Genomic DNA, 57,671 nt, shown 5'->3' with positions numbered 1-57,671 from the left:
TGTGATGCTCCACGAACTGCTGAGCTGGGATATCAGTGCGGCGCAGTTGATGGAAAAAGTCGGCCTGGCGGCGGCTGAAATCCCTCCTCCGGTGGTGGGGGCCGATGGTATCAACAGCCTGGATCGGTTGTGGGAGCTGCTGCTGCGTGCGGCGGTGTTGTGGTATGCCGGGTTTGCGATCTGGACTGTATTGCCCTGAGCAACTGTTGGGGGGGGGCTTGCTTTCTGGTGCGGCGCTGTACTTGTGGGAGGGGGCTTGCCCCCGATGGCGGCCTCAGGGCCGACCAGGATGTTGGGCTTTGATCGAGTACATATCCGTTATTTGGGTCACGGCTGCTATTGGTTCCGCTTTTACAGCGGGTCACTTTCGAAAAGCGCGAAAGTAACCAAAGCGCTCTTGCCCCACCACTCGGCACCTCGCTTGGGCTCGGTGTGCCCGTAATCCGCCAGTGATTTGGGGGGCCGCCGCCACGCGCCATCCATGGCGCGGGGCGGCTAAACCGGCATCCCTGCCGGTTTACCCCCCAAATCCCTGTCGAATTCCGGCCAGCGTGGTTTGACGGGGCGCTTAAGATCAAGATCAAAAGCAGATCAAGAGCGGCTCGCTTCGCATCGTGGTTACGGGGGCAAGCCCTCCTACATGTGCTCTCCGGATCTGCCGTTAACCTTACGTTACAAAACTTCCCTTCGAATTGAGCTATACAGACAGAGCGCCAAATAGTGGCTATCTGCCGCCGCCCTGCGCCTCAATAACAATAAAAGAAGGGGAGATCACCTGTGATGAGCTTGCTCTATCCTGCCGTTGCGCTGATGAACCGCCTGAGCTTCGGCATGAAGTTCAGCCTGATCAGCGTGCTGTTCCTGCTGCCGATGCTGGCGACCAACTATTACCTGGTGCGTGACTCGTGGCGCGAATTTCAGGGCACCCGTATCGAACTGCAAAGTCTCGACCTGCTTGGCAGCAGCCTGGCATTGCGTCGTGAGTTGGAAACGCTGAATAACCAGGTACAGATCAACGTCATCCTCGGGCAGTCCGGCAAGGCGGCGGATCTAGAGGCGCAGATCAATGAACTGGAGCAACGTGTGCTGGAGCGGTTGCAGGGGTTGCACGCCATGGCGACGCAGCCTGAGCAAGTCGAAGTCTTTGAAAACAAGCGCGACGAGCTGATCGACGCGTTCAAGGTCCAACAGCAGGAAACCTCGTTGCTCAACAAAGCGGCGTTGATCGGCAAGTTACTCAACCAGGCCCAGATGCTCAGCCAAATCATCGCCAGCCAAGCCGGCCTGAGCCGTGATGCACAGAGTGATCTGCGCCAGCTCAGCGACCTGGTCACTGCGGTCACTCCGCAGGTTACGCAACTGCTGGGTGAGGGCCGCGCGATGGGTGCGTATTCCCTGGGCCAGGGGTTTATCAATTCTTCCTCCAGCACGCGCTTTGACGAGCTGTTGCAGCAGGTCGAAAAGCTCCAGGGCGAATACGGCTTGAAGCTGCACGACGCGCTGGGCGCCAGCAACGCCGCGCACGCAGCACTCGATAGCTTGGCGCAAGCCAGCCAGGCCAGTCTCAAGCAAGGCAGTGAGCTGTTCGAAGAGCAGGTGGTGATGGCCGAGACGCTGGACACACCCTGGCAAGGTTTTTATGACGGCGTCAGCCAACTGATGGCCAAGACCTATCAACTCGATGACGCCACCCTGGCGTTCATTGGGCAGCAACTGGAGCAACGTCTGGCGCAGAACCGCTTGCACATGGTGTTGCTGGTCGCGGCCCTGGTGGCGGTGTTTGCGCTGATTTTCTATTTATATGCAGGTTTCTTTGTCTCCACCCGCACGACCTTGCGCAGCCTGGGAGCGATGATGGACAAAGTCGCGGCCGGTGACATGACGGTCACGTTCGTTGCTCACAGCCGCGATGAGTTGGGCGATTTGGGCCAGGTATTCAATGGCACCGTGGCCAAAATTCACGACCTGATCGAGCGCGTCGGGCATACGGTCAGCCAGGTCGAGTTGCAGGCCGGCCAGGTGCAAGCGGTATCGGCGCAGAGTAACCAGGCGGTATCCGGCCAGCGCAGCCAGATCGAGCAAGTGGCAACGGCGATGAACCAGATGTCTGCCACCGCCCAGGAAGTGGCGCGCAGCGCGGCGGCGGCCGTCAACAGTGCACAAAGCGTCAATGATGAAACCGTCAGCGGGCGGGCGCTGGTGCAATCTCAACAAAGCGGCATCGCACGCCTGGCTTTGGAGATCGATGAGTCGGTGCGGGTGATCAACCAGTTGGCGGCCGATAGCCAGTCCATCAGCAGCGTACTGGAGGTGATCAAAAGCATTGCCGAACAGACCAATTTGTTGGCGCTCAACGCCGCCATCGAAGCTGCGCGCGCTGGTGAACAAGGACGCGGTTTTGCCGTAGTGGCCGATGAGGTCCGCACCCTGGCTCGGCGTACTCAGCACTCCACTGAAGAAATCGAGCAAATGATCATGCGCTTGCACAGTGGCGTCGGCGCAGCGGTGAAGGCGATGGGCAGCAGCCATGAAATGGCGAGTGGCACGGTAGGGCAGTCTGAAAAGGTCCAGCACGCCCTGGAAAATATCCTCGGTGCTGTAGGAATGATTGTGGACCAGAACCAGCAGATCGCGGCTGCCGTCGAGCAGCAAACGGCGGTCGCTCACGACATTGACCAGAATATTGTGCAAATCAATCGCGCCGGTGAACATGCGGCACAAGGCGCTCAACAGACCGAAGCGGCCAGCCGGCAGTTGTCGGCGCAGGTCATTGAGTTGAAGCAATTGATTGGCGCGTTTCGGGTGTAAGAATTTTCTGTGGGACCACGCCGTGAGTCACGTGGCATTTGTCCTGATTTGCCGGGCTGTGTTTTATCGCGACGTGAATGGGTGAGAATTTATTTCATCAGTCACGGTCACGAGAGGATACGACGATGGCCGCTGCAATCGGCATCAAAGGGCACTGTGCCCAGTGCGACATGACGTTTGAGCTCAAGCCCTGGCAACTGAACGCCATCGCCATTGAAGTACCGTTTGACTGCGCGTACTGCCATTCGGGCTTGAAGCTGTGCTGCCACAAGCAGTTGCGTCAGTTTCGCGCCCTGGACCAATGGGCGCTGGTGCGGCCCAGCATGATCATGCTCACCTGCGCCACCTTGCTGATGGCGTTGTTCGCAGAGTGGTTGGGGCTGCTCAGCGTGATCGGGCAGTTCTACATTTCGCTGGTGACGGTGTCGATTCATTTTCTGGTCGTGCGCTACGCCCGTTATCGGCAAAGGATGACCTTGAGCTTGCAAGTCGTCAGCCCGCTACCAGTTGAACAGCTCGCACGCATTGCGTGTGCTCGTCTCACTCAGCAATAGAGGGCTGATGCCCATGCGCTCAGCCAGGGCGGTGCAGATAGCCGGGAGGTGCTGCGGGCTATTGCGTTGGTTGGGGTACATGGCCGGGGCCATGTCCGGCGAGTCGGTTTCCAGTACCACGGCTTCAAGGGGCAGTTGGGCCAGTACCTTGTGCATGCGCAGGGCCTGGGGCCAGGTGGCAGCGCCGCCCAGGCCGAGTTTGAAACCCAGCTTGATGTACTCGCGGGCCTCTTCAACGCTGCCGGCGAACGCATGGATGATCCCGCCCCGTGACAGGCGGATGCGCTTGAGGGTGGCAATCACGGCGGCGTGGCTGCGGCGTACATGCAGCAAGGCGGGCAGTTGGAAGTCCGCCGCGAGTTTCAGCTGGGCCTCGAACAGGCTTTGCTGGCGCTCGCGATCCAGGTGTTCAAGGAAGTAATCCAGGCCGATTTCGCCCACGGCGCAGAGTTGCCGATGGCTGTGCAAGCGCGTCAACCAGTCGCCCAACGCCAGCAGGTCGGCAGGACGATGCTCATCGAGATACACCGGATGCAAGCCGAAGGCCGCGAACAAGCCTTCGTCCTGCTGCACCAGATCCCACAGCCGCTGCCAATTCTGCTGATACACCCCCAGGACCACCAGACGCCGCACCCCGAGTTCACGGCTGTGGGTGAGGACTTGCGGGCGGTCGTGATCGAAATCCGCAAAGTCCAGGTGGGTGTGGGTGTCGATCAGCTCCACGCTCAGGCCTCGTGAATGCGCTGCTTGAACGTGCGGCCAATCGCGTGCACGCCCGGTTGGTACTGCTCTTCTTCAATGGCCGCCAGTGCCAGGCGCAGTGCGGTTTCGGCGATCAGTTGATGTTGCTGGGCCATGGCGTTGACGGGCAGTGGCAGGAAGTCCAGCAATTGGGTGTCGCCGAACGTGCCCAGGCGCAGCGGCCGCGACCGGAGCGGGAAATCATGCAGCGCATCGAACACACCTTGCAGCAGCACGTAGGAAGTGGTCACCAGCGCGTCAGGCAAATGCCCCAGACGTTGCAGCAGTTGCTCCATCAGCTGTCGGCCGCAGTCACGGCTGAAAGCTTCGCCCTGTTCGATGATCACTTCGCCGGTGAAGTCTTGCAGCGCTTCACGAAAACCGGCGGTACGTTCCTGGCTGATGCTCAGCTCGGGACGTGCGCCAATCAGCGCGATTTGCTTGGGCAGCGGTTGCAGCAGGCTGCTGGTGAGTTGCTGGCAGGCCTGGTGGTCATCGCTGACCACTGAACAGAACTGCTCAGGCTCCATCACCCGGTCGATGGCGATCACCGGCAACCCCTTGGCTTGCAAGTCGCGATAGCTGTCATCACTGGCCGGCAGGCAACTGGCGACGAACAACGCATCGCAGCGCCGCGCACGGAACAGTTGCAGCAGTTGGCGTTCGCTGTCGGCCTCGTCATCGGAACTGGCAATCAGCAACTGATAACCCCGTGCCCGTGCGCCTTGCTCCAGCAGCTTGGCAATGCGAGCGTAACTGGGGTTTTCCAGGTCTGGCAGGATGAACCCCAGGGTGCGCGTATGCCGGCTGCGCAGCCCGGCGGCTTGAGGGTTGGGGGTAAAACCATGGGCCTGGACCACGGCACGCACACGCTCAACGGTTGCGTTGCTGATGCGCTGCTGTTCGGCCTTGCCGTTGATGACATAGCTGGCGGTGGTGACGGACACACCGGCCAGACGTGCAATATCGCTGAGTTTCAAACCGGGATTTCCTTGTTTTTTAGAGCGTGCCCCGACATTTTGTCCAATCGTAACCGATTCCAGCTCACGACCAATGTCCCACGACAGGCGCCGAGTGGTGCTTCAAGCTTGCGCAATTAACGCGTAATCTGCCATAAATTCTAGATTAAACGTTTCAGCAAGCGTATTTTTACGATGTTCGCCCCTGAGTGGCTACTGCCAATTGACCACTCAGTCAGTTATTTTTGAACGTCTCGCGCTGATTTATTCAAAACAATACCTAGTGCGCACATCGCACTAACTAGGAGAACGGCATGCTTGAGCTCACTGTAGAGCAGATATCCATGGGCCAGGTGGCTGTGGATAAATCTGCTGCCTTGCACCTGCTCGCTGACAAACTGGTGGCCGATGGCCTGGTTGCCGAGGGGTATCTCAGTGGCTTGCAAGCCCGTGAAGCCCAGGGTTCGACCTTTCTCGGCCAGGGCATCGCCATTCCCCACGGCACCCCCGAAACCCGCGACCAGGTGTTCACCACCGGTGTGCGCCTGCTGCAGTTCCCCGAAGGGGTGGACTGGGGCGATGGCCACATCGTTTACCTGGCCATCGGCATCGCCGCCAAATCCGACGAACACCTGCGCCTGTTGCAACTGCTGACCCGCGCCCTCGGTGAAACCGACCTCGGCCAGGCCTTGCGCCGTGCCGGCAGCGCCGAAGCATTGTTGAAGCTGCTGCAAGGTGCGCCGCAGGAACTGGCACTGGATGCGCAGATGATCAGCCTGGGTGTGTCTGCCGATGATTTTGAAGAGCTGGTGTGGCGCGGTGCACGCCTGCTGCGCCAGGCCGACTGCGTGAGCAATGGTTTTGCCGCGGTGTTGCAACAGGTTGACGCGTTGCCCCTGGGCGATGGCCTGTGGTGGCTGCACAGTGAACAGACGGTCAAGCGCCCGGGCCTGGCGTTTGTCACACCGGACAAACCCATGCGCTACCTCGGCCAGCCCCTGCACGGCCTGTTCTGCCTGGCGAGCCTGGGCGAAGCCCATCAAACCTTGCTTGAACGCTTGTGTGCCCTGTTGATTGAAGGGCGCGGCCAGGAACTGGGCCGCGCCACCAGCAGCCGTGCGGTGCTGGAAGTGCTGGGCGGTGAATTGCCGCCGGACTGGCCCAGCGCGCGCATCACCTTGGCCAACGCCCATGGCTTGCACGCCCGCCCGGCCAAGATCCTTGCGCAACTGGCCAAAAGTTTTGACGGCGATATCCGCGTGCGCATCGTTGATGGCCCCGTGGGCGCGGTGTCGGTTAAAAGCCTGAGCAAGTTGCTCAGCCTCGGTGCGCGTCGCGGCCAGGTGCTGGAGTTTGTTGCCGAGCCGACGATTGCCGGCGATGCCCTGCCTGCACTGTTGGCCGCCGTCGAAGAAGGCCTTGGCGAAGAGGTCGAGCCATTGCCGACCCTGAGCGCCCAGCCTGCCCCTGTGGATATCGAGCCGGTGCTCAGCGCGCCATCAAGCGGTAGCCAGATCCAGGCCATCGCCGCCGCGCCCGGCATCGCCATCGGCCCGGCGCATATCCAGATTCCACAGCTGTTCGATTACCCCCTGCGCGGTGAGTCTGTCGCCATCGAACGCCAGCGCCTGCACACCGCCCTGGGCGATGTGCGCAAGGATATTCAGGGCCTGATCGAACGCAGCCAGGCCAAGGCCATCCGCGAGATTTTCATCACCCATCAGGAAATGCTCGACGACCCGGAACTGACCGACGAAGTCGACACCCGCCTCAAGCAAGGCGAAAGCGCCGAAGCCGCGTGGATGAGCGTGATCGAAGCCGCCGCCAGGCAGCAGGAAGCCTTGCAGGACGCCTTGCTGGCCGAGCGCGCCGCCGACCTGCGTGACATCGGCCGTCGCGTGCTGGCGCAGTTGTGCGGCGTAGAAACTGCCCAGGAACCCAACGAGCCCTACATTCTGGTGATGGATGAAGTCGGCCCTTCGGACGTTGCGCGTCTGGACCCGGCCCGCGTGGCCGGCATTCTGACCGCCCGTGGTGGTGCCACCGCTCACAGCGCCATCGTCGCCCGCGCCCTGGGAATTCCCGCTCTGGTCGGCGCCGGTGCTGCGGTGCTGTTGCTGCGCGCCGGTACGCCGCTGTTGCTCGACGGTCAGCGTGGTCGCCTGCATGTCGGCCCCGACACCGCTACCCTGCAACGCGCCACCGTAGAACGCGACACCCGCGAGCAACGCCTGCAAGCCGCGTCGGCTCAACGCCACGAAGCGGCGCTGACCCGTGACGGTCACGCCGTGGAAGTTTTCGCCAATATCGGTGAAAGCGCTGGTGTGGCGAGTGCGGTGGAGCAGGGCGCCGAAGGCATTGGCCTGCTGCGCACCGAACTGATTTTCATGGCCCACCCACAGGCGCCGGACGAGGCTACCCAGGAAGCCGAGTACCGCCGCGTCCTCGATGGGCTCGGCGGTCGCCCGCTGGTGGTGCGCACCCTTGATGTGGGCGGTGATAAACCCTTGCCCTATTGGCCCATCGCCCAGGAAGAAAACCCCTTCCTTGGCGTGCGCGGCATTCGCCTGACCTTGCAGCGCCCGCAGATCATGGAAGCGCAACTGCGTGCACTGCTGCGTTCGGCGGATAACCGACCGCTGCGCATCATGTTCCCCATGGTCGGCAGCGTGGATGAATGGCGCGCCGCCCGGGATATGACCGAGCGCCTGCGCCTGGAAATCCCGGTCGCCGATTTGCAACTGGGCATCATGATCGAAGTGCCGTCAGCCGCCTTGCTGGCGCCGGTGCTGGCCAAGGAAGTGGATTTTTTCAGCGTCGGCACCAACGACCTCACCCAGTACACCCTGGCCATCGACCGCGGCCACCCGACCCTGTCGGCCCAGGCCGATGGCTTGCACCCGGCGGTCTTGCAACTGATCGACATCACCGTGCGCGCGGCCCATGCCCATGGCAAATGGGTCGGCGTGTGCGGCGAGTTGGCGGCAGACCCGCTGGCGGTGCCGGTGCTGGTGGGCCTGGGGGTGGATGAGTTGAGCGTGTCGGCCCGCAGCATTCCGGAAGTGAAGGCGCGGGTGCGCGAATTCAGTCTGAGCGAGGCCCAGAGCCTGGCGCAACAGGCACTGGCGGTGGGTTCGCCCGCGCAAGTGCGTGCCCTAGTGGAGGCCGTGTAGATGGCGAAGATTTTGACCCTGACGCTGAACCCGGCGTTGGACCTCACGGTGCGCCTTGCGCGCCTGGACCCCGGCGAAGTTAATCGCAGTGAAGCGATGTTGACCCACGCGGCCGGCAAGGGCGTGAACGTGGCTCAGGTGCTGGCCGACCTGGGCCACTACGTCAGTGTGGGCGGGTTTCTCGGTAGCGCCAACCCGCAGGCTTTCGATGCACTGATCAAACGCCGTGGGTTTGGCGATGCCTTCATACGTGTCCCCGGCGAAACCCGTAGCAACATCAAGATTGCCGAACAGGATGGGCGTGTCACCGACATCAATGCTCCGGGGCCGCTGGTGGATGAGCAGGCGCAAAAAGCGCTGCTCAAGATGATCGCGATGATTGGCCCGGAGTTCGATGCGGTGGTGGTGGCCGGCAGCTTGCCGCGCGGCGTCAGCCCGCAGTGGTTTAAAGGGTTGCTGGAGGCGTTGAAAAACCTCGGGTTGAAAGTGGCCCTGGACACCAGTGGTGAAGCGCTGCGCCTGGGGTTGGAGGTTGGCCCGTGGCTGGTCAAACCCAATACCGAAGAGCTGGCCGAGGCCCTGGATAATGCCACCGATTCCATCAGCCGACTGCATCAGCAAGGCGTCGAACATGTAGTTGTTTCCGATGGCGCCGCGGGTGTGACCTGGTATCGCCCAGGCGCGGCGCTGCACGCCACGCCGCCCAAGGTGACGGTGGCCAGTACCGTGGGTGCTGGCGACTCGCTGCTGGCCGGGATGCTCCACGGTTTGCTCAGTGGCGATACGCCTGAGCACACCTTGCGCCGCGCTACAGCGATTGCCGCGATGGCCGTCACGCAGATCGGTTTCGGCATCAGCGATGACGCGCAGTTGGCGCGCCTTGAAAGCGGCGTCGACGTACGCACGCTGACAGAACAATAAGAGGGTTTGTGATGAAGTTAGCCATTGTTACCGCCTGCCCGAACGGCATGGTCACCAGTGTGCTGTGCGCCCGCTTGTTGGACGCCGCAGCCCAGCGTATGGGCCTGCACACCAGTGTTGAAGTCGTCGATGTGCAGCGCCCGGAACGTCAGTTGTCCCAAGCCACGATCGATGATGCCGAGTGGGTGCTGCTGGTCAGCAGCACCCCGGTGGATATGCAGCGTTTTATCGGCAAGCGCGTATTCCAGACCACGCCCGCCCAGGCGCTGGCAGATGTCGAAGGCGTATTGCGCCGGGGCGCTGAAGAGGCCCAGGTGTATGTCGCCAGTGACGCCCCGGTGGCGGCGAAGAATGCGCCGCGTATTGTCGCGATTACGGCGTGTCCGACCGGAGTGGCCCACACCTTCATGGCCGCCGAAGCCTTGCAGCAGACCGCCAAGCGCCTGGGCTACGACTTGCAGGTCGAAACCCAGGGCTCGGTCGGCGCCCGCACACCGCTGAGCCCGCAAGCCATCGCCGAGGCCGACGTGGTGTTACTGGCGGCGGATATTGAAGTCGCCACCGAGCGTTTTGCCGGCAAGAAGATTTATCGCTGTGGCACCGGCATCGCCCTCAAGCAATCCGAAGCCATCCTCAACAAGGCCCTGGCCGAAGGCGCGGTGGAAAACGCCACCAGCGGCGCACCGGCCAAGTCGGAGAAAACCGGGGTCTACAAGCACCTGCTCACTGGCGTGTCGTACATGTTGCCGATGGTGGTGGCGGGGGGCTTATTGATTGCCTTGTCATTTGTGTTCGGCATCCATGCTTTCGAGCAGCCAGGCACTTTGGCTGCGGCGCTCAAAAGCGTCGGTGACCAGGCCTTCCTGCTGATGGTGCCGCTGCTGGCGGGCTACATCGCCTACTCGATCGCCGACCGTCCTGGCCTGGCGCCGGGCATGATCGGCGGCTTGCTGGCGGGGACGCTGGGGGCTGGGTTTATCGGCGGCATCCTGGCCGGTTTCGTCGCGGGTTACTGCGTCAAACTGATCAGCCGTGCGGTGCAATTGCCCCAGAGCCTGGAGGCGCTCAAGCCGATCCTGATCATCCCGTTGCTGGCGAGCCTGTTCACCGGCCTGGTGATGATTTACCTGGTGGGCCCGCCGGTCGCGCGCTTGCTGACGGGCCTCACCGATTTTCTCAGCACCATGGGCACCACCAATGCGGTGCTGCTGGGCATTTTGCTCGGCGGCATGATGTGCGTGGATTTGGGCGGGCCGATCAACAAGGCGGCGTATGCGTTTTCGGTCGGCCTGCTGGCGGCGTCGAGCGGCGCACCGATGGCCGCGACCATGGCCGCCGGCATGGTGCCGCCGATTGGCATGGGCATCGCCACCTTGCTGGCGCGGCGCAAATTCGCCCAGACCGAGCGCGAAGCCGGCAAGGCCGCGATGATCCTGGGGCTGTGCTTTATCTCCGAAGGCGCGATCCCGTTTGCAGCCAAAGACCCGTTGCGCGTGATCCCGGCCAGCATCGCCGGTGGCGCGTTGACCGGCGCACTGTCGATGTACTTCGGCTGCAAACTCGCCGCGCCCCATGGTGGCTTGTTTGTGTTGGTGATTCCCAATGCGATGAACCATGCGTTGTTGTACTTGCTGGCGATTGTGGCGGGGAGTGTGTTGACGGGGTTGGTGTATGCCGTGCTCAAGCGACCGGAAGCGGCCGAGCTGGCCGTGACTGCCTGACCAATACCCTGTAGGAGCGAGCTTGCTCGCGAAGAACTCAAAGGCGCCGCGTTCATTCAGGAAGCCCGCGTGATCGTTGATGTTTTTCGCGAGCAAGCTCGCTCCTACCGTTGGATCCTGTCATATCCGCTTCATCCCATCATGCTTAAGTGGCCCTTTTGATACTCAAGAGGGCACCTGCATGAGCCACTTCGATCTCGGCCGTCGCCGCGTGATGCAAGCCGTAGGCGCCGGCCTGTTGTTGCCGGGCCTGGCCCCGGCGGTGATCGCCTCGGTCAAGGACCGTCCGCAACTCACCGATGGCGTGCAATCGGGCGACCTGCTGGGCGATCGGGCGATGATCTGGAGCCGCAGCGACCGCCCCGCGAAGATGGTGGTGGAGTGGGACACCCGCAGTGTGTTCAGCAACCCCCGCCGATTGGTTTCCCCCCTGGCCGACAGCCGCACCGACTTTACCGCCCGTGTCGAGCTCACCGGTTTGCCGGTCGATCAGTCGATCTTCTACCGTGTTCACTTCGAAGACGCCCAGACCGGCGTCGCCAGCGAGCCGTGGTTTGGTCACTTGCGCAGCGAGCCGCAACAGCGTCGCGACATCCGTTTTGTGTGGAGCGGCGATACCGTGGGCCAGGGCTTCGGCATCAACCCGGAGATTGGCGGTATGCGCATTTACGAAGCCATGCGCCTGCGCTTGCCGGATTTTTTTATCCACAGTGGCGACACCATCTACGCCGACGGCCCGGTGCCCGCGCAGTTGACCACCGAAGGCGGACGTATCTGGCGCAACATCACCACCGAGGCCAAGAGCAAAGTCGCGGAAACCCTCGATGAGTATCGCGGCAATTACCGCTACAACCTGCTGGATGAAAACGTGCGCCGCTTCAATGCCCAAGTGCCGCAGATCTGGCAGTGGGACGATCATGAGGTGATCAATAATTGGTCCTCCAGCAAACAACTGGATGAGCGTTACCAGACCCGCGACATCAATACCCTGGTCGGCCGTGCGCGCCAGGCCTGGCTGGAGTATTCACCGATGCGCCGTCAGAGTGCCGACGGCGGCGGGCGTATTTACCGCAAGCTCAGTTACGGGCCGCTGCTGGACGTGTTCGTGCTGGATATGCGCAGCTATCGCGGGCCGAATGACGACAACCTGGGCGGCGAAAAACCGTTCCTCGGTCGCCAGCAACTGGACTGGCTCAAGCACGAACTCAAGGCGTCGCAGGCACAGTGGAAGGTGATCGCCGCCGACATGCCGATCGGCCTGGGCGTGCCCGACGGCGAAGTCAGCCCTGGCGTGGCGCGTTGGGAAGCCATCGCCAATGGTGACCCCGGCCCGGCGCAAGGGCGTGAGTTGGAGATTGCCGAACTGCTTGGCTTTCTGCGTGCGCAGAAGGTGCGCAACCATGTGTGGCTGACGGCCGATGTGCACTACTGCGCGGCGCACCACTACCATCCGGACCGGGCGGCGTTCCAGGATTTCGAGCCGTTTTGGGAGTTTGTGGCAGGGCCGCTGAATGCCGGCAGCTTCGGGCCCAATCCGCTGGATAAAACCTTTGGCCCGCAAGTCGTGTTCGAGAAAGCCCCGCCTGCGCAAAACACCTCGCCGTTTGCGGGTTTTCAGTTTTTTGGTGAAGTGCAGATTGATGGGCAGACGGGGGAGTTGACGGTTATTTTGCGCGATCTCGACGGCGTCTCGGTGTTTGAGCAAAAACTGCAACCGGCCTGACCTGGAATGCAGTCAAAAAATGTGGGAGTTAAGTGACACATCGCCCTCTGTAGGAGCGAGCTTGCTCGCGAAAAACGTCAACGATAACGCGTGCTTCCTGAATACACGCGGCGCCTGTGAGTTTTTCGCGAGCAAGCTCGCTCCTACAGGTATTGGGGCAAGCCTCCTCCCACATTGATTCTTCAGTGTCTGAAAATCTCAGTACACATCCCTACGATAGCGGCCCTGTTCAATCAGGCGCTCCACCGTCTCACTGCCCAGGATATCCACCAACGCCTGATCCACCCCCGTCGCCATGCCCTGCAAACTGCCGCAGACATAAATCGCCGCACCGTCCGCCAGCCATTTGCGCAGTACATCCGGCGATTCGCGCAGGCGATCCTGTACGTAGACCTTCTCTTCCTGATCGCGGGAAAACGCCAGGTCCAGCAGCGCCAGGTCACCACTGGCGAGCCAGCCTTGCAGTTCGTCCTGGCACAGATAGTCGTGGGCGATATTGCGCTCGCCAAACAGCAACCAGTTGCGCTGCTGGCCATCGGCAATGCGCGCCTTGAGCAAGCTGCGCAGGCCGGCAAGGCCGGTGCCGTTGCCCAGCAGGATCAACGGCACGGGAGCGTCCGGCAGGTGGAAGGCACTGTTGCGACGCAGGCGCAGGCTGATGCCGGAACCGATGGCGGCGTGTTCCGTCAGCCAGCCAGAGCCCAGACCCAGGCTGCCGTCGGGGTGGCGCTCCTGGCGCACGATCAGTTCCAGCACGCCGTCACTGGCAATCGAGGCGATGGAGTATTCGCGCATACCCAGGGGCACCAGCGCGTCCACCAGGGCCTGGGCATGCAGGCCGACCAGATGCGCACGGTTGTCCGGCAGTTGCCGGCTGGCCAGGGCTTGATCGAGCGTTTGTGCCAAACCGTCGATCAATACGCCGTCGCTGCCGGCCAGGCCGAGGCCGTCGAGGAAATGCTCCACGGCCCACGGGCAATTGCGCGGCAAGACTTCCACCAGGTCGCCGGCGAGCCAGCTATGAGGCGAGGGCGCTGTGAGACCGAGCAGGTACACATCGGCCCCCACGCTGCCGGGGTTGAGCAGGCGGCGTTGGCTCAACGTCCAGCTTTCGTACTGGGCCGTCTGCCAGGTTGCCGCGGGGGCGTGACCGGTGAGCTGGCCCAGTTGCTGTTGCCAGGTGTGCAGGGCCACTGCGTCGCCGCTGTCGACTTCCACCGGGGCAAACAGCGGGTTGCCGCCCTGGTTGGTCAGCCAGAAGTGCAGGCGTCGGGCAAAACCGCAGAAGTGTTGGTACTGCCGATCACCCAGGGCCAGCACCGAGTAGTTCAAACCTTTGAGGGGCAGGTCCTGGCCGAGCACGCTGCGCTCAAAACCACGGGCACTGTCGGGGGCTTCGCCATCGCCGAAGGTGCTGACCACAAACAGCGCATGTTGCGACTGGCTGAGGTCGTCGCGGCTGACGCTGCCCAGGGGCTGCACCTTGACCGCCACGCCGGCGGCCTGCAATTGCCCGGCAGTCTGCCAGGCCAACTGTTCGGCAAAGCCGCTCTGGCTGGCAAACCCGATCAGCCAGGCCGGTGCATCGCCGGGGTTGGCGCTCAAACCTTGGCGGGCTTGGCGTACCTGGCGTTTCTTGCGACGACGGTCGAGGTACAACAGCCAGCCGGTGATGAAAAACAGGGGCATGAGCAGCGAGCTGACGGTGAGCACGATGCGCCCGATCAGGCCGAAATAACTGCCGGTGTGTAACGCATAGACGCTGGTCAGCAATTGCGATTTGAGGCTCTTGCTGGCGTAGCGATCATGGGATTTGACCTCACCGGTGGCCGGGTCCAGGTTGATCTGGTTCAGCGCACGGTCATGGGGCGAATCCTTGAGCAGGTAATACACGGTGGCCGGTTGCCCGGCGACGCCCGGCATACGGATGTTATAGGCACTCAGATCAGGGCCGGCGTTGCTGTAGATGCTGCTCCAGATCGCTTCGTAGTTGGCCACCGGCGCCGGGCCTGAGGGCGGCGGACCGCGCTTGCGCATCCGCTCGTTCTGCGGCGCATCAGAGAGCAGTTTGGTCACGCCCTGGTTGTACCAGTCATAGGACCAGTACAGCCCGGTCAACGCCGCCAGCAGATAAAACAGCAGGCACCAGGTGCCGAACACCGAGTGCAGGTCCCAGTTGAAGCTGCGGCCCTTTTTGCGCCAGTCCAGGGTCAGCCACACGCGCCAGCTTTTTACCTGGCGCGGCCAGCGCAGGTACAAACCGGAGAGGCAGAAGAACACCAGGATCAGGGTGCAGGCGCCCGTGATATTGCGCCCGGTGTCGCCGATGGCGAGGAAGCGGTGCAGTTGCAGGATAAAGCCGAATACATCCTGGCCGACGGCGTCGCCCAGGTAGTCGCCGGTATACGGGTCGAAGTAGCGCATCTGGCCACGACGCTCCCCCGGCGGCGGGGTAAAGGCGACCCGGCCGGCATTGCCGCTGTCGCTTTCCACCCACAACATCGCCACGCTCTTGCCTTCGGTGGCCTCCAGTTTGCGCACCAGTTCGGCGGGCGGCAGCACACCGGCTTCGCGTTTCTGTACGTTCAGAACCGTGGGGTTGAGGGCCCGCAGGATTTCATCCTGGAACGAGTACGCAGCCCCGGTGATCCCCATCAAGGCCAGCACCAGCCCGGCAGTGATGCCGAAGAACCAGTGCAACTGAAACAGGGTTTTCTTCAACACGTCGGGCCGCCTCGCTTATCTGGATATCGATGTCACGGCGCGCATTATGCCGTGGGTTATCGAGAAAAATTCTGTTTTACACACAAAAGCCCCACGCATCCGATACGTGGGGCTTTGGGTCGAGCATTGACTGCGTTTAGAAGTGGAAGCTAGTGGTCAACAGGGCGGTACGACCGGCCGCCTGGTTGGCGAAGTGCGCCGAGTAGGCCTTATCGTAATACGTCTTGTCGGTAAGGTTTTGTACGTTCAATTGCAAGTCGACGTTTTTGGTCAGCTTGTAGCTGGCCATGGCGTCGTAGCGGGTGTAGGACGGCACGTACACGGTGTTGCCTGCATCGCCGTAAACCTCATCGACGTAGAACGCGCCGCCGCCGACGGTCAGCTTGGGGGTGATGTCGTAAGTGGTCCACAGGCTGAAGGAGTTCTTCGGCGTGTTGGGCATCTGGTTGCCTTTGTTGGAGCCGGCACTCACTACACCGTTACGTCCGTTCAGGCCGGATTTGACCAGTTCGCTGTCCAGGTAGGTATACCCGGCGAACACTTGCCATTGATCGGTGAGCTTGCCGCTGGCGGACAACTCGATGCCGTCGACCTGAGATTCACCAGCGTTCTGGTAGGTGAGGGCATCCACCAGGATGCGGGTGTTTTTCTTCTCGGTACGGAATACGGCAGCGGTCAAGGACAGGCGATCGTGGAACAGGTCCCACTTGGTGCCCAGTTCGTAGTTGACGGTTTCTTCCGGTTTCAATTCGCTTGTGGCGGCGCCGGCCGAAAGTTGATTGGGGTCTGCGCCTTCACCTACCAAGCCACCGGGCGGTGTTGCGGAGGTCGCATAGGACGCATAGATGCTGCCGTTCTCTAGAGGCTTCCACACCAAGCCTGCCTGCCAGTTGAAGAACTGGCTGTCATCCTTGATCTTGGAGCGTCCGGCAACGGCGTTGGTGTTGGCTTCGGTATCGAAGGTGTCATAGCGCAGACCGACGTTCAGCAGCCACTTCGGATCAAGCTCGATGGTGTCGAATACATAGGCGGCGCGGCTGGTGGCCTTGGTGTTGGTGCCGTTGTAATTGCGCGCGACGCTGCCGTTCCAGGCGTCGTCCGGGTTCGGGTTGCTCAGCGAGGTGCAATTGCCGCCCACGCTGCCTTTGCCCACGGTGCATATCGGATTGCTGTTGGGGCTGACGGTGTAGCCACTTACGCGGGTTTCTTCGCCTGTGAACTCCAAACCAGTGGAGTAGGAGTGCTTCATCCCCGCCAATTGGAAATTACCAAACAGATCGGTCTGGTTAGTGGTCGTCGTAGTGGTGGACACGCGACTGTTAGCCCGACGCCACACGGTGCCGAACTGGTTGACGTTGTGCTGGCTGTCATCAGGCTGCGTCAATACGTAATCCTGGCCGGTGCTGCCATGACGCAGGGTGTTTTTCAGCGTCATATTGTCGTTCAGGTCGTGCTCGATGGAGACCGTGCTGATGTCGGCGCGGGTTTTGCGGAAGTCGCGGCTTTTTAAACCGTAAAAGTTGCTGCTATCGCCGCCATCGGTAGGTTTGTCATGTACATGCACGGCGTTCGAGGCAGTGCTGCCATAGCCATACGGAATCCCCGAATCCGGCAGGTCATCGCTTTCCATATGGTAATAGCTGAGGTTGACGCGGGTCGGCGTGCCCAGGCCAAACGTCAGCGACGGGGCGACACCCCAACGGTCGTAGTTCACCGCATCGCGGCCGGCGACGTTTTGTTCGTGGCTCATCAGGTTCAGGCGGAAGGCGGCGCTGTCGTCGAGGAACTGGCGGTTCACGTCGAGCACGTAGCGACGAGTCTGGTCGGAGCCGTAGGTGAAGCCGCCGTTGGTGAAGTCCCGCGCTTGTGGGGTCTTGCTCACCAGGTTGAGGCTGCCACCGGCCGAACCACGGCCGCCGAACGAGGAGTTCGGACCCTTGCTGACTTCGATCGACTCGATGTCGAAGATCTCGCGGCTCTGGCCGCCGGTGTCGCGCACGCCGTCCAGGTAAGTGTCGCCCTGGGCATCAAAACCACGAATGAACGGGCGGTCGCCCTGGGGGTTGCCGCCTTCACCGGCGCCGAAGGTAATGCCCGGTACGGTGCGCAAGGCATCCTGCAACGACGTGGCGGCCGTGTCCTTGAGTACTTGTTGCGGCACCACGGTGACCGAACGCGGTGTGTCCACCAGCGGCGCGGTGTACTTCTGCGACGAGGCTTTTTCCACCTGGTAGGAGGTGTTGTCCTGCTCTTGGCCGGTGATGTTGGTGGCGCCGAGGGAGATAGGGTTGCGCTCGCCTTTTTGCTCGGTGTTTTCCGCTGCCTGCGCCAGGTGGGCGGCAGAGCTGGCGCTGAGGGCAACGCCGATGGCCGAGGCCAGCATACGCGGTGAACTGGCGGTTGTTATTAGTGTAGTGCGCGACATGACGTGTCCCTTCCCCAAGGATGTGAGGCCGCGGAATATAGGGCCAACAAGACTTTGTATCAATTGCGAGATATTGCTATTCGCATCGAATTTACATTCTTTACACTTTTTCATTACGGATTTTGCGTTCTCGTTCGTCCCCGGGTTTTACAGGGCGGATAAGAATCAATACCATTGGCGCCTCTCTGATCGCAGGTATTGCCTCATGTTGCTGCACATTCCCGGCCTGTTCTCTCGCGAGGAGGTGCTGCGCATTCGCCAGGCCCTGGAAGAGACCGAATGGGCTGACGGCAAAATCACCGCCGGTCACCAGTCGGCCAAGGCCAAGCACAACCTGCAATTGCCTGAAGGTCACCCCTTGGCCAAGGAAATTGGCGCAGCCATGCTGGAGCGGTTGTGGAGCAACCCGCTGTTCATGTCGGCCGCGCTGCCGCACAAAGTCTTCCCGCCGCTGCTCAACTGCTATACCGCAGGCGGCAGTTTTGACTTTCATATCGACAATGCGGTGCGCCAGCCCAAAGGCAGCCACGAGCGCGTGCGCACCGACCTGTCGTCCACGCTGTTCTTCAGCGATCCCGACGAGTACGACGGCGGCGAACTGGAGATTCAGGACACCTTCGGGCTGCAACGGGTCAAGCTCCCTGCTGGTGATATGGTGCTATACCCCGGCTCCAGCCTGCACAAAGTCAACGCGGTGACCCGTGGCGCGCGCTATGCCTCGTTCTTCTGGACCCAAAGCCTGGTGCGCGAAGACAGCCAGCGCACCTTGCTGTTCGAGATGGACGGCGCCATTCAGCAACTGACCCGCGACGTGCCCGATCACCCGGCGCTGATCCAGCTCACCGGCACCTACCACAACCTGTTGCGCCGCTGGGTCGAGGTCTGAGATGGGCTTTTTATTGCGTCGTCAGGAAGTGCTCAATGTCGAGCAATTGCAGTCCATGCTCGACGACTCCCCGGTGCGCGCCGCCCAGGCGATCCTGATCGCCGCCAAGGCAGGTGTGGTCGATGCCCAGGCCCTGCTCGGGCAAATCCTGCTGGAAGGGCGCGGCATTGCCCGCGATGAGGCCCTGGCACTGCGCTGGTTCCAGATTGCGGCGCAGGGCGGGCATTTGATGGCGCGCAATATGGCCGGACGTTGCCTGGAGCATGGTTGGGGTTGCTCCGTCGATGAAGCGGCAGCTGCGCGGCAATACCGGCTGGCAGCAGAGGCCGGCTTGGATTGGGGCCAGTACAACTACGCCAACCTGTTGGCTACCGGTCGCGGCATTGAGCAAGACCAGGCCCAAGCGCTGACGCTTTATCGCCAGGCCGCAGGGCAGGGCCACGCCAAGTCGATGAACCTGCTGGGGCGTTATCTGGAAGACGGCCAGTATTGCCCCAGGGATCTAGAGACAGCCGTAGAATGGTACCGACGCTCCGCCGAAGCCGGGGATTTTCGGGGGCAGTTCAGCTATGCAGCGGTGCTGGCGGACAGAGGGCAGATCGACGCTGCGCTGGAATGGCTGCGCAAGGCTTTGGCGGCTGGGAATTTCAAATTCCTGCGAACGGCGCATAAGGCGCTGGCACAGGCCAATGACCCACAGATTCGCGCCATGGCCGAGGCTTATCAAGGGCACGCGGACCAATTGGAGAAAACGCTGTAGGACCCCGTTTCTACACATTCACGTGTTCCGGTTTGTCGATGAACGGCAAGGATCGAAGGTTGAAGCTCTGGCTTAAGTCACTATGATTAAGCTTGAATCATTTTTAATCGCCTGCTTGTCATTTATCCGCAGAGAGAGTTTTCATGGGTGCCGAAACCAAAGTAATGACAGCTCATATTCCCACTGCCCTTGCTCAGAAAGTTGACCAGATTGCCGCGCGAATGGATCGCTCACGCGGATGGGTGGTGAAACAGGCCCTCGCTGATTGGGTCGATCAAGAAGAAGAGCGCAGCCGGCTGACGCTTGAGGCTATGGCAGATGTAGATGCGGGGCGCGTGATCGATCACCAGGCAGTGCAGGCCTGGGCAGATAGCCTGAGCACCGATTCGCCGCTACCGGTACCGCGCTGATGGAGCTGAGGTGGACAAGTAAAGCCTTATCCGACCTGGCTCGATTATATGACTTCCTCTCTGTTGTAAACCGCGAAGCTGCCGCCCGCATCGTGCAGTCACTGTCTCAAGCGCCTGACACGCTGCTCGATAATCCGCGCATCGGTGAGAGAATTGAAGAGTTTTCACCGCGCGACGTAAGAAGACTTTTAGTCGGCCATTACGAAATGCGCTACGAAATTCAACAGTCGACACTCTATATTCTACGGTTATGGCACGTTCGCGAAGATCGCTGAGGGCGCGTACCACAGACAGAAAAAAGCCCATGAAACGTCATGGGCTTTTTAGTTATAACCGTCTTATTACACGTAAAACGACTTCAACGGCGGGAACCCATTGAATTCCACCGCGCTGTAGCTGGTGGTGTAGGCACCGGTCGACAACCAGTACAGACGATCACCAATGGCCAGGTTCAACGGCAGGCCGTACTTGTAGTTTTCGTACATGATGTCGGCGCTGTCGCAGGTCGGGCCGGCGATGACCACTTCTTCCATCTCGCCTTTCTTCTCGGTCCAGATCGGGAACTTGATGGCTTCGTCCATGGTTTCGATCAGGCCGGAGAACTTGCCCACATCCGTGTACACCCAGCGCTCGACGGCGGTACGGGACTTGCGCGCTACCAGCACCACTTCGCTGACCAGGATGCCGGCGTTGGCGATCAGCGAACGGCCAGGTTCCAGAATGATTTCCGGCAGGTCGTCACCGAAGTCTTCCTTGAGGAAACGGATGATTTCTTCGGCGTAGGTTTCCAGGCTGTTGGTGCGGGTGATGTAGTTGGCCGGGAAGCCGCCGCCCATGTTGATCAGCTTCAGCTCGATGCCGTCTTCTTCTTTCAGGCGTTCGAAGATCACCTTGACCTTGGCGATGGCCGCGTCCCACACGCTGATGTCGCGCTGTTGCGAGCCGACGTGGAACGAGATGCCGTAAGGCACCAGGCCCAGGTCGCGGGCGAGGATCAGCAGGTCCATGGCCATGTCGGTCTGGCAGCCGAATTTGCGCGACAACGGCCAGTCGGCAGTGGTCGAGCCTTCGGTGAGGATGCGCACATACACTTTCGAGCCCGGCGCGGCCTTGGCGATGTTGCGCAGGTCGGCTTCGGAGTCGGTGGAGAACAGGCGCACGCCCTTCTCATAGAAGTAGCGGATGTCCCTGGATTTTTTGATGGTGTTGCCGTAGCTGATACGGTCAGGGCTGACGCCGCGGTCCATGACCTTGTCCAGCTCGTAGATCGAGGCGATGTCGAAGCTCGAACCCTTGTCTTTCAACAGGTCGATGATCTCGACGGCCGGGTTGGCCTTGACGGCGTAATACACCTTGGCGAATTCGAAACCGGCGCGCAGGTCATCGTAGGCCTGGCTGATCATCGCGGTATCGATCACCACGAACGGGGTTTCTTGCTTGTCGGCGAACGCCTTCATTTTGTCAAAGGTGGCGCGCGCGAAATAATCTTCGACGTTGATCGACATGCTGGGAACTCCTAAGGGCAAACTGAAATTAGCAATGGGTGCGAGGGTGTGTCATCAATGAATTCACTCGTGAATTCATTGATGACACACCCTCCTGAACGTCCTCCGTATCCCCACTTTGGTTCGCCTACTTCCCAAGGCATGTCGCCGAAAGCAAAAAGGCCACGGGGTAAGCTGCCCTTGGCCTTGCTGTCTCGTCGTCAGTACTTGAGCCGGATGGATCGTTTCCAGCATGGACGTTCGGCGCGAACTTTAGGGCTTGGCGGGCGTGGGATCAACTAAAAATGTCGCGTTTTTGCACGCGTTCGTCGCGCGGCCGCGTGCAGCTACTTATGTAACCGACCGGTGTGACGGATTGATGTTCCCCGGATGGGGCCCATCAGATGGATTTGCGGTGTATTCATCGCAGGCAAGCCAGCTCCCACAGGGGAATGCATTCCAGCATAAGAATGCAGTTCAAGTGTGGGAGCCGGCTTGCCTGCGATAGCGATCCATCAGGCCAAAGCAGTTTCGGCAGGGGAGACAATACTGGTCTTGCCCCCACGGGACTTACCAGAGCTCAGGTACTCGGCAATCGACTCCTGGGTCACTTCACCCAGGAACACCCGCTCGGCATCCATCACCGGCAACCACGAGCGGTTGAACTCGTACATGCGCGACAGCAGGATGCGCAAGTGTTCGTCATACGCCGCTGTGGCGTTGAACTCGCGCAGGTACTGGCCGCAGGTGCCGGTCTGACGGTGCAGGTCGCGACGGCGTACATAACCCAGGGCCTTGTTCTCCGAACAGGTGACCACTACATAGCGGCGGTCGTGCTCGTCCATTAGTTCCAGCGCATCGGCCACGGGTGTTTCCGGGCTCACCGACGGGGCGTTGTCCGCCGCGTCTTCGGCTTTTACCAGCAGCAGGCGCTTGAGCGTGCTGTCCTGACCCACGAAGTTGCTCACGAACTCGTCCGCCGGGTGCGCCAGCAGCGTGTCCGGGTGGTCGATCTGCAGCAGCTTGCCGGCGCGGAAGATGGCGATCTTGTCACCCAGCTTGATGGCTTCGTCGATGTCGTGGCTGACCATGATCACAGTCTTGTTCAGCGCGCGCTGCATTTCAAAGAACTCGTTCTGGATCATCTCGCGGTTGATCGGGTCGACCGCGCCGAACGGCTCATCCATCAGCAACAGCGGCGCGTCGGCCGCCAGCGCACGGATCACGCCGATACGCTGTTGCTGGCCACCGGACAGTTCACGCGGGTAGCGATGCAGGTACTGCTTGGGTTCCAGCTTGATCATGCTCATCAGTTCGCGGGCGCGGTCGTGGCATTTTTGTTTGTCCCAACCGAGCAGCTTGGGCACCACCACGATGTTTTCCTCGATGGTCATGTTGGGGAACAGGCCGATCTGCTGGATCACGTAGCCGATGTTGCGACGCAGGGTCACTTCGTCCAGGTCAGTGGTGTCTTCGCCATTGATCAGGATCTTGCCCGAGGAGGGCTTGATCAGGCGGTTGATCATCTTCAGCGTGGTGCTCTTGCCGCAGCCCGAGGGCCCCAGGAATACGCAAATTTCGCCTTCGTTGACGGTCAGGCTTACATCGTTGACGGCGGTGACAGTCTTGCCGTTGCTTTGAAAAGTCTTGGACAGGTTTTGAAGTTCGATCATTTGAGCAATCCTTTTGGAGTCAGCGAGCGTTGCAGCCATTGCAGAAGCAGGTCGGCGAAGATGGCCAGGAGGCTGACCAGCACGGCGCCGACGATCAGCATCGACATGTCACTGCGGCTGATGGAAGCCAGAATCAGTACACCCAGGCCACCGGCGCCGATGGTGGCGGCGATGGTCATCACACCGATGTTCATGACCACTGCGGTGCGTACACCGGCGAGGATCACCGGCACGGCAATCGGCAGTTCGACCATGCGCAGGCGCTGGCCGAAGGTCATGCCGATACCTTTGGCGGCCTCGCGAATACCCGGTTCAACACCGGTGAGGGCCAGGTAGGTGTTACGCATGATCGGCAGCAGGGAGTAGAGGAATACGGCGGTGATCGCCGGCATCGGCCCCAGGCCTTGGCCAAACTTGGAGTAGAACGGCAGCAGCAGGCCGAACAGCGCGATGGATGGCACGGTCAGCAACACTGTGGCGCTGGCTTGCAACGGGCCGGCCAGGGTCGGGAAGCGCGTCATCAGGATGCCCAGGGGTACGCCGATAAAGATCGCGAGGATCACGGCGATGCCGACCAGGGTGATGTGCTGCCAGGTCAGGTGCAGGACCTGGGCCCAATCAAGATGGGAAAAGGCGTTCAAAAATTCCATGTCTTCTCCTTTTAGTTGATTGGATGTTGGCGCAGGAAATCGGCGGCAACGGCGGACGGGCTTTCATGGTCGACGTCGACCCTTGCGTTCAGTTGGCGCATGGTTTCGTCGTCGAACAGGTTGGCCAAAGGCTTGAGCTCGGCGGCCAGTTGCGGGTGCTGGTCGAGGTATTCCTGACGGATCACGGGGGCCGCGGTGTAGTCCGGGAAGTAGTGCTTGTCGTCTTCGAGCAGCTTCAACTTGAACGCGTTCAGGCGACCGTCGGTGGTATAGACCAAACCGGCGAACACTTGGCCATTGCGCAGCGCGGTGTAGACCAGGCCGGCGTCCATTTGCCGGGTGTTCTTGCGCGTCAGGTTCATGTCGTACAGCTTGACCATGCCCGCCAGGCCGTCGGAGCGGTTGGCGAACTCGGTGTCCAGGGCGACCAGGCGGTGTTCCCTGGTGTCTTCGGCCATGGCTTTGGTGAGGTCGCTGATACTGTTGATCTCGGGATGTTCCTCAGCCACTTTCTGCGGCAACGCCAGGGCGTAGGTGTTGCTGAACCGCGATGGCGACAGCCACACCAGGCCCTTTTTTGCGTCGAGTTCTTTGACCCGTGCGTAGGACTGTTCGCTGTCGAGCTTTTCGTCGATGTGGTTGTAGGCCACCAGCGACACGCCGGTGTATTCCCAGATCAGGTCCAGTTGCCCGCTTTCCTGGGCGCTGCGCGCCAGGTTGCTGCCCAGGCCGCCAGTTACACGGGCGTCGTAGCCCTTGGTGCGCAGGTACTGGGAGGTGATTTCGGCGAGCAGGGTCTGCTCGGTGAACACCCGGGCGCCGATGCGGATCACCGGTTTTTCAGCGGCTTGCGCAATACCTGCAAACAGCAGGACGCAGCCTAATATCAAGCTTAGTTTTTTCATGTCGATTCCTTTCCTGGCGTTAAGACGGGCGCAACCCGCGTTCCAGCCAGAGGCGGCTGGCCATGGTCACCAGGCCATCAAGCAGCAATGCCAGCAGCGCGGTACACGCGGCGCCGAGCAACAGTTGCGGCTGGTTGTTCAGGGCGATGCCGGGGAAGATCAGGCTGCCGAGGCTGTTGGCGCCAATCAGGAACGCCAAAGGTGCCGTACCGACGTTGATCGCCAGGGCCACGCGCACACCGCCGATGATGATCGGCACGGCGTTGGGCAGTTCCACGCGAAACAGCACCTGGCGCGGCGTCATGCCGATGCCGGTGGCGGCTTCCTTGAGAGAACCCTGAACGTTTTTCAAGCCTTCGTAGGTGTTACGCACGATGGGCAGGAGGGAGGCGAGGAACAGCGCGAAGATGGCCGGGCCGCTGCCGATGCCGAGGACGCCGAGGGCGATGGCCAGTACGGCCAGGGGAGGGACGGTGTTGCCGATGTTGAAGATCTGCATGAAACGTTCTGCACGCCCGACCATATTGGGTCGGCTGAGCAGGATACCGGCGGGGATGCCCACAATCAGGGCTGCCAGCATGGAGACTAAAACCAGAATCAGATGAGCTTGCAGGTAAAACAACAAATCGTCGCGGTACAGTTCGATCGTGTTGATGCCGATCCAGTGGACCAGCAGGGCCAGGAGTGCGACGACAACCGCGCCTCCTATCAGCCCTTTGCCATAGCGAATAGCCACAGGCGGACTCCTTTTTTTCTTTTGTCGGCGAACACATTTTCCGGCGGCAATGCCATTCCTGGCTGCCTCTGAATGAGTTCGCGAAAAGCAACTCGCCGATACTGGCAATGCAGTATGCGATCGAGCCATGAGCGCAGCCTCGTCAGGCTAACTTGCTGATATTTCAGCCCCTGTTCCGAGTGCGGTAGCAGGGGAGTGGACGTCTCGACCTTTTAAAAGGTTCCACACTTGGGCGCATTTAGCCACCCCCAATGGGCTCAACGGTGGTCCGTACCCCCTCGTTTGCGCTATACTTGCCGCCCTTTTTTGACTCACCTGCCAGGCGATTTCCCATGACCCACCAGGCCGCCGAAGTCGCGAAACGCCGCACTTTCGCCATTATTTCCCACCCCGATGCCGGTAAAACCACCATCACCGAAAAGCTGTTGCTGATGGGCAAGGCAATCGCGGTAGCCGGCACGGTGAAATCGCGCAAATCCGACCGCCATGCCACATCCGACTGGATGGAGATGGAAAAGCAACGGGGTATTTCCATTACCACGTCGGTCATGCAGTTCCCGTATCGCGACCACATGGTCAACCTGCTCGACACCCCCGGCCACGAAGACTTCTCCGAAGATACCTACCGCACCCTGACGGCGGTGGACTCGGCGTTAATGGTCCTCGACGGCGGTAAGGGTGTCGAGCCGCGTACCATTGCGTTGATGGACGTGTGCCGTCTGCGTGACACGCCGATTGTCAGCTTTATCAACAAACTCGACCGCGATATCCGCGACCCCATCGAGTTGCTGGATGAAATCGAAGCCGTCCTGAAGATCAAGGCCGCACCGATTACCTGGCCGATTGGTTGCTATCGTGACTTCAAGGGCGTGTACCACCTGGCCGACGACTACATCATCGTCTACACCGCCGGCCACGGCCATGAACGCACTGAAACCAAGATCATTGAAAAGCTCGACTCGGACGAAGCCCGTGCCCACCTGGGCGACGAGTACGATCGTTTCGTCGACCAGCTGGAACTGGTGCAGGGCGCCTGCCACGAGTTCAACCAGCAGGAATTCCTCGACGGCCAACTGACGCCGGTGTTCTTCGGTACCGCGCTCGGCAACTTCGGTGTCGACCACGTGCTCGACGCCGTCGTGGACTGGGCGCCAAAACCCCTGGCCCGCGTCGCCAACGAGCGCACCGTGGAACCGGTGGAAGAGAAATTCACGGGCTTTGTGTTCAAGATCCAGGCGAACATGGACCCCAAGCACCGCGACCGTATCGCCTTCATGCGTATCTGCTCCGGCAAGTACGAGAAAGGCATGAAGATGCGCCACGTGCGAACCGGCAAGGACGTGCGCATCGGCGACGCCCTGACGTTCTTCTCCTCCGAGCGTGAACAGCTCGAAGAAGCCTACGCCGGCGACATCATCGGGCTGCACAACCACGGCACCATCCAGATCGGCGACACCTTCACCGAAGGCGAAGCGCTGGGCTTTACCGGTATCCCGCACTTCGCCCCGGAGCTGTTCCGCCGTGTGCGCCTGCGTGACCCGCTCAAGTCCAAGCAACTGCGCCAGGGCTTGCAGCAATTGGCCGAAGAAGGCGCCACCCAGGTGTTCTTCCCGGAGCGCAGCAACGACATCATCCTCGGCGCCGTCGGTGTGCTGCAGTTCGATGTGGTCGCCAGCCGCTTGAAAGAGGAATACAAGGTCGAATGCTCCTACGAGCCGATCACCGTGTATTCGGCGCGCTGGATCGAGTGTGGCGATAAGAAGAAGCTGGAAGAGTTCTCCAACAAGGCGGTGGAAAACCTCGCGGTGGATGGCGGTGGTCACCTGACCTACCTGGCGCCGACTCGCGTCAACCTGGCGCTGATGGAAGAGCGCTGGCCGGATGTGAAATTCCGCGCGACCCGTGAGCACCACTAAGGTCTGAGCGGTTCAGAGAATGTGGGAGGGGGCTTGCCCCCGATAGCGGTGTGTCAGCCAGTATATTGGGCTCTGACACTGCGCAATCGGGGGCAAGCCCCCTCCCACATTTTGATCTCCAAAAGGCTGGGGATTGGCGGTAATCCGGCATCGCGACTAGCGTAAACGCTGGTGGCAGTTAATGACTGCCGTGCGGGGCCCATTTACTGACTGGACGGAATCGACCATGAGTATTTTTCAACGCGTAGTGCTGTTGATGAAGGTGCTGGTGCTGTTGTCGTTGGGGATGTCGACGGCCTGGGCGCATAACCCGGTGCAGAGCGCTGCGGTGGCGACCAGCGTTCACGCATCGGACTTGCAGTTGGCCAAGTCCGAAGCCGAACCAGGCGACCAAGGCCAGGGCGGCAGCGAGGGTGATGACGACTCGACTACCGACGAGCCTGACAGCGACGACGCAGACGAAGGCGACAGCCAGACGTAGGCTTGCTGAAAAGAAAGCGCCTCCCGTCAGGCTGTAGCTGACGGGAGGCGCTGTTTAGACATCAGGCATTGACTTAGAACGATGTAGTCACCGACGCGAAGTATGCTCTACCGGGCTCATTGTAGGTCTGCGCACCCGCATCTTCGGCGTTGCCTTTGCGCGACAGGCGCTTGTCCAGCAGGTTGTTGATGCCCACGCGTACGCTCAGGTTTTTGTTGAACTCATAACCACTGCTCAGGCCCATCAGCCCATACGGGTCGACATCCTGCTGGGCGCTGCGGTCATAGCTGTTGGCGCTGCGTGAGTTGAGTGTCGGCGCTTCCTGCTTGCCGTAGTAGGTGCCGCTGACCTGGAAGGACAGCTTGTCGGTGGCTTGCCAGTCCAGCGTGGTGTTGACGGTGTACTTGGGGATGATGCTCAAGGGCTCGCCGGTGTCCTTGTCCTTGGAGTCGATCATGTAGGTCAGGTTGGTGTTCAAGTCCAGATCATCACGCAGGCTGACGAACAGGTTGCCTTCAACCCCCTGGACCAGGGCGGGCCCGCTGTTTTCCCACTCCAGTACGCGTCGACCGTTGCCGAGGCGGAAAGCCGCCTCGTTACTGGCGTTGATCTTGTTCTTGTAGTCATTACGAAAGTACGTCGCGCTGGTGCGCCAGGTGCCCTTGTCCAGAGCCAGGCCGATTTCCTTGTTGACGCTGATTTCCGGCTTCAGGTCGCGGTTGCCCACCAGGTAGCAACCGCCCATGTTGGCTTCGCTGGCGTTGCAGCCATTGCCACGGCTGTACAGCAAATAGTTCGGGTTGGACTGGTACAGGTTGGGGGTCTTGTAGGCGCGGGCAATGCCGCCCTTGATGCTCAGTTCATCGGTCAATTGGTGCGAGGCGTTGAAGCTGGGGCTCCAGTTGCCGCCGAATTCTTCATGGTCGTCGTAGCGCAGGCCGGGAGTGATGACGGTCTTGCTGCCCAGTTCGATGTTGTCCTCAGCAAACACGGCATAGCTCGATGCGGTGGTCTTGGTGCTGTTACGGCTGACACCGGGGATGGCGGGGACGCCGCCGGTGCCCGGGTCATAAGTTTGCGGGCGCAACGAGCCTGGATCGTTCATCGACTCGTAGAGGTATTCGCTGCCCAGGGTCAGTACCTGTTCGGCACCGAAGTTCAGGGGCAGGTTAACTTCGGCGGTGGCCCGGGTATTGCGCAAGCGCGACTCGAAACGGCCTGCACTGGCGGAGGGCGCGCCCTCGCCGGAACCGGCCAGGCCTTCGTTGAGGCGCTCGTTGCGGGTCAGGTCGTGGGTCAGCGAGGCCAGGGTCGAACCCCAGTCGAATTCGCCGCGGTGCGTGGCCGAGAAGCTGCTGCGCTGAATCACGCTGGTTTCCTTGCCCACCAGGCTTTCCACGAATGCGCCACCGCCGTTGAGCATGGTGTCGCCGGCAAAAATATTGCCCTGGCGGCTGTAGCTGGCTTCCAGGTCGAGGGTTTGTTCGGGGGTGAATTGCCAGCTCAGCAAACCATTCACGTCTTTGTTACGCACGCCTTCGCGACCGGCCACCAGCGAGTCAGGGGTCGCTTGGGCGGTGCGGTTGATGTCGGCGTCATCGGCGTCGGTCTTGTTCAGCCCGCCATACACGCGGAACGCCAGGGTGTCGGTCAGTGGCCCGCTGAGATTGAAGTTGGTGCGTTTACTCGCGCCTTCGGCATCGTTTTCGGGGAAGGCGGTGTAGGCGGTCAGGGAACCGTGCAATTGGTCGGTCGGGCGTTTGGTGATGATGTTGATCACCCCGCCCATGGCACCGGAGCCATAACGGGCGGCGGCCGGGCCGCGCAGGATTTCAATGCGTTCGACTTCTTCGGCCGGCACCCAGTTGGTTTCGCCACGGGTATCGCGGTCGCCACTCCAGCCATAACGCACGGCGTTGCGCGAGGTAGAGGGTTTGCCATCGATCAGGATCAAGGTGTTTTCCGGGCCCATGCCGCGCAGGTCGATCTGGCGGTTGTTGCCACGGCTGCCGCTGGAACTGTTGCCGGTCAGGTTGACCCCCGGCTCGCGGCGGATGATCTCAGACAGGTCGTTGGTGGGCGGGCGTTTCTTGATGTCTTCGGCGGTGATGATCGACACACCGGGCGCCTGCTTGAGTTCTTCGGCAGCGGTCCCCAGAACACGCGTCTCGCCCAGCACAAGGGCTTGAGGCGTGCCATCTACAGGCAGATCCGACGCCTGGATCGGCACTTTATCGCGTTCTTTTTCCACACTCTGCGCCAGCAGCGCGGGGGACGAAAGGGTAGCGATAAACGCCAGCGAGAGATGGCTGAGCCTGAAGTGAGACGACATATCCACAAAGTCCTTTAGGAGGGGCGATTGACCGAGAGGCGTCTGAATTTTTTTTCGTGCATCCAGTGCTCTCCATGCGCCGTAATGGTATTTATTCTCAAACAGAAGTAAATTGCATTTACAATCTATACACTTTCCTTAAGGCTCTGGCTCAATGTTTTCAAGGCTGTCGGCAGTGAAGGGCGCGGTTTAATCGGTATGTTCTTTGTTACAAACGCGCAAAAAAAGCCCCTCCGGCCAGACTGATGCGCAATCTGGCGGGAAGGGCGATGGAACTCATTTAAACCGCTGCGCCTGTAGGAGCGAGCTTGCTCGCGAAGAACGTATGAACACCGCGTTAAACCAGACTACCCGCGTTATCGTTGACGTTTTTCGCGAGCAAGCTCGCTCCTACAGGGAGAGGCCGGGTTGCTTCAGGCCACGAATTGCTCCGCGTAGTGGCAGGCCACCTGCCGGTTATCCAATGGCCGCAACAGCGGCTCCTCACTGCTGCAGCGCTCGGTCGCGTACGGGCAGCGCTTGTGGAACGCGCAGCCAGGCGGCGGGTTCAGCGGGTTGGGTAGTTCGCCGACGATCTTGATCTTCGGCTTGTTCGGGTCCGGGTGAATGGTCGGTGTGGCCGACAGCAGCGCCTGGGTGTAGGGGTGCAGCGGGCGTGCGTAGATGTCTTCCTTGGGGCCCACTTCCACCGGGCGGCCGAGGTACATCACCATCACATCGTCAGCCACGTGCTGCACCACCGCCAGGTTGTGGGAGATGAACACGTAGGCGGTGTTGAATTCCTGCTGCAAATCCATGAACAGGTTAAGCACCTGGGCCTGGATCGACACGTCCAGCGCCGAGGTCGGTTCGTCCGCCACCAGCACTTTGGGTTGCAGCATCATCGCCCGGGCCAACGCGATGCGCTGGCGCTGGCCGCCGGAGAACATGTGCGGGTAGCGCTGATAATGCTCAGGGCGCAGGCCCACTTGCTTCATCATCGCCTGCACTTTCTCGCGGCGCTCAGCGGCCGACAGGTTGGTGTTGATCAGCAACGGCTCACCGAGTTGATCACCCACTTTCTGGCGTGGGTTCAACGACGCATAGGGGCTCTGGAACACCATCTGCACGTCTTTGCGCAATTGCTTGCGCTGGGCCTTGTCGGCGCCGGCCACTTCTTGCCCGGCGATTTTCAAGGAGCCTGAAGACGGCTCTTCAATCAGCGTCAGGGCACGGGCCAGGGTGGATTTGCCACAGCCCGACTCGCCTACCACGGCGAGGGTCTTGCCGGCTTCCAGTTCAAAAGACACGCCATTAAGGGCACGCACGGTGGCGTGGCCCTTGAACAAGCCACGGGACACTTCGTAGTGACGGGTGAGGTCGCGGGCGGTAAGTACGACGGCCATTACGCCACCTCCTGGTTCAACGGGTAGAAGCAGCGGGCGAGGCTGTTGCTTTTCGGATCAAGGCTTGGACGCTGGGCGCGGCAGGAGTCCTGCACATACGGGCAGCGCGGTGACAGCAGGCAGCCCTGCGGACGGTCATAGCGGCCTGGTACGATGCCTGGCAGCGTGGCCAGGCGCGTGGCGCCCAGGCTATGTTCCGGAATCGCCTTGAGCAGCGCTTCGCTGTACGGGTGCGCCGGGATGTCGAACAGCTGGGGCACCTGGCCGACCTCCACCGCCTGGCCTGCGTACATTACGCACACGCGCTGGGCAGTTTCAGCCACCACCGCAAGGTCGTGGGTGATCAGCACCAGGCCCATGTTCTGTTCTTTTTGCAGGGCCAGCAGCAGTTCCATGATCTGCGCCTGGATGGTCACGTCCAGCGCAGTGGTCGGCTCATCGGCGATCAGCAGCTTGGGCTCGCCGGCAATCGCCATGGCGATGGCTACGCGCTGGCTCATACCGCCGGACAGTTGGTGCGGGTAGGCATCCATACGGCTGGCTGCGCCTGGGATCTCGACCTTTTCCAGCAGTTCGATCGCCCGCTTGCGCGCTTGCCTGCCGGACATTTTCAAATGCAGGCGCAGCACTTCTTCGATCTGGAAACCCACGGTGTAGCTGGGGTTCAACGCGGTCATCGGGTCCTGGAACACCATCGCCAGGTCTTTGCCGACGATCTGACGACGCTGGCGGTTGCTCAACTTGAGCATGTCCTTGCCGTCGAAGTTCAGCGCATCGGCGGTCACGATGCCGGGGTGCTCGATCAGGCCCATCAGCGCCATCATGGTCACGGATTTACCCGAGCCCGACTCGCCAACGATCGCCAGCACTTCGCCTTTGTCGACCGACAGGTCGAGGCCATCGACCACCGGCACGGCGGTCTTGTCGCCGAAGCGCACGTTGAGATTCTTGATTTCTAACAGTGACATGGGAATCTCCTCAGGCGGCGTTCTTGAGTTTCGGGTCCAGCGCGTCGCGCAGGCCGTCACCCATCAAGTTGATTGCCAGCACGCTGAGCAAAATGGTCAAACCAGGCAGGCTCACGACCCACCAGGCGCGTTCGATGTAGTCACGGGCCGAAGCCAGCATGGTGCCCCACTCCGGGGTTGGCGGTTGTACGCCAAGGCCGAGGAAGCCCAGGGCCGCGGCATCGAGAATCGCCGAGGAAAAGCTCAAGGTCGCTTGTACGATCAGCGGCGCCATGCAGTTGGGCAGCACGGTGATGAACATCAGGCGTGGCAGGCCGGCACCGGCGAGGCGGGCGGCAGTCACGTAGTCGCGGTTCAGTTCGCCCATCACCGCGGCGCGGGTCAGACGCACATAGGACGGCAGCGACACGATGGCGATGGCGATCACGGTGTTGATCAGGCCAGGGCCGAGGATGGCGACAATCGCCACGGCCAGCAGCAGCGACGGCAGGGCCAGCATGATGTCCATCAGGCGCATGATGGTCGGGCCGAGCAAGCGCGGGAAGAACCCGGCGAACAAGCCCAGCAGGATGCCCGGAATCAGCGACATCACCACCGACGACAAGCCGATCAGCAACGACAGGCGCGAACCCTGGATCAGGCGCGAGAGCAAGTCACGGCCCAGTTCGTCGGTGCCCAGCAGGAATTGCATCTGCCCACCTTCCAGCCACGCCGGCGGGGTCAACAGAAAGTCGCGGTACTGCTCGCTGGGGTTATGCGGCGCAACCCATGGGGCGAAGATCGCGCAGAACACGATCAGCAACATGAACAGCAGGCCGGCGACCGCGCCTTTGTTCTTGGAGAAGGCTTGCCAGAATTCTTTGTACGGGGATGGGTACAGCAGGCTCTGATCGACTGCTGACACTGGAGTAGAGGTAGTCATGGTCATGATCTCAGCGCTGGTGACGGATGCGTGGGTTGGCGAAGCCGTAGAGGATATCCACCACGAAGTTCACCAGGATCACCAGGCAGGCGATCAGCAGAATGCCGTTTTGCACCACCGGGTAGTCCCGCGCGCCAATGGCTTCGATCAGCCACTTGCCGATGCCGGGCCACGAGAAGATGGTTTCGGTCAGTACCGCACCTGCCAGCAGTGTGCCGACTTGCAGGCCGACCACGGTCAGCACCGGGATCAGCGCGTTACGCAGGCCGTGCACGAACACCACGCGCGCCGGCGATAGGCCCTTGGCCTTGGCGGTGCGGATGTAGTCCTCACGCAGTACTTCAAGCATCGACGAGCGGGTCATTCGGGCGATCACTGCCAGCGGGATGGTGCCCAGCACGATCGCTGGCAGGATCAGGTGGTGCAACGCATCCCAGAACGCGTCCGGCTCGTCGGCCAGCAGGGTGTCGATCAGCATGAAGCCGGTGCGCGGCTCGATGTCGTAGAGCAGGTCGATACGCCCGGATACCGGGGTCCAGCCCAGGCTCACCGAGAAGAACATGATCAGGATCAGGCCCCACCAGAAGATCGGCATCGAATACCCTGCCAGGGAGATGCCCATCACCCCGTGGTCGAACAGGGATCCTCGTTTAAGCGCCGCGATCACCCCGGCCAGCAGGCCCAGGATACCGGCGAACAACAGGGCGGCCATGGACAGTTCCAGGGTCGCCGGGAAGAGGGCGGTGAACTCGGTCCACACGCTGGTGCGCGTACGCAATGATTCGCCAAGGTCGCCCTGGGCGAGCTTGCCGACGTAATCCAGGTATTGCGCATACAGCGGCTTGTTAAGGCCAAGGCGCTCCATTGCCTGTGCGTGCATTTCGGGGTCAACCCGTCGCTCGCCCATCATGACTTCTACGGGGTCGCCTGGAATCATGCGAATCAACGCAAAGGTCAGCAACGTGATGCCGAAGAACGTGGGGATCAATAACCCCAATCGGCGGGCAATAAAACTAAACATCTTGGTGTGTACCTCAATCAGCCGGTTAGGCAGGTCCGGCACCGTCAATGTCGACGGTGCCGAGCGTTTTTCTTATTTACTTCACCTGGGTGGTGGCGAAGTTATTTGTACCCAGAGGGCTTTGGGTAAAGCCTTCTACGTTCTTGCGCATGGCGGTGAACAGTTTCGGGTAAGCCATTGGAAGCCATGGCTGGTCCTTCTCGAAGACATCTTGTGCTTGTTCATAGAGCGCGGCCCGTAAGGCCGGTTCCTTTTCCGCACGAGCTTTGTCGATCAAGTCCTGAAACTCTTTGTTACACCAGCGCGCGTAGTTTTCGCCGTTTTTCGCCGCATCGCAACTCAGGTTCGGAGTGAGGAAGTTATCCGGGTCGCCGTTATCACCGACCCAGCCAGCCGAAACCATGTCGTGCTCGCCGTTTTTAGCGCGCTTGAGCATTTCGCCCCATTCCATGACTTTGATATTGACCTTCAGGCCAACCTGCGCCAGATCCGCCTGCATGCGCTGGGCGCCGAGCATCGGGTTGGGATTGGTTGGGCCGCCGCCGTTTCGGGTGAACAGGGTGAATTCGGTGCCTTCCGGTACGCCGGCTTCCTTGAGCAGGGCGCGGGCCTTGTCCAGGTCTCGCGCTGGGTTTTTCAGCTTTTCACTGAAACCCAGCAATGTCGGCGGATAAGGGCCGGTACCCACTACCGCGTTGCCTTTGCCGAACAGCGCTTCGGTGTAACCGGCCTTGTCGAACGCGATGTTGATCGCGTGACGTACCCGGGCATCGCTCATGTATTTGCGAGTGGTGTTCAATGCGGTGTAGCTGGTGGTCATCGCCGCCAGTTCATCGACCTTCAGGTTCGGGTCTTTCTTGATGCTTGGAATGTCATCCGGCTTGGGGAACAACGCGATCTGACATTCGTTGGCCTTGAGCTTCTGCAGCCGCACGTTGTTATCGGTGGTGATCGCCAGAATCAGCGGGTCGACCGCCGGCTTGCCGCGGAAGTAGTCCGGGTTGGCCTTGAAGCGCGCCTGGGCATCTTTCTGATAGCGATTGAAGACGAATGGGCCGGTGCCGATAGGCTTGGCGTTGAGGTCTTCAGTTTTGCCGGACTTGAGCAACTGGTCGGCGTATTCCTTCGAGTGGATTGAAGAGAATGCCATGCCCAGGTCAGCCAGGAACGGAGCTTCAGGACGGGTCAGGGTAAAGACGACGGTATGATCATCGGTCTTCTCTACGCTCTTGAGCAGTTCCTTGAAGCCCATGCTTTCGAAGTACGGGTAGCCCACGAGGGACTTGTTATGCCACGGATGATTCGGGTCCAGTTGGCGCTGGAAGCTCCAAAGCACGTCGTCGGCGTTCAGGTTGCGCGTGGGTTTGAAATAATCGGTGGTGTGGAACTTGATGTCGTCACGCAGGTGGAAGGTGTAAGTCAGACCATCGGCGCTGATTTCCGGCAGGTCTTTGGCCAGGGCAGGGACCACTTCTGTGGTGCCGGGCTTGAAATCCACCAGACGGTTGAACATGGTTTCAGCAGCGGCATCAGCGGTCACGGCGGTGGTGTACAGGACCGGGTCGAAACCTTCCGGGCTGGCTTCGGTGCACACCACCAGGGGTTTGGCCGAAACGCCGATCGCCACGCTCAACAGCGCGGCAGCCATGGCGGCTTGTAGCGGGAGCATTTTCATTCAGAGCCCTCTGCAATCGATGGAACCAGAAAAGCGTAGACGGCGAGCTCGTCCTGAGCCCGCCGCCTGCCTGGCGCTAATTAAAGGATGTTGAACGGGATGGTGGTGACCAGACGGAACTCTTTGATGTTGCCATCAGCTTGTTCGGCGCTGGCACGGTGAGTGACGTAGGTTGCGCGGATGGTGGTGGCCTTGAGGGGGCCGCTCTGGATCGCGTAGGTCGAACCGACACCGTATTCCTGGTGTTTCTCGCCGTCCATCCGGCGCAGGTCGCTGCGCGATTCGCCGGCTTCACCGTAGGCAGTGCCTTTGTAATGAGTGCCGTCAATGCCCCAACCGCGAGCCGAGTAGATGTTGAATTTCAGACCTGGTATGCCGTACTCGGCCATGTTGATGCCGTAGGCGATCTGGAAGGACTTCTCGTTCGGGCTGTTGAAGTCAGACGTCAGGGAGTTGGCCAGGTAGATGCCGTTGGTTTCGTGCAGGTAGTCGAAGTATTCATCACCGTTAACGGCTTGGTACGCGAAAGTCAGGCTGTGGGCCTGGTGGGTCAGCCCCAAGGACAACGAGTAAGTGTCGTTGTCGATTTCGCCCATTTTCTTGCTGCCAGTATCGGTAGTCTTGTAGTAGTTCAGGCCGGTGGTCAGTGCCAGGGTCTGTGCATCACCCAGTTCGTGGGTTGCGCCGAAGTAGTACTGGTTCCAGAAGTCTTCGACGTTAGCGGCGAAAACGCTGGTTTTCAGGCTCTTGAATGGCTGGTAGTTAAAGCCCAGGGTTTTGACCTTGTCGGTTTCCTGGCCATTGCCGTACTCGGAGCGGAATTTCGACAGGCTCTGTTCGGTACGCGGTGAAACGCGATCGAAGATACCGCCCTGGAACGACAGGTTGCTGAACTCTTCGCTGTTGAAGCTCACACCCTGGAAGCTCGAAGGCAGCGCACGGTTGCCGATGGTATCGACGATACCGCTGCTGAAGTTCTGACGACCGGCGGTCAGCGTCGTGTTCGATACACGGAACTTGACGTTAGCCAGGCCCAGTTTGCTCCATTGGCCGACTGCGTCGCCGAAGGAGTGAGCCAAGGTACGGTTAGAGCCGCCGGCGATGTCTTTTTGGTCTCGGTCAAGTGCGATGTAGTTGTAAGCGGCGACTTCGGTGCTTACGCCAACTGTGCCTTGGGTGAAGCCCGAGGTGTAGTTGAGGATCGTGCCTTGGGCCCAGTTATAGCGGCGGGAGACCCTGGTGGTTACATCGTTGGCTTTATCGGCTTCATTTTTGTAGTAGCCGAACTTCTGGCCACGAAATTTCATTTCGTTGGAATACCAGTTACGCGTGGTACCGCCCAAGCTTTGACCGTCAACGAAGCCCTTGGCCTCGCTTTGGGCGCTGGTGGCGGCCAACGTGGTAGGAACGAAGTCCTGGCTTTGGGTTTCAGCGTAGGCGGTTGCCGTGATGCTGCTGATGGCCAGGGCCAGAAGCGCTTTGCTGCTCAGTTTCATGGGTGAAGCTCCTTTGGTTCTCTTTTTTTTTGCCGGTCTTTTTAGGTGAACCGGCTATTGGGTGTGGAACTCGTTCAAGCTTTTGCAAACGTTTGGCGTAGGAATTTTCCTGACAAAAGCCTGCACGTTTGCCGGGAAGCGAACTTCGCTCCCCGCAATCCGGTTATTTTCTTATGGGGTAATGCTCACGCCCGAGAACACGTTGCGGCCGAAGGGGCTCACCTTGAAACCTTCGACTTTGGCGCTTAACGGCTGGTTGACCGTCGAGTGGGCGACTGGCGTGATCGGCACTTGTTGCTTGAGCAGTTGCTGCGCCTGTTTGTACAGAACAGTCCTTTGTTCGCGGTCGGTCACGACCTTGGCTTGCTTGATCAGCTTGTCGTACGCCGGGTCACACCACATGGAGTAGTTGTTCCCACCGATGGCGTCGCAGCTGTAGAGGGTGCCCAGCCAGTTGTCCGGGTCACCGTTGTCGCCTGTCCAGCCAATCAGGCTGACATCGTGCTCACCGTTCTTGGTGCGCTTGATGTATTCGCCCCACTCGTAGCTGACGATTTTGACTTTCAGCCCGATCTTGGCCCAATCGTTCTGCAGCATCTCGGCCATCAGCTTGGCGTTGGGGTTGTACGGACGCTGCACCGGCATGGCCCACAGGGTGATCTCGGTGCCTTCCTTGACGCCGGCAGCCTTGAGCAGCTCTTTGGCTTTTTCCGGGTTGTAGGCGGCGTCCTTGATGCTGTCATCGTAGGACCACTGCGTCGGCGGCATACCATTGACCGCCAGTTGCCCGGCGCCCTGGTACACGGCGTTGAGGATGCTCTGCTTGTTCACCGCCATGTCCAGCGCCTGGCGCACTTCAAGCTGGTCGAAGGGCTTGTGGCGCACGTTGTAGGCGATGTAGCCGAGGTTGAAACCAGGCTTGGTCAGCAGTTGCAGGTTCGGGTCGGCCTTGAGCGCGTCCACATCGGCGGGGCGCGGATGCAGGGTGACCTGGCACTCGCCGGCCTTGAGTTTCTGTACGCGTACCGAGGCGTCGGTGTTGATGGCGAAGATCAGTTGGTCCAGCTTGACGCGGCTCGGGTCCCAGTACTGTTTGTTGCCCACGTAACGGATCTGCGAATCTTTCTGGTACCGCTGGAACACGAAAGGGCCAGTGCCGATCGGCTTCTGGTTGATGTCGCTGGGCTTGCCTTCCTTGAGCAACTGCTCGGCGTATTCGGCCGACAGGATCGCGGCAAAACTCATGGCGATGTTCTGCACGAACGCGGCGTCGACCGTGTTCAAGGTCATCACTACGGTGTGCGGGTCGGTCTTTTCGACCTTGGCGATATTCTTGTTCAGGCTCATCCCGTTGAAGTACGGAAACTCTGTGGGGTAGGCCTTGCGAAATGGATGGTCGGGGTCAAGCATACGGTTGAAGGTGAACAGCACGTCGTCGGCATTGAAGTCGCGCGTTGGCTTGAACTCCTTGTTGCTGTGGAACTTCACCCCTTCACGCAGGTGGAAGGTGTAGGTCAGGCCGTCTGGCGAAATATCCCACTTGGTCGCCAACCCTGGCACTACGTCGGTCGCGCCTTTTTCGAACTCAACCAGGCGGTTGTACAACGGCTCTGCCGCGTCATTGTCGGTGGCGGTGGTGTATTGCGCAGTGTCAAACCCTGCCGGGCTGCCTTCGGAGCAGAACACCAGGCTCTTCTTTTCAGCGGCCTGGCCCATCGTGGCCACGGCCAGCAGGCTGGTGGCAAACATAGCGGATAGAACAGTGGTATGGCGCATGACAATCCCGATCCTTGTTTGTAGTTATCAACAGCGAACCATCCCGCTGGCCACAGCCAGGGAGACATCACTGATCCCACGCACAGCAAGTGCCATTTCCCAGAGTGATGCCTCTGCTGTCCTACGACGTTATGGGACGCGGACCTTGCAGTAAATGCGCCAATTCTGACTGGGCTTGTAGGTAACGGAGACACGAAGCGCAGTTCGTTGCTGTAGGACGGCAACGTTTACCAATGTGGTCTGTTTCCTACGGCCCTGGCGGATGGAATAACGGCGACGTTATGAAACGTCGCCGTTATTGATCCTTACTTGCCGCTTACGCTAACGCCATAGAAGGAGTTCAAGCCAAATGGGCTGATCTTGAAGTCCTGTACGGTGTTACGCATGGGTTGATACACCGTCGAGTGCGCGATAGGTGTCATCGGGACTGCATCTTTGAGGATATGTTGCGCCTGCTTGTACAGCTCGGTGCGTTTGGCGACATCCGATGTGGCCTTGGCTTCTTTCACGATGCCGTCGAATTTCTTGTCGCACCACTTGGAGAAGTTGTTACCCGACAGCGAGTCGCAGCCGAACAGCACGTTCAGCCAGTTATCCGGGTCACCGTTGTCGCCACTCCAGCCAATGATCATGGCCTGGTTCTCGCCGCCTTTGGAGCGCTTGATGTACTCGCCCCATTCGTAGCTGGTGATCTTGACCTTCAGGCCGATCTTGGACCAGTCGTTCTGCAGCATTTCAGCCATCAGCTTGGCGTTCGGGTTGTACGGACGCTGAACCGGCATGGCCCACAGGACGATTTCGGTACCTTCCTTGACGCCGGCTTCCTTGAGCAGCGCCTTGGCTTTCTCAGGGTCGTACTGGGCGTCCTTGATGCTGGTGTCGTAGGACCATTGGGTCGGCGGCATGGCGTTGACGGCCAGTTGACCGGCGCCCTGGTACACGGAGTCGATGATCTGCTGCTTGTTTACGGCCATGTCCAGCGCCTGGCGTACGCGCAGGTCCGCCAGCGGGTTTGGCTGATCGCTGCCCTTGACCTTGTCCATGACGTTGTAGGCAACGTAGCCCAGGTTGAAACCGGCCTGGTGCGGCAGTTTCAGGTCTTTGTCTTCGCCCAGCGCCTTGAGGTCGGCCGGACGCGGGAACAGGGTGATCTGGCATTCGTTTTTCTTGAGCTTCTGGATACGCACCGATGGGTCGGTGGTGATAGCGAAGATCAGGTTGTCGATCTTCACGTCCTCAGGTTTCCAGTAGTCCTTGTTGCCGGTGTAACGAATGTTCGAGTCTTTCTGGTAGCTCTTGAACACGAACGGGCCAGTGCCGACCGGCTTCTGGTTGATGTCGGCAGGTTTGCCTTCCTTCAACAGTTGCGCGGCATATTCAGCGGACTGGATCGAAGCGAAGCTCATGGCCAGGTTCTGGATGAAAGCCGCGTCCACGGTGCCAAGGGTGAACTTGACGGTGTGGTCATCGACTTTCTCGATGTTCTTGATGTTGGTGTCCATCCCCATGTCCGTGAAGTATGGGAACTCGGTGGGGTAGGCCTTACGGAACGGATCGTCTTTGTTGATCATCCGGTTGAACGTAAACAGTACGTCGTCAGCCGAGAATTCACGAGTAGGCTTGAAGTACGGGGTGGTGTGGAACTTGACGCCTTCGCGCAGGTGGAAGGTGTACGTCAGGCCGTCGGGGGACACGTCCCAGCTGGTGGCCAGGCCAGGAACGACGGCGGTGCCGCCACGCTCGAACTGGCTCAGACGGTTGAACATGGTTTCGGCCGAGGCATCGAAGTCTGTTCCGGTGGTGTACTGGCCTGGATCGAAACCGGCCGGGCTCCCTTCGGAGCAGAACACCAGGTTAGTTGCCGCAAGGGCTACGGGGGCTGCGGCCATCAGGCCGGCGCTCACTAATAACGGAAGGACTGCGTGTTTAAGCATGTTGGCCTCATGATTTGTTGTCATTTTTGGTGGTGAGGGCGACCTCGTGAGTCGGCCTGCGGATACTTATGCAGGCGCCATACCCAATGCAAGATGCTGAACGGTTACGAGCGGCAAACTGTGGTACGAACGTACAGGAATGTCGCAATTATGAAAGTTTTGCCATAAAAGCGTCGAATTGATGGTTTTTTTCGGTGCAATGTGCGCACCAAAAAAGCCCAGCCGAGGCGTCTAGCGCACTCGGTTGGGGCATGGATGTTACTTATCTAGACTCACGCCGTAGAAGGGCGTCAGTCCAAACGGGCTGATCTTGAAATCGCGCACTTCCTTGCGCAGAGGCTGGAAAACCGTCGAGTTCGCAATAGGCGTTATAGGTACCTGTTCCTTAAGGATTTTCTGCGCCTGTTGATACCACTTGATGCGCTGCTCGCGGTCGTTGCTGACCTTGGCTTGCTGCACCAGCTTGTCGTAGGCCGGGTTACACCATTTGGCGTAGTTGCTGCCCTTGACCGCAGCACAACTGTAGAGCACGCCGAGCCAGTTATCTGGGTCGCCGTTGTCGCCAGTCCAGCCGTAAATCATTGCATCATGTTCGCCATTTTTGGCGCGTTTAATGTATTCGCCCCACTCATAGCTGACGATGTTGGCCTTGATGCCGACCTTGGCCCAATCCTGTTGGATCATCTGTGCGGACATCCGCGCATTGGGGTTGGAGGCGCGTTGAACAGTCATCGCCCAAAGATTGATGGTGGTACCTGGTGCAACCCCTGCTTCTTTTAGTAGCAACCGGGCCTTGGTCGGATCGTACGGGGCATCCTTGATGTCGGGATCATAAGACCACTGCGCTGGCGGCAGTGCGTTCTGCGCCAATTGTCCGGCGCTCTGGTACACGGCCTTGATGATTGCCGGCTTGTCGATCGCCATGTCCAGGGCCTGGCGCACCTTGAGCTGGTCCAGCGGCGGGTGAGTCACGTTGTAGGCCAGAAAACCCAGGTTGAAACCAGCTTGTTGCAGCACGCGCAGGTTGCGATCCTGTTTCATCACGTCGATATCGGCAGGTCGCGGATAACCGCTGACCTGGCATTCACCGGCCTTGAGTTTTTGCAGGCGCGCGGCGGCGTCCGGGGTGATCGCAAATACCAGGTTATCGAGCTTCACGTCCTCGGGCTTCCAGTATTGTCTGTTGGCCACATAACGGATCTGCGCGTCTTTCTGGTAACGCTTGAACACAAACGGGCCGGTGCCGATCGGCTTCTGATTGATCTGCTCGGCCTGGCCTTCTTTCAAGAGCTGGGCGGCGTATTCGGCCGATTGCACCGAGGCGAAACTCATGGCCAGGTTCTGTACAAATGATGCATCGACGTTGTTCAGGGTGAAACGCACGGTGTGTTCGTCAAGTTTGTCGACGCTCTTGATCGTGGTGTTCAAGCCCATGTCGGTGAAGTAGGGCGATTCGGAGGGGTAAGCCTTGCGAAACGGGCTGTCGGCATCCAGCAGGCGATTAAAAGTGAACAGCACATCGTCGGCGTTGAAATCGCGGGTTGGGGTGAAGAAGTCGGTGGTGTGGAACTTGACCCCATCGCGCAGGTGGAATGTGTAGCTCAGGCCGTCCTTCGATACATCCCAGCTCGTGGCCAGGCCAGGTTCTACCTCGGTACCACCGCGCTTGAACTGAGTCAGGCGGTTGAACACGGTTTCGGCGGACGCGTCGAAATCAGTGCCGCTGGTGTACTGGCTGGGATCGAAGCCGGCGGGGCTGGCTTCGGAGCAGTAGACCAGTGTGGTAGCGGCTTGGGCCATCGGCATAAAGGCCAGGAGGCTGACGGTGAGGAGCAGTGGCTTGATGGCGATTCTTTCCATGGAGACCCCTAAGATGGCGGACGTATAAAACTGCCCAAACGAAAAAGGCGGTCACCGAGGTTACCGCCGTTCTGGTTACTCAGGTAGGAGCATGTGCGTCAAATGGTGCCCGTGGCTGCTCAGAGAAGTTTGAGTTATCTATTGCAAGGTTTTCAGACGGCTGAACTTTCGGTGATGGCGAAACAGCGTAAAAAAAGGCGCAGCCCGTTAAGGCTGCGCCATGGTGTTTTTTAAAGTTTATTGCAGCACTTCAATCACACCATCGGCACTCATGCTGACCTGGCTGGTGCCCGCTTCAACTTCAGGGGTCGGTGCCGAATCGGCCATGGCGGCCTTCATCATCATGCCACCGCGGGCATAAGGCATCGGGTAACCATTGGTGTTGAAGTTCAAGTTGACGATCTTGTAACCCTTGCCGCCCAGTGCGTCGGTGGCCAGTTGCGCACGGGCCTTGAACGCGGTAACGGCGTCTTTGAGCAGCGCATCTTCGCTGGCCTTGCGCGTGGCATCAGCGATGGCGAAGTCCATGTTTTCCATTTTCAAGGTGTTCAACAGCTCGCCGGTGAGCTTGGACAGCGCCGGGAAGTCTGCGCTTTCCAGGCGCAGTTCGGCGCGCTCGCGCCAGCCGGTGATCTTCTGGTTCTTGTTGTCGTAGATCGGGTAGCTGTTACGGCTGCCCTGGCGCAGGGTCACGCCTTTGACTTCGCGGGCCTGGCCCAGGGCAGTGTTCATGGTGGTGGTAATTTCAGCGGCAAGCTTGGCCGGGTCTGCGTTTTGCGACTCGGTGTAGAGGGTGACGATCATCTTGTCGCGGGCCACTTCCTGGCTGACTTCGGCGCGCAGGGAGATCTGGTTGTAATTCAGTGCATCGGCGGCCACCGCCGGCAGGCTGGCAATCGCGCTGGCGCTGAGAGTGATGATGGCTGCACTGCGAATGAAACGAGACATGGAAGCTCCTTGAGATAGTCGTGCTCGGTATGACTGTAGACGCTGGCATCGGGTTCTTCGGGTTTACACATTACCTACAAGTAGGCCTGCGCCGACGAACGGTCATTAGCCGAGCCTGCGTCAAAGAGCCACACGCGCCGTGCCAGCCGGTCTGCTTCGTTTATACTCGTGCCGATCCGCCTGCAGCGCTCATCGGGAGAGCTCATGCTCGCCGCCGTAAAACTGACTTCCGCCACTCGCCAGAACCTTTGGCGCCTGACGTTCATTCGTACCCTGGTATTGGCCGCACAGGCCGGTTCCGTCGGGCTCGCCTATTGGTTCGACCTGCTGCCGCTGCCCTGGCTGCAACTGGCTGTCACCCTTGGTTTTTCCACGGTGTTATGTGCGTTTACCGCCATACGGCTGCGCACCACCTGGCCGGTTACCGAGTTGGAATATGCCCTGCAACTGGCTTGCGACCTGTTTATCCACAGCGTGTTGCTGTATTTCTCCGGTGGGTCCACCAACCCGTTTGTTTCGTATTACCTGGTGCCACTGACCATCGCCGCCGTGACGTTGCCGTGGCGCTACTCGGTGGTGCTGTCGGGGATCGCGCTGACGCTGTACACCTTGCTGCTGGCTCAGTTCTACCCCTTGCAGACCTTCCCGATCGCACGGGAAAACCTGCAGATCTACGGGATGTGGTTGAGTTTTGCCCTGTCCGCTGCGGTGATCACCTTCTTCGCCGCACGCATGGCCGAAGAACTGCGCCGTCAGGAAGAATTGCGCGCCATTCGCCGTGAAGAGGGCTTGCGTGACCAGCAACTGCTGGCCGTCGCCACCCAGGCCGCCGGTGCCGCCCATGAGTTGGGTACGCCGCTGGCGACCATGAGCGTGCTGCTCAAGGAAATGACCCAGGACCATCACGACCCGGCCCTGCAGGATGACCTCAGCGTTTTGCAGGAGCAGGTCAAGCAGTGCAAGCTGACATTGCAGCAACTGGTGCGTGCCGCCGAAGCCAATCGCCGTCTGGCGGTGGAGATGCAGGACGTTACCCAGTGGCTCGATGAGGCCCTGAATCGCTGGCACCTCATGCGTCCCGAAGCCAGTTACCGCTTTAACCTGCTGGGCCAAGGCAGCGTGCCGCGCCTGGCGCCGCCGCCGGACCTGACCCAGGCGCTGCTCAACCTGCTGAACAACGCCGCTGACGCCTGCCCTGAAGGGCTCGGTGTACAGTTGGACTGGGACGCCGAGAACATCACCATCAGCATTCGTGACCACGGCGCGGGTGTGCCGCTGGCCATTGCCGAGCAGATCGGCAAACCGTTCTTTACCACCAAGGGCAAAGGCTTCGGCCTGGGCCTGTTTTTGAGCAAGGCCAGCGTGACCCGCGCGGGCGGCTCAGTGAAGCTCTATAGTCATGAGGAAGGTGGCACGCTCACCGAGCTGCGCCTGCCCCGTGTCGCACGAGGAGATATCGATGAGTGACGAGATCCAAGTCGAAGGCGAAGAACTGCCGCACCTGTTGCTGGTAGATGACGATGCGACCTTCACCCGCGTGATGGCGCGCGCCATGAGCCGTCGCGGTTTTCGCGTCAGCACCGCAGGGTCGGCCGAAGAAGGCCTGACCATCGCACAGGCCGACCTGCCGGACTACGCCGCCCTCGACCTGAAAATGGACGGCGACTCTGGCCTGGTACTGCTGCCCAAGCTGCTGGAGCTTGACCCTGAAATGCGCGTGGTGATCCTCACCGGTTATTCCAGCATCGCCACCGCCGTTGAAGCCATCAAGCGCGGCGCCTGCAACTACCTGTGCAAGCCGGCGGATGCCGACGACGTGCTGGCCGCACTGCTTTCCGAGCACGCCGACCTCGACACCCTGGTACCGGAAAACCCGATGTCGGTGGACCGCCTGCAATGGGAGCATATCCAGCGCGTGCTGACCGAGCACGAAGGCAATATCTCTGCCACTGCCCGCGCTCTGGGCATGCACCGCCGTACTTTGCAGCGCAAGTTGCAGAAGCGCCCGGTACGACGCTGAACGGCAACTGAACAACCCGCTTCAGGCTGCACGGATGCACGAACCGATCACCTATGATCGGTTCAAACGCCTGTGATGTTTTCCTACCGAGCCTGAACAATGAATCAGAACGCTGAGTACTCCGCGGTCAACGATGCGGTGCGTGGGCAATTTTTCCGCCGAACCTGGGCCATGATCACGCCTTATTGGCGCAGCGAGGAGAAGGGCAGGGCCTGGTTGCTGCTGGCCGCAGTGATTGGCCTGTCGCTGTTCAGCGTGGCGATTTCCGTGTGGATCAACCACTGGTACAAGGATTTCTACAACGCCCTGGAGAAGAAGGACACTGCTGCCTTCTGGCAACTGATCGGTTATTTTGGCGCGATCGCCGCCGTGGCGATTCTCGGTGCGGTTTATCGGCTCTACCTGACCCAGATGCTGACAATCCGCTGGCGTGCCTGGCTCACCGAAAAGCACTTCACCCGGTGGCTGGCCCACAAGAACTACTACCAGCTGGAGCAGGGCGGTTATACCGACAACCCGGACCAGCGGATTTCCGAGGACCTCAACAACTTCACCTCCGGCACTTTGAGCCTCGGCCTTGGGTTGCTGCGTAACGTGGTCAGCCTGGTGTCGTTCTCGATTATCCTGTGGGGTGTGTCGGGCAGCATCGAAGTGTTTGGCATCACCATCCCCGGTTATATGTTCTGGTGCGCGCTGCTGTACGCCGCCGTGGGCAGTTGGCTGACGCACCTGATAGGCCGCCGCTTGATCGGCCTGAGCAACCAGCAGCAACGCTTGGAGGCGGACCTGCGTTTTTCCATGGTGCGGGTGCGGGAGAATGCCGAGAGTATTGCCTTGTACAACGGCGAGCCGAATGAAAGGCAACGTTTGAGTACGCGCTTCGGCAAGGTCTGGCACAACTTCTGGGACATCATGAAAGTGTCCAAGCGCCTGACTTTTTTCACCGCCGGCTACGGCCAGATTGCGATCATCTTCCCGTTTATCGTCGCCGCCCCACGCTACTTCACCGGCAAGATCGAGCTGGGCGAGCTGATGCAAATCAACTCGGCGTTTGGCAACGTGCAGGAAAACTTCAGCTGGTTTATCAACGCCTACTCGGAACTGGCGACGTGGCGCGCCACCAGTGATCGTCTGCTGAGTTTTCAGCAAGCCATGAGCGACAACGAGCAGCGCGCTCCGGCCATCGATGTGCGCCCTGAAGGCGAGCGCCTGGTGATCAAGGACCTGGGCATGGACCTGGCCGACGGCCGTCACCTGCTCACCGACGCCGACATGACCGTGGAGCCTGGCCAGCGTGTCATGCTCAGCGGGCGTTCCGGCAGCGGCAAGAGCACCTTGCTGCGGGCGATGGGCCATCTGTGGCCGGCCGGTCATGGCAGCATTCGTCTGCCGGCGACGCGCTACTTGTTCCTGCCGCAGAAGCCTTACCTGCCGATTGGTACGCTCAAGGCGGTGCTCAGTTATCCACAAGACGACAGCGGTTATGCGGCCGAACGTTATGCACAGGTCCTTGAAACCTGTCGCCTGCCGCACCTGGTCGCTCGGCTGGATGAGGCCAATCATTGGCAACGTATGCTTTCGCCGGGAGAGCAACAGCGCCTGGCGTTTGCCCGTGCGTTATTGTTTGCACCGCGATGGTTGTACATGGACGAAGCGACCTCGGCGATGGATGAAGAGGACGAGGCAACCTTGTACCAGGCGTTGATCGATGAGTTGCCGGGATTGAGCATCGTCAGCGTCGGCCACCGCAGCAGCCTCAAGCGTTTCCACGGGCGGCATGTGCGCATCGACGGTGGGCGGTTGCAGGAACAACAACCGACCTGAACGCGTGCGCGCTCAATGTGGGAGCCGGGCTTGCCCGCGATGGCGGAGTGTCTGAGGCAGGTGTGTCAACGGGCACACCGCTATCGCAGGCAAGGCAGCTCCCACAGGAGGCGGTGTTGTCTGATGGTTCAGGCACCCAACAAAAAGCCCGGCTGATCATCGACCAGCCGGGCTTTTTTATTGCTTGAGGATGACTTACTTCTTCAAGCCGTAATGCTCATCCAACATGCCTGGAGCGTTCGGCGTTTTTGGCGCGTAGTCCCGTGGTGGCTCCTGGTTTTCCCGTGGCGGGGTCAAGCGTTCCCGCGGGGTTTGCGGTGCATCGGAATGCAGCGCAGCCAGCAGGCGCTGGCGAGTGATGTCGTCGAGGGCCAGGCGGTTAGCCCCATCGGCGAGGTGATCCTGTACTTCCTGGTAGCTCTGGGTGAGCTTCTTGACCAGGGTCGCGGTGCTGTTGAAGTGGGTAACAACCTCGTTCTGATAACTGTCAAAACGTTCCTGAATGTCATCCAGCTGACGCTGCGTGCGGTTAGGCGCGGCATTCGGCAGCAGGCGAGCAACCAGGAATCCAATGGCGACACCGGCAACCAGGGCAAGAGTCGGCAACAACCAAACTAAGAGCGAGTGTTCCACGAGTCCTTCCTCTATAAACGGCTTTGCTTTACGTTAACGGCTCAAACCTGCGCTGTATACCGCGATTAAGCTCGCAATGATGCCATGCACAGACTTTTAGCTAGACGAGTCGACCCCTTGAGAGGTCACGGAGTTCATCCTTGCTCATGCGTGAAACCCCCGTTTTGATCGATGGCCCGGTGGGCCAATTGGAAGCCCTGTACCTGGATCACCCCGAACCACGTGGGCTGGCGCTGATCTGCCACCCTAACCCGGTGCAGGGTGGGACCATGCTCAATAAAGTCGTTTCGACCCTGCAACGCACTGCCCGCGATGCCGGTTTGATTACTTTGCGTTTCAATTATCGTGGTGTCGGTGCCAGCGCCGGTACACACGATATGGCCAGTGGTGAAGTCGATGATGCCGAAGCGGCCGTTACCTGGCTGCGGGAAAAACACCCGGATCTGCCGATCACCTTGCTGGGTTTTTCCTTCGGTGGTTACGTCGCCGCCAGTCTTGGCGGCCGCCTGGAAGCCAAGGGCGAGAAGCTCGCGCACCTGTTCATGGCGGCGGCGGCGGTGATGCGCCTGGGCGAGTCGGACGTGCTGCCCCAAGGCTGCCCGTTGACGCTGATCCAGCCGGAAAGCGACGAAGTGGTCGACCCGCAAGTGGTCTACGCCTGGTCCGCCGCCCTGAAACGCCCCCATGAGTTGCTGAAAGTGGCAGAATGCGGACACTTTTTTCACGGCAAGCTGACCGATCTCAAGGATCTGGTGCTGCCACGCCTTTCGAATTGATGACAAGCGATCCCCCATGACGACCCGTACCCGTATCCTCACCGGCATCACCACCACCGGCACGCCGCACCTGGGCAACTATGCCGGTGCGATTCGCCCGGCGATCCTCGCCAGCGAAGACGCGAATGCCGATTCCTTCTACTTCCTGGCCGACTACCACGCCCTGATCAAATGCGACGACCCGCAGCGCATCCAGCGCTCGCGTATGGAAATCGCCGCGACCTGGCTGGCCGGTGGCCTGGATGTGAACCGGGTGACCTTCTACCGCCAGTCGGACATCCCGGAAATCCCCGAGCTGACCTGGCTGCTGACCTGCGTTGCCGCCAAGGGCCTGCTCAACCGCGCCCATGCCTACAAGGCCTCGGTGGACAAGAACGTGGAAAACGGTGAAGACCCGGATGCGGGCATCAGCATGGGCTTGTACAGCTACCCGGTGCTGATGGCGGCGGACATCCTGATGTTCAACGCGCACAAGGTGCCGGTGGGTCGCGACCAGATCCAGCACGTGGAAATGGCCCGCGACATCGGCCAGCGCTTCAACCACCTGTTCGGCAACGGTAAAGAATTCTTCACCATGCCCGAGGCGCTGATCGAAGAAAGCGTCGCCACCTTGCCGGGCCTGGATGGCCGCAAGATGTCCAAGAGCTACGACAACACCATCCCGTTGTTCACCAGCGCCAAGGACATGAAAGACGCGATCTCGCGGATCGTCACCGACTCCCGCGCGCCGGGCGAAGCCAAGGACCCGGACAACTCGCACCTGTTCACCCTGTACCAGGCGTTCGCGACCAAGGCCCAGGAAGAAGAGTTCCGTGGTGAGCTGCTGCAAGGCCTGGGCTGGGGCGAGGCGAAGAACCGTCTGTTCCAACTGCTCGACGGCCAGCTCGGCGAAGCGCGCGAGCGTTACCATCAACTGATGGCGCGCCCATCGGACATGGAAGACCTGCTGCAAGTCGGCGCCAAAAAGGCCCGCGCTGTGGCGGCACCGTTCCTGGCCGAGCTGCGTGAAGCGGTGGGCTTGCGTTCGTTCGTCAACCAGGCTGCGGCGCCGGTCGCCACCAAGAAAAAAGCGGCGAAGGCTGCACGTTTCGTGAGCTTTCGTGAGGAAGACGGCAGTTTCCGCTTCCGCCTGTTGGCCGCCGACGGCGAGCAACTGCTGTTGTCGCGCAACTTTACCGATGGCAAAGCAGCCGGCGCGGTGACCAGGCAACTGCAAGGTGGTGATGCGCTGGACGTGCGCTCCGAGGCTCTGAGCTTCAGCGTATGGCTGGACGGCGCCGCAGTAGCAGACGGTGCCGAGTACGTCGATGAAGCGTCGCGTGACGCGGCCATCGAAGCCTTGCGCGTTGCGTTAACCCCAATCGAGGATTAACCCGACCAAGGGTTGATTGCCATTCTCCAGGGCCGTCGTTACAGTGTCGGCCCGTTTTTGTTGCCTTGCTAACGAAATTATGACGCCCCTAGAACGATATCAAGCTGATCTGAAACGCCCTGAATTCTTCCATGACGCGGCCCAGGAAAATGCTGTGCGTCATTTGCAGCGCCTGTACGACGATCTGGTCGCGGCCTCGCAAAGCAAGCCAGGGATGTTCAGCAAGCTGTTTGGCAAGAAAGACCACACGCCGGTCAAGGGCCTGTACTTCTGGGGTGGCGTCGGCCGGGGCAAGACTTACCTGGTAGACACCTTCTTTGAAGCGCTGCCATTCAAAGAAAAGGTCCGTACTCACTTCCACCGCTTCATGAAGCGCGTGCACGAAGAGATGAAAACCCTGCCGGGTGAGAAAAACCCGCTGACCATCATTGCCAAGCGTTTCTCCCAAGAGGCACGGGTGATCTGCTTCGATGAATTCTTCGTCTCCGACATCACCGACGCCATGATCCTCGGCACTTTGATGGAAGAGTTGTTCAAGAACGGCGTGACCCTGGTGGCCACCTCGAACATCGTGCCTGATGGCCTGTACAAGGACGGCCTGCAGCGTGCGCGCTTCCTGCCGGCCATTGCGCTGATCAAGCAGAACACTGATATCGTCAACGTCGACAGCGGCGTCGACTACCGTCTGCGCCATCTGGAGCAAGCCGAACTGTTCCACTTCCCGCTGAACCAGGCGGCGCACGACAGCCTGAAAAAGAGCTTCCGCGCGCTGACGCCGGAATGCACTCAGGCGGTGGAAAACGACAAGCTGATGATCGAGAACCGCGAAATCATCGCCTTGCGTACCTGCGATGACGTGGCCTGGTTCGAATTCCGCCAACTGTGCGACGGCCCACGTAGCCAGAACGACTACATCGAGCTGGGCAAGATCTTCCATGCGGTGATCTTGAGCGGCGTGGAGCAGATGGGCGTGACCACCGACGACATTGCGCGGCGATTTATCAACATGGTCGACGAGTTTTACGACCGTAACGTCAAGCTGATCATCTCGGCGGAAGTCGAACTCAAGGACCTCTATACCGGCGGCCGCTTGAACTTCGAATTCCAGCGCACCCTGAGCCGCCTTCTGGAAATGCAGTCCCACGAGTTCCTGTCGCGCGGGCACAAGCCTTAATCAATCTCCAGCTCAATGGAGATCTAATGTGGGAGCCGGGCTTGCCCCCGATAACCATGGGTATCTACACAACTTTTTGTAGCCACTGCCGACGCTAACCACGATGCGAAGCGAGCCGCTCTTGCTCTGCTTTTGATCTTGATCTTAAGCGCCCCATCAAACCACGCTGGCCGGAATTCGACAGGGATTTGGGGGGTAAACCGGCAGGGATGCCGGTTTAGCCGCCCCGCGCCATGGATGGCGCGTGGCGGCGGCCCCCCAAATCCATGGCGGATTACGGGCACACCGAGCCTAGGCGAGGTGCCGAGTGGTGGGGCAAGAGCCCTTTGGTTACTTTGGGGCTCTTTTCCAAAGTGACCCGCTGTAAAAGCGGAACCAATAGCAGCCGTTACCCAAATAACGGATATGTACTCGATCAAAGCCCAACATCCTGGCCGGCTCTTAGGCCGCCATCGGGGGCAAGCCCCCTCCCACAGGTCCGGCGTCGCACCAAAGAGTTGTGTAGATACCCATGGTCATCGCAGGCAAGCCAGCTCCCACAATGGTTTATGTCTGCCTGAGATTAGGCGGCCTGCTGGAACTGCTGCCGATACTGGTTCGGCGACAACTCCGTGTGCTGCCTGAACAACCGCGCAAAGAAACTCGCATCGTCGTAACCCACCTCGTAACTGATGGTCTTGATGCTCTTGCGGCTGCCCGAGAGCAGGCCCTTTGCCGTCTCGATGCGCAGCCGTTGCAGGTAATGCAGCGGCTTGTCGCCGGTGGCGGTCTGGAAGCGGCGCATGAAGTTGCGGATGCTCATGCCGTGCTCCCGGGCGACGTCTTCGAAGCGGAACTTGTCGGCAAAATGCTCTTCGAGCCAGTGCTGGATCTGCAGGATGATCACGTCCTGATGCAGCTTTTGCCCGCCAAAACCGATACGCCCCGGCGAATAGCTGCGCTGCACTTCATAAAGGATGTCGCGGGCCACGGCCTGGGCGATGTTGGCGCCGCAAAAGCGTTCGATCAGGTAGATGTAAAGGTCGCAGGCCGACGTGGTACCGCCGGCGCAATACAGGTTGTCGGCATCGGTCAGGTGCTTGTCCTGGTTGAGCTGCACCCTGGGGAAGCGCTCGCTGAAGGCATTGAAGAACCGCCAGTAGGTGGTCGCCTCCTTGCCATCGAGCAGCCCGGCTTCGGCCAGCCAGAACACTCCGGTGGCTTCACCGCACAGCACGGCACCACGGGCATGTTGTGCGCGCAGCCACGGCAGCACTTGCGGGTAGCGCGTGCACAGGGCGTCGAAGTCGTCCCAGAAGGCCGGCAGCACAATGATATCGGCATCTTCCAGGCCACCGTCCACGGGCATGATCACATCGCTGAAGCTGCGCACTGATTGCCCGTCGGGGCTGACCAGACGTGTTTCGAATGCCGGGGTCAGGCCCAGGCCTTGCTGTTTGCCGTAGCGCAGGCTGGCCAGATGGAAAAAATCCTTGGCTTGCATGAGGGTGGAAGCGAATACCCGATCAATGGCCAAAATGCTGACGCGCCGCAACGGCGTGGAGATTTGGTTAGACATAATTTCATTTATTCTTATAGGGGAAAGTGGTCACCAGACGGCTGGATCGTCTTATTTTTTGTCGCATGTGTCCAGTGTCCCGTCACGCCATCGGGGCATAGGCTCTGTGGGCTCGTCCTTGTCCGACAATCCACGCAGGTGAACCATGATCCCCAGAACCTTGTTCAGCTCGGAGCACGAACTCTTCCGCGAGAGCGTGCGCACCTTCCTCGAAAAGCACGCCGTGCCCTTCCATGGGCAATGGGAAAAACAGGGCTATATCGACCGTAACCTGTGGAACCAGGCGGGGGAGGCGGGCATGTTGTGTTCCCACCTGCCGGAGGAATATGGCGGCCTGGGCGCAGATTTTCTCTACAGCGCAGTGGTGATCGAAGAAGTCAGTCGCCTGGGCTTGACCGGCATCGGCTTTTCCCTGCATTCGGATATCGTCGCGCCCTACATCCTGCATTACGGCAGTGAAGCGCTGAAGCACAAGTACCTGCCCAAGTTGATCTCCGGGGAGATGGTCACGGCCATTGCCATGACCGAGCCGGGCGCTGGTTCCGACCTGCAGGGCGTCAAGACCACAGCGGTTTTGGATGGCGATGAGTACGTGATCAACGGCTCCAAGACCTTTATCACCAATGGCTACCTGGCCGATCTGGTGATCGTCGTTGCCAAGACCGACCCCAAGGCCGGCGCCAAGGGCACCAGCCTGTTCCTGGTGGAAGCCGATACGCCGGGCTTCGACAAGGGCAAGCGCCTGGAAAAAGTCGGCATGAAGGCCCAGGACACCTCGGAGCTGTTCTTCCAGGACGTGCGTGTGCCCAAGGAAAACCTGCTGGGCCAGGCGGGCATGGGGTTTGCCTACCTGATGCAGGAACTTCCGCAAGAACGCCTGACCGTGGCGATTGGCGCGCTGTCCTCAGCCGAAGCGGCGTTGCAATGGACCCTGGACTACACCCGCGAGCGCAAGGCGTTCGGCAAGGCGATTGCCGACTTCCAGAACACCCGGTTCAAGCTGGCCGAGATGGCCACCGAGATTCAGATTGGTCGCGTGTTTGTCGACCAATGCATGGCCTTGCATCTGGAAGGCAAGCTGGACGTGCCCACGGCGGCGATGGCCAAGTACTGGGCCACGGACCTGCAATGCAAGGTGCTCGATGAGTGCGTGCAGTTGCATGGCGGCTACGGCTTCATGTGGGAATACCCGATCGCCCGGGCCTGGGCGGATGCGCGGGTGCAGCGCATTTATGCGGGGACCAATGAAATCATGAAGGAGATTATTGCGCGGGCGCTTTGATTGTCTGGTGCTCTTGATGGCCTCATCGCAGGCAAGCCAGCTCCCACATTTGACGGTATTCACAGATCAAAATGTGGGAGCTGGCTTGTCGGGTCGCCGCATCGCTGCGATAGCGGTCTGAAGGTCAATCAAGGCGCCGGATTCGGATGATCCTTCTGAATCGCCTCAATCCCATCCAGCACCTCTTTCGACAGTTTCAGTTCGGCACTGGCAATATTGCTATCCAACTGCTCCAGCGATGTGGCCCCAATAATATTGCTGGTCACAAACGGCTGCTGCGTCACAAACGCCAGCGCCATCTGCGCCGGGTCCAGGCCATGTTCGCGCGCCAGCGCCACATACCGGCTGCACGCGGCTTCCGATTGCGGGTTGAAGTAGCGGCTGAAGCGGCTGTACTCGGTCAGGCGGGCCTTGGCCGGGCGAGCGCCATTTTCGTACTTGCCACTGAGCATGCCGAACGCCAAAGGCGAATAGGCCAGCAAGCCGCACTGCTCGCGGATGGCAACTTCCGCCAGGCCCACTTCAAAGCTGCGGTTGAGCAGGTTATAGGGGTTTTGGATCGACACCGCGCGCGGCCAGCCACGGGCTTCGGCCAGGGCCAGGAACTTCATGGTGCCCCACGGGGTTTCGTTGGACAGGCCGATGTGGCGGATCTTGCCGGCCTTGACCTGTTCATCCAGGGCTTCGAGGGTTTCTTCCAGCGGGGTGAGGTCGTCTTCGTCCTTGTGCTTGTAGCTCAACTGGCCGAAGAAGTTGGTGCTGCGCTCCGGCCAGTGCAATTGGTAGAGGTCGATCCAGTCGGTCTGCAGGCGCTTGAGGCTGGCGTCGAGGGCTGCGGCGATGTGCTTGCGATTGTGGCGCAGGTGGCCATCGCGGATATAGTCGATGGTGTTGCCGGGGCCGGCGATCTTGCTGGCGAGGGTCCAGTCGGCGCGGTCGCCACGGCTTTTGAAATAGTTGCCGATGTAGCGCTCGGTGGTGGCGTAGGTGTCGGCCTTGGGCGGTACCGGGTACATTTCTGCGGTATCGAGGAAGTTGATCCCCGCGGCCTTGGCCCGTTCGATCTGCGCGAAAGCCTCTGCCTCGCTGTTCTGCTCGCCCCAGGTCATGGTGCCCAACGCGATGGCGCTGACGTTCAGATCGGTGCGGCCCAGCTGTCGGTAATCCATCGGGTACTCCTTCGGGGGAAAACAATCATAAAAGCAGGTTGAATTTTTTTTCGCAATCTGCATAATTGCCCACCTCTTTCTGCAGTGGAAGTGATGCGCCGCCTGCCGAAGAATCTTGCCGTTGAACGGACGCGCCGACCCGAGCCCCCGATAGCGTCTGTATCCGGCTGCCTTTGACTTGTCAAAGTACGCACTATTCAGTAAGATCCGCCGTCTAATTTACAGGGCGGCCCCTGAGGCTATTAAAGAATGACAACTTTTACTGCAAAACCGGAAACAGTTCAGCGCGACTGGTTTGTCGTCGACGCCGCTGGTCAGACCCTGGGTCGTCTGGCCACTGAAGTCGCCAGCCGTCTGCGTGGCAAACACAAGCCTGAATACACCCCGCACGTTGATACCGGTGACTACATCGTGATCATCAACGCTGAGCAGGTACGTGTTACCGGCAACAAAGCGCAAGACAAAATGTACTACCGTCACTCCGGTTTCCCAGGCGGTATCAAGTCTTCCAACTTTGAAGGCCTGATCTCCAAGAAGCCTGAAGCCCCGATCGAAATCGCGGTCAAAGGCATGCTGCCGAAGGGCCCACTGGGTCGCGATATGTTTCGCAAGCTGAAAGTCTATGCGGGCGCTGTACACCCTCATGCTGCTCAGCAGCCCCAAGAACTGAAGTTTTAACGGAATAGTTCATTATGTCGGCGACTCAAAATTACGGCACTGGCCGTCGCAAAACCGCAACCGCACGCGTTTTCCTGCGTCCGGGCACTGGTAACATCTCGATCAACAACCGCTCCCTGGACAACTTCTTCGGTCGCGAAACTGCCCGCATGGTAGTTCGTCAGCCGCTGGAATTGACCGAGACCGTTGAAAAGTTCGACATCTACGTCACCGTTATCGGTGGCGGTGTAAGTGGTCAAGCTGGCGCAATCCGCCACGGTATCACTCGCGCTCTGATGCAGTACGACGAAACCCTGCGTGGCGCTCTGCGCAAAGCTGGCTTCGTTACTCGCGATGCTCGTGAAGTTGAACGTAAGAAAGTCGGTCTGCGTAAAGCGCGTAAGCGTCCGCAGTACTCGAAGCGTTAATTCGCTTTACGTTCCAAAAAACGCCCAGCCTCCTCACGGAGCTGGGCGTTTTTTATTGCCTGCGATTTATGCACATTTTTCGCCGTGACAACTTGCCACATCCGTAGACCCCCTATACTACAAGGCCTGAGGGCGGAGGCCCGGGCAATTCCCTTGTCATACGTGGGGCTTTTCATTACCATCCGTCAAAATTTTTATAAGTAAAGATTCAACACTTAGTAGACGCCTGATTTAACAGGCCAAAAAGCTGATGGGAGAGGACTGAATGAGCAATGACGGCGTGAATGCAGGCCGGCGTCGCTTCTTGGTAGCAGCCACATCCGTGGTGGGTGCTGCAGGAGCGGTGGGGGCTGCGGTCCCGTTCGTGGGGTCATGGTTTCCCAGTGCCAAGGCGAAAGCCGCAGGTGCACCGGTGAAAGTGAATGTCAGCAAGATCGAGCCAGGCCAGCAGATGATTGCTGAATGGCGCGGCCAGCCGGTTTTCATTGTTCGCCGTACCGAGGAAATCCTGGGGAATCTCAAGAAGATTGAAGGCCAGTTGTCTGACCCCCAATCCGAGAAATCCGACCAACCCGCCTACGCCAAGAACGAAGCACGTTCGATCAAGCCAGAGATCCTGCTGCTGGTTGGTCTGTGTACCCACCTGGGTTGCTCCCCTACCTTCCGCCCGGAAGTAGCGCCTGTCGACTTGGGCAAGGACTGGGTCGGTGGTTATTTCTGCCCGTGCCACGGCTCCCATTACGACCTCGCCGGCCGCGTCTACAAGTCCCAGCCCGCGCCACTGAACCTGCCCGTGCCGCCGCATACCTAC

General features: G+C 60.1%; 46 protein-coding genes and 1 pseudogene (2 of these 47 cut by a window edge). 24 read left to right on the top strand and 23 right to left on the bottom strand.

Annotated features, from left to right (window positions below):
• The 4 genes and pseudogenes from ampE to JFT63_RS14590 form a co-directional block, all read left to right on the top strand.
• On the top strand, window positions 1-199 hold the 3' end of the coding sequence (gene ampE, locus JFT63_RS14600; RefSeq protein ID WP_057701647.1) for a regulatory signaling modulator protein AmpE. 638 nt of this gene lie to the left of the window's left edge; only the last 199 of its 837 coding nucleotides appear in the window; its start codon lies off the left edge, out of view; the stop codon is at window positions 197-199.
• A gap of 581 nt (window positions 200-780) precedes the next feature.
• A pseudogene (locus JFT63_RS30100) lies at window positions 781-1,902 on the top strand (methyl-accepting chemotaxis protein); the annotation flags it as partial.
• Window positions 1,879-2,808 carry a methyl-accepting chemotaxis protein gene (locus JFT63_RS30095; protein WP_407071379.1) on the top strand — a complete coding sequence of 310 codons (930 nt, stop codon included), beginning with the start codon at window positions 1,879-1,881 and terminating at the stop codon, window positions 2,806-2,808. The pseudogene JFT63_RS30100 and the gene JFT63_RS30095, both read left to right, overlap by 24 nt.
• 125 nt (window positions 2,809-2,933) lie before the next feature.
• The gene (locus tag JFT63_RS14590; protein ID WP_057701645.1) at window positions 2,934-3,362 is read left to right on the top strand and encodes a hypothetical protein; all 429 of its coding nucleotides are present in this window, start codon (window positions 2,934-2,936) and stop codon (window positions 3,360-3,362) included.
• Here the strand turns inward: JFT63_RS14590 and JFT63_RS14585 are convergent.
• Both JFT63_RS14585 and cra read right to left on the bottom strand, forming a co-directional pair.
• Entirely contained in the window at window positions 3,309-4,085 is a 777-nt protein-coding gene (locus JFT63_RS14585; RefSeq protein WP_198844199.1) for a TatD family hydrolase, read from the bottom strand. The genes JFT63_RS14590 and JFT63_RS14585 overlap by 54 nt on opposite strands.
• 2 nt (window positions 4,086-4,087) lie before the next feature.
• A complete protein-coding gene (gene cra, locus JFT63_RS14580; RefSeq protein WP_057701643.1) occupies window positions 4,088-5,083 on the bottom strand; it encodes a catabolite repressor/activator in 996 nt (331 codons plus the stop codon).
• Between the two features lie 293 nt (window positions 5,084-5,376).
• Here cra and ptsP point away from each other — a divergent pair, with 293 nt between their 5' ends.
• The 4 genes from ptsP to JFT63_RS14560 all read left to right on the top strand — a co-directional run bounded on the left by ptsP (window position 5,377) and on the right by JFT63_RS14560 (window position 12,600).
• Complete coding sequence (gene ptsP, locus JFT63_RS14575; RefSeq protein WP_198844198.1) at window positions 5,377-8,235, top strand: phosphoenolpyruvate--protein phosphotransferase; 2,859 nt, start codon at window positions 5,377-5,379, stop codon at window positions 8,233-8,235.
• Window positions 8,236-9,156: a 1-phosphofructokinase gene (gene pfkB / locus JFT63_RS14570; RefSeq protein WP_198844197.1), complete on the top strand. Its 921-nt coding sequence runs from the start codon at window positions 8,236-8,238 to the stop codon at window positions 9,154-9,156. It begins immediately after the preceding gene.
• A gap of 11 nt (window positions 9,157-9,167) precedes the next feature.
• The gene (locus JFT63_RS14565) at window positions 9,168-10,877 is read left to right on the top strand and encodes a PTS fructose-like transporter subunit IIB (protein WP_198844196.1); all 1,710 of its coding nucleotides are present in this window, start codon (window positions 9,168-9,170) and stop codon (window positions 10,875-10,877) included.
• 181 nt (window positions 10,878-11,058) lie between these two features.
• Entirely contained in the window at window positions 11,059-12,600 is a 1,542-nt protein-coding gene (locus JFT63_RS14560) for an alkaline phosphatase D family protein (protein WP_198844195.1), read from the top strand.
• Window positions 12,601-12,798: 198 nt separating this feature from the next.
• Here JFT63_RS14560 and JFT63_RS14555 read toward each other — a convergent pair whose 3' ends face one another.
• On the bottom strand, window positions 12,799-15,324 hold the full coding sequence (locus tag JFT63_RS14555) for a PepSY domain-containing protein (protein ID WP_198844194.1): 2,526 nt from the start codon (window positions 15,322-15,324) through the stop codon (window positions 12,799-12,801).
• A gap of 136 nt (window positions 15,325-15,460) precedes the next feature.
• A complete protein-coding gene (locus tag JFT63_RS14550) occupies window positions 15,461-17,749 on the bottom strand; it encodes a TonB-dependent receptor (protein WP_198844193.1) in 2,289 nt (762 codons plus the stop codon).
• A 205-nt stretch (window positions 17,750-17,954) separates the two neighbouring features.
• Here JFT63_RS14550 and JFT63_RS14545 point away from each other — a divergent pair, with 205 nt between their 5' ends.
• The 4 genes from JFT63_RS14545 to JFT63_RS14530 all read left to right on the top strand — a co-directional run bounded on the left by JFT63_RS14545 (window position 17,955) and on the right by JFT63_RS14530 (window position 20,080).
• The gene (locus JFT63_RS14545; RefSeq protein ID WP_034126270.1) at window positions 17,955-18,635 is read left to right on the top strand and encodes a Fe2+-dependent dioxygenase; all 681 of its coding nucleotides are present in this window, start codon (window positions 17,955-17,957) and stop codon (window positions 18,633-18,635) included.
• Between the two features lies 1 nt (window position 18,636).
• Window positions 18,637-19,395, top strand: a complete 759-nt coding sequence (locus JFT63_RS14540; protein ID WP_057701637.1) for a tetratricopeptide repeat protein — start codon at window positions 18,637-18,639, stop codon at window positions 19,393-19,395.
• 143 nt (window positions 19,396-19,538) lie between these two features.
• Complete coding sequence (locus JFT63_RS14535; RefSeq protein WP_003188468.1) at window positions 19,539-19,805, top strand: CopG family ribbon-helix-helix protein; 267 nt, start codon at window positions 19,539-19,541, stop codon at window positions 19,803-19,805.
• Window positions 19,805-20,080 (top strand): type II toxin-antitoxin system RelE/ParE family toxin, encoded by a 276-nt coding sequence (locus JFT63_RS14530; protein ID WP_080765562.1) that lies wholly within the window; start codon window positions 19,805-19,807, stop codon window positions 20,078-20,080. The genes JFT63_RS14535 and JFT63_RS14530 overlap by 1 nt, the downstream gene beginning before the upstream one ends.
• A 66-nt stretch (window positions 20,081-20,146) precedes the next feature.
• On the opposite strand, the gene JFT63_RS14525 is transcribed toward JFT63_RS14530, so the two are convergent.
• The 5 genes from JFT63_RS14525 to JFT63_RS14505 all read right to left on the bottom strand — a co-directional run bounded on the left by JFT63_RS14525 (window position 20,147) and on the right by JFT63_RS14505 (window position 25,253).
• Window positions 20,147-21,310: a type III PLP-dependent enzyme gene (locus JFT63_RS14525; RefSeq protein WP_057701636.1), complete on the bottom strand. Its 1,164-nt coding sequence runs from the start codon at window positions 21,308-21,310 to the stop codon at window positions 20,147-20,149.
• Between the two features lie 494 nt (window positions 21,311-21,804).
• Window positions 21,805-22,962, bottom strand: coding sequence for an osmoprotectant ABC transporter ATP-binding protein OsmV (locus JFT63_RS14520; protein ID WP_057701635.1), 1,158 nt, complete (start codon window positions 22,960-22,962; stop codon window positions 21,805-21,807).
• Complete coding sequence (locus JFT63_RS14515) at window positions 22,959-23,612, bottom strand: ABC transporter permease (protein WP_005784720.1); 654 nt, start codon at window positions 23,610-23,612, stop codon at window positions 22,959-22,961. The genes JFT63_RS14520 and JFT63_RS14515 overlap by 4 nt, the downstream gene beginning before the upstream one ends.
• An 11-nt stretch (window positions 23,613-23,623) precedes the next feature.
• Complete coding sequence (locus JFT63_RS14510; protein ID WP_057701634.1) at window positions 23,624-24,517, bottom strand: glycine betaine ABC transporter substrate-binding protein; 894 nt, start codon at window positions 24,515-24,517, stop codon at window positions 23,624-23,626.
• A 19-nt stretch (window positions 24,518-24,536) separates the two neighbouring features.
• A complete protein-coding gene (locus JFT63_RS14505) occupies window positions 24,537-25,253 on the bottom strand; it encodes an ABC transporter permease (protein WP_004372306.1) in 717 nt (238 codons plus the stop codon).
• A gap of 332 nt (window positions 25,254-25,585) precedes the next feature.
• On the opposite strand from JFT63_RS14505, the gene JFT63_RS14500 reads away from it, so the two are divergent.
• Window positions 25,586-27,169 carry a peptide chain release factor 3 gene (locus tag JFT63_RS14500; RefSeq protein WP_057701633.1) on the top strand — a complete coding sequence of 528 codons (1,584 nt, stop codon included), beginning with the start codon at window positions 25,586-25,588 and terminating at the stop codon, window positions 27,167-27,169.
• A 226-nt stretch (window positions 27,170-27,395) separates the two neighbouring features.
• Window positions 27,396-27,650 (top strand): hypothetical protein, encoded by a 255-nt coding sequence (locus tag JFT63_RS14495; protein ID WP_057701632.1) that lies wholly within the window; start codon window positions 27,396-27,398, stop codon window positions 27,648-27,650.
• Window positions 27,651-27,723: 73 nt separating this feature from the next.
• On the opposite strand, the gene JFT63_RS14490 is transcribed toward JFT63_RS14495, so the two are convergent.
• From JFT63_RS14490 to JFT63_RS14440, 11 genes are all read right to left on the bottom strand, one after another.
• Complete coding sequence (locus tag JFT63_RS14490; protein WP_198707969.1) at window positions 27,724-29,982, bottom strand: TonB-dependent siderophore receptor; 2,259 nt, start codon at window positions 29,980-29,982, stop codon at window positions 27,724-27,726.
• A gap of 413 nt (window positions 29,983-30,395) precedes the next feature.
• Entirely contained in the window at window positions 30,396-31,367 is a 972-nt protein-coding gene (locus JFT63_RS14485) for a peptide ABC transporter ATP-binding protein (protein WP_057701630.1), read from the bottom strand.
• On the bottom strand, window positions 31,367-32,335 hold the full coding sequence (locus tag JFT63_RS14480; RefSeq protein WP_057701629.1) for an ABC transporter ATP-binding protein: 969 nt from the start codon (window positions 32,333-32,335) through the stop codon (window positions 31,367-31,369). The genes JFT63_RS14485 and JFT63_RS14480 overlap by 1 nt, the downstream gene beginning before the upstream one ends.
• Before the next feature lie 10 nt (window positions 32,336-32,345).
• Window positions 32,346-33,257 carry an ABC transporter permease subunit gene (locus tag JFT63_RS14475; RefSeq protein ID WP_005784738.1) on the bottom strand — a complete coding sequence of 304 codons (912 nt, stop codon included), beginning with the start codon at window positions 33,255-33,257 and terminating at the stop codon, window positions 32,346-32,348.
• Window positions 33,258-33,267: 10 nt separating this feature from the next.
• Window positions 33,268-34,278, bottom strand: coding sequence for an ABC transporter permease subunit (locus JFT63_RS14470; protein ID WP_003171721.1), 1,011 nt, complete (start codon window positions 34,276-34,278; stop codon window positions 33,268-33,270).
• A 76-nt stretch (window positions 34,279-34,354) separates the two neighbouring features.
• Window positions 34,355-35,953 (bottom strand): ABC transporter substrate-binding protein, encoded by a 1,599-nt coding sequence (locus tag JFT63_RS14465; RefSeq protein ID WP_198707966.1) that lies wholly within the window; start codon window positions 35,951-35,953, stop codon window positions 34,355-34,357.
• Between the two features lie 80 nt (window positions 35,954-36,033).
• Window positions 36,034-37,449, bottom strand: coding sequence for an OprD family outer membrane porin (locus JFT63_RS14460; protein WP_186559253.1), 1,416 nt, complete (start codon window positions 37,447-37,449; stop codon window positions 36,034-36,036).
• 171 nt (window positions 37,450-37,620) lie between these two features.
• Window positions 37,621-39,198, bottom strand: coding sequence for an ABC transporter substrate-binding protein (locus JFT63_RS14455; protein WP_416146409.1), 1,578 nt, complete (start codon window positions 39,196-39,198; stop codon window positions 37,621-37,623).
• 332 nt (window positions 39,199-39,530) lie between these two features.
• Window positions 39,531-41,159: an ABC transporter substrate-binding protein gene (locus tag JFT63_RS14450; RefSeq protein ID WP_057701625.1), complete on the bottom strand. Its 1,629-nt coding sequence runs from the start codon at window positions 41,157-41,159 to the stop codon at window positions 39,531-39,533.
• A 258-nt stretch (window positions 41,160-41,417) separates the two neighbouring features.
• On the bottom strand, window positions 41,418-43,019 hold the full coding sequence (locus tag JFT63_RS14445) for an ABC transporter substrate-binding protein (RefSeq protein WP_198844192.1): 1,602 nt from the start codon (window positions 43,017-43,019) through the stop codon (window positions 41,418-41,420).
• Window positions 43,020-43,256: 237 nt separating this feature from the next.
• Window positions 43,257-43,967, bottom strand: coding sequence for an SIMPL domain-containing protein (locus JFT63_RS14440; protein WP_057701623.1), 711 nt, complete (start codon window positions 43,965-43,967; stop codon window positions 43,257-43,259).
• A gap of 204 nt (window positions 43,968-44,171) precedes the next feature.
• On the opposite strand from JFT63_RS14440, the gene JFT63_RS14435 reads away from it, so the two are divergent.
• The 3 genes from JFT63_RS14435 to JFT63_RS14425 all read left to right on the top strand — a co-directional run bounded on the left by JFT63_RS14435 (window position 44,172) and on the right by JFT63_RS14425 (window position 47,811).
• Window positions 44,172-45,434 (top strand): ATP-binding protein, encoded by a 1,263-nt coding sequence (locus JFT63_RS14435; RefSeq protein ID WP_032877809.1) that lies wholly within the window; start codon window positions 44,172-44,174, stop codon window positions 45,432-45,434.
• A complete protein-coding gene (locus JFT63_RS14430) occupies window positions 45,427-45,987 on the top strand; it encodes a response regulator transcription factor (protein WP_003171731.1) in 561 nt (186 codons plus the stop codon). Before JFT63_RS14435 ends, JFT63_RS14430 begins: the two co-directional genes overlap by 8 nt.
• Before the next feature lie 99 nt (window positions 45,988-46,086).
• Window positions 46,087-47,811 carry an ABC transporter ATP-binding protein/permease gene (locus JFT63_RS14425; RefSeq protein ID WP_198844191.1) on the top strand — a complete coding sequence of 575 codons (1,725 nt, stop codon included), beginning with the start codon at window positions 46,087-46,089 and terminating at the stop codon, window positions 47,809-47,811.
• A 195-nt stretch (window positions 47,812-48,006) separates the two neighbouring features.
• Here JFT63_RS14425 and JFT63_RS14420 read toward each other — a convergent pair whose 3' ends face one another.
• Entirely contained in the window at window positions 48,007-48,444 is a 438-nt protein-coding gene (locus tag JFT63_RS14420) for a YhcB family protein (protein ID WP_003171734.1), read from the bottom strand.
• A gap of 146 nt (window positions 48,445-48,590) precedes the next feature.
• Between JFT63_RS14420 and JFT63_RS14415 the strand changes: the two genes are divergently transcribed.
• The 3 genes from JFT63_RS14415 (at window position 48,591) to zapE (ending at window position 51,766) form a co-directional block, all read left to right on the top strand.
• Window positions 48,591-49,220, top strand: coding sequence for an alpha/beta hydrolase (locus JFT63_RS14415; RefSeq protein ID WP_198844190.1), 630 nt, complete (start codon window positions 48,591-48,593; stop codon window positions 49,218-49,220).
• A gap of 16 nt (window positions 49,221-49,236) precedes the next feature.
• Window positions 49,237-50,592, top strand: coding sequence for a tryptophan--tRNA ligase (locus tag JFT63_RS14410; RefSeq protein ID WP_057701619.1), 1,356 nt, complete (start codon window positions 49,237-49,239; stop codon window positions 50,590-50,592).
• A 79-nt stretch (window positions 50,593-50,671) separates the two neighbouring features.
• Complete coding sequence (gene zapE, locus JFT63_RS14405) at window positions 50,672-51,766, top strand: cell division protein ZapE (RefSeq protein ID WP_005784768.1); 1,095 nt, start codon at window positions 50,672-50,674, stop codon at window positions 51,764-51,766.
• A 562-nt stretch (window positions 51,767-52,328) separates the two neighbouring features.
• Here the strand turns inward: zapE and JFT63_RS14400 are convergent.
• The gene (locus JFT63_RS14400) at window positions 52,329-53,225 is read right to left on the bottom strand and encodes a GlxA family transcriptional regulator (protein WP_198708283.1); all 897 of its coding nucleotides are present in this window, start codon (window positions 53,223-53,225) and stop codon (window positions 52,329-52,331) included.
• 244 nt (window positions 53,226-53,469) lie between these two features.
• Between JFT63_RS14400 and JFT63_RS14395 the strand changes: the two genes are divergently transcribed.
• A complete protein-coding gene (locus tag JFT63_RS14395) occupies window positions 53,470-54,606 on the top strand; it encodes an acyl-CoA dehydrogenase family protein (protein ID WP_057701617.1) in 1,137 nt (378 codons plus the stop codon).
• A 128-nt stretch (window positions 54,607-54,734) separates the two neighbouring features.
• On the opposite strand, the gene JFT63_RS14390 is transcribed toward JFT63_RS14395, so the two are convergent.
• A complete protein-coding gene (locus JFT63_RS14390; RefSeq protein ID WP_198844189.1) occupies window positions 54,735-55,775 on the bottom strand; it encodes an NADP(H)-dependent aldo-keto reductase in 1,041 nt (346 codons plus the stop codon).
• Between the two features lie 249 nt (window positions 55,776-56,024).
• Between JFT63_RS14390 and rplM the strand changes: the two genes are divergently transcribed.
• The 3 genes from rplM to petA form a co-directional block, all read left to right on the top strand.
• Complete coding sequence (gene rplM, locus JFT63_RS14385; protein ID WP_003171742.1) at window positions 56,025-56,453, top strand: 50S ribosomal protein L13; 429 nt, start codon at window positions 56,025-56,027, stop codon at window positions 56,451-56,453.
• 14 nt (window positions 56,454-56,467) lie between these two features.
• Window positions 56,468-56,860, top strand: a complete 393-nt coding sequence (gene rpsI / locus JFT63_RS14380; protein WP_002555064.1) for a 30S ribosomal protein S9 — start codon at window positions 56,468-56,470, stop codon at window positions 56,858-56,860.
• Window positions 56,861-57,125: 265 nt separating this feature from the next.
• Window positions 57,126-57,671 carry the 5' portion of a ubiquinol-cytochrome c reductase iron-sulfur subunit gene (gene petA, locus JFT63_RS14375; RefSeq protein ID WP_099587089.1) on the top strand. It continues 48 nt past the right edge of the window, so the window shows 546 of its 594 coding nt (coding positions 1-546); it begins with the start codon at window positions 57,126-57,128; its stop codon lies beyond the right edge, outside the window.

Source organism: Pseudomonas sp. MF7453, assembly GCF_016405455.1.
Taxonomy (GTDB): Bacteria; Pseudomonadota; Gammaproteobacteria; order Pseudomonadales; family Pseudomonadaceae; genus Aquipseudomonas; species Aquipseudomonas paralactis.
The sequence above is the reverse complement of the archived record's forward strand: the minus strand, read 5'-3'. Positions and strand labels throughout refer to the sequence as shown.

Excerpts from the sequence above, each read along its gene's own strand:
- JFT63_RS30095 (WP_407071379.1), top strand. The coding sequence starts at position 1,879 with ATGACGGTCACGTTCGTTGCTCACAGCCGCGATGAGTTGGGCGATTTG.
- JFT63_RS14590 (WP_057701645.1), top strand. The coding sequence starts at position 2,934 with ATGGCCGCTGCAATCGGCATCAAAGGGCACTGTGCCCAGTGCGACATG.
- ptsP (WP_198844198.1), top strand. The coding sequence starts at position 5,377 with ATGCTTGAGCTCACTGTAGAGCAGATATCCATGGGCCAGGTGGCTGTG.
- pfkB (WP_198844197.1), top strand. The coding sequence starts at position 8,236 with ATGGCGAAGATTTTGACCCTGACGCTGAACCCGGCGTTGGACCTCACG.
- JFT63_RS14565 (WP_198844196.1), top strand. The coding sequence starts at position 9,168 with ATGAAGTTAGCCATTGTTACCGCCTGCCCGAACGGCATGGTCACCAGT.
- JFT63_RS14560 (WP_198844195.1), top strand. The coding sequence starts at position 11,059 with ATGAGCCACTTCGATCTCGGCCGTCGCCGCGTGATGCAAGCCGTAGGC.
- JFT63_RS14550 (WP_198844193.1), bottom strand. The coding sequence starts at position 17,749 with ATGTCGCGCACTACACTAATAACAACCGCCAGTTCACCGCGTATGCTG.
- JFT63_RS14545 (WP_034126270.1), top strand. The coding sequence starts at position 17,955 with ATGTTGCTGCACATTCCCGGCCTGTTCTCTCGCGAGGAGGTGCTGCGC.
- JFT63_RS14540 (WP_057701637.1), top strand. The coding sequence starts at position 18,637 with ATGGGCTTTTTATTGCGTCGTCAGGAAGTGCTCAATGTCGAGCAATTG.
- JFT63_RS14535 (WP_003188468.1), top strand. The coding sequence starts at position 19,539 with ATGGGTGCCGAAACCAAAGTAATGACAGCTCATATTCCCACTGCCCTT.
- JFT63_RS14530 (WP_080765562.1), top strand. The coding sequence starts at position 19,805 with ATGGAGCTGAGGTGGACAAGTAAAGCCTTATCCGACCTGGCTCGATTA.
- JFT63_RS14525 (WP_057701636.1), bottom strand. The coding sequence starts at position 21,310 with ATGTCGATCAACGTCGAAGATTATTTCGCGCGCGCCACCTTTGACAAA.
- JFT63_RS14520 (WP_057701635.1), bottom strand. The coding sequence starts at position 22,962 with ATGATCGAACTTCAAAACCTGTCCAAGACTTTTCAAAGCAACGGCAAG.
- JFT63_RS14515 (WP_005784720.1), bottom strand. The coding sequence starts at position 23,612 with ATGGAATTTTTGAACGCCTTTTCCCATCTTGATTGGGCCCAGGTCCTG.
- JFT63_RS14510 (WP_057701634.1), bottom strand. The coding sequence starts at position 24,517 with ATGAAAAAACTAAGCTTGATATTAGGCTGCGTCCTGCTGTTTGCAGGT.
- JFT63_RS14500 (WP_057701633.1), top strand. The coding sequence starts at position 25,586 with ATGACCCACCAGGCCGCCGAAGTCGCGAAACGCCGCACTTTCGCCATT.
- JFT63_RS14495 (WP_057701632.1), top strand. The coding sequence starts at position 27,396 with ATGAGTATTTTTCAACGCGTAGTGCTGTTGATGAAGGTGCTGGTGCTG.
- JFT63_RS14490 (WP_198707969.1), bottom strand. The coding sequence starts at position 29,982 with ATGTCGTCTCACTTCAGGCTCAGCCATCTCTCGCTGGCGTTTATCGCT.
- JFT63_RS14485 (WP_057701630.1), bottom strand. The coding sequence starts at position 31,367 with ATGGCCGTCGTACTTACCGCCCGCGACCTCACCCGTCACTACGAAGTG.
- JFT63_RS14480 (WP_057701629.1), bottom strand. The coding sequence starts at position 32,335 with ATGTCACTGTTAGAAATCAAGAATCTCAACGTGCGCTTCGGCGACAAG.
- JFT63_RS14475 (WP_005784738.1), bottom strand. The coding sequence starts at position 33,257 with ATGACTACCTCTACTCCAGTGTCAGCAGTCGATCAGAGCCTGCTGTAC.
- JFT63_RS14470 (WP_003171721.1), bottom strand. The coding sequence starts at position 34,278 with ATGTTTAGTTTTATTGCCCGCCGATTGGGGTTATTGATCCCCACGTTC.
- JFT63_RS14465 (WP_198707966.1), bottom strand. The coding sequence starts at position 35,953 with ATGAAAATGCTCCCGCTACAAGCCGCCATGGCTGCCGCGCTGTTGAGC.
- JFT63_RS14460 (WP_186559253.1), bottom strand. The coding sequence starts at position 37,449 with ATGAAACTGAGCAGCAAAGCGCTTCTGGCCCTGGCCATCAGCAGCATC.
- JFT63_RS14455 (WP_416146409.1), bottom strand. The coding sequence starts at position 39,198 with ATGTTTGCCACCAGCCTGCTGGCCGTGGCCACGATGGGCCAGGCCGCT.
- JFT63_RS14450 (WP_057701625.1), bottom strand. The coding sequence starts at position 41,159 with ATGCTTAAACACGCAGTCCTTCCGTTATTAGTGAGCGCCGGCCTGATG.
- JFT63_RS14445 (WP_198844192.1), bottom strand. The coding sequence starts at position 43,019 with ATGGAAAGAATCGCCATCAAGCCACTGCTCCTCACCGTCAGCCTCCTG.
- JFT63_RS14440 (WP_057701623.1), bottom strand. The coding sequence starts at position 43,967 with ATGTCTCGTTTCATTCGCAGTGCAGCCATCATCACTCTCAGCGCCAGC.
- JFT63_RS14435 (WP_032877809.1), top strand. The coding sequence starts at position 44,172 with ATGCTCGCCGCCGTAAAACTGACTTCCGCCACTCGCCAGAACCTTTGG.
- JFT63_RS14430 (WP_003171731.1), top strand. The coding sequence starts at position 45,427 with ATGAGTGACGAGATCCAAGTCGAAGGCGAAGAACTGCCGCACCTGTTG.
- JFT63_RS14425 (WP_198844191.1), top strand. The coding sequence starts at position 46,087 with ATGAATCAGAACGCTGAGTACTCCGCGGTCAACGATGCGGTGCGTGGG.
- JFT63_RS14415 (WP_198844190.1), top strand. The coding sequence starts at position 48,591 with ATGCGTGAAACCCCCGTTTTGATCGATGGCCCGGTGGGCCAATTGGAA.
- JFT63_RS14410 (WP_057701619.1), top strand. The coding sequence starts at position 49,237 with ATGACGACCCGTACCCGTATCCTCACCGGCATCACCACCACCGGCACG.
- zapE (WP_005784768.1), top strand. The coding sequence starts at position 50,672 with ATGACGCCCCTAGAACGATATCAAGCTGATCTGAAACGCCCTGAATTC.
- JFT63_RS14395 (WP_057701617.1), top strand. The coding sequence starts at position 53,470 with ATGATCCCCAGAACCTTGTTCAGCTCGGAGCACGAACTCTTCCGCGAG.
- JFT63_RS14390 (WP_198844189.1), bottom strand. The coding sequence starts at position 55,775 with ATGGATTACCGACAGCTGGGCCGCACCGATCTGAACGTCAGCGCCATC.
- rplM (WP_003171742.1), top strand. The coding sequence starts at position 56,025 with ATGACAACTTTTACTGCAAAACCGGAAACAGTTCAGCGCGACTGGTTT.
- rpsI (WP_002555064.1), top strand. The coding sequence starts at position 56,468 with ATGTCGGCGACTCAAAATTACGGCACTGGCCGTCGCAAAACCGCAACC.